The sequence below is a fragment of the Enterobacter cloacae complex sp. SHL018 genome (genome assembly GCF_049237905.1).
GTDB lineage: Bacteria > Pseudomonadota > Gammaproteobacteria > Enterobacterales > Enterobacteriaceae > Enterobacter > Enterobacter hormaechei_C.
Genome location: NZ_JBMKJE010000002.1, coordinates 55,968 through 113,638, shown reverse-complemented (window position 1 = coordinate 113,638; position 57,671 = coordinate 55,968). Strand labels below are relative to the sequence as shown.

Below are 57,671 nucleotides of genomic sequence, written 5' to 3'. Positions count from 1 at the left end.
ATTCGTTCCTGTGCGTTCCTGATTGCTGACGGCGTTATCCCGTCGAATGAAAACCGTGGCTATGTGCTGCGTCGTATCATTCGTCGTGCGATCCGCCATGGCAACATGCTGGGCGCGAAGGACACCTTCTTCTATAAACTCGTTGGGCCACTGATTGGCGTGATGGGCTCTGCCGGTGACGAGCTGAAACGCCAGCAGGCGCAGGTTGAACAGGTTCTGAAAACCGAAGAAGAGCAGTTTGCCCGTACGCTGGAACGCGGTCTGGCGCTGCTGGACGACGAGCTGGCGAAACTCAAGGGCGACACGCTGGATGGCGAAACCGCTTTCCGCCTGTACGACACCTACGGCTTCCCGGTTGACCTGACCGCGGACGTTTGCCGCGAGCGCAACATCAAAGTTGACGAAGCAGGCTTTGAAGCCGCAATGGAAGAACAGCGTCGTCGTGCGCGTGAATCCAGCGGTTTTGGCGCGGACTACAACGCGATGATCCGCGTTGATAGCGCGTCTGAATTTAAAGGCTACGAAGAGCTGGCCCTGACCAGCAATGTGACCGCGCTGTTTGTTGACGGTAAAGCCGTAGACAGCATTAGCGCGGGCCAGGAAGCGGTTGTTATCCTGGATAAAACGCCGTTCTATGCGGAATCGGGCGGTCAGGTTGGCGATAAAGGCGAACTGAAAGGCAATGGCTTCAGCTTCAGCGTAAGCGATACCCAGAAATACGGTCAGGCGATTGGTCACCAGGGCAAACTGGTTTCCGGCTCTCTGAAAGTGGGCGAGGGCGTTCAGGCCAACGTTGACGAGGCTCGCCGCGCGCGCATTCGTCTGAACCACTCGGCAACCCACCTGATGCACGCAGCCCTGCGCGAAGTGCTGGGTACGCACGTTGCACAGAAAGGTTCTCTGGTTAATGACAAAGTGCTGCGTTTCGACTTCTCGCATTTTGAAGCGATGAAGCCGTCTGAAATTCGTGCGGTGGAAGACCTGGTGAATGCCCAGATCCGCCGTAACCTGCCAATCGAAACCCACATCATGGATCTCGAGGCAGCGAAGAAGAAAGGTGCGATGGCGCTGTTTGGCGAGAAATATGACGACCGCGTTCGCGTGCTGAGCATGGGCGACTTCTCTACCGAACTGTGTGGCGGTACTCACGCATCCCGCACCGGTGACATCGGCTTGTTCCGCATCGTTTCCGAGTCGGGGACGGCGGCAGGCGTGCGCCGTATTGAGGCGGTGACCGGGGAAGGCGCGATTGCCAGCCTGCATGCGCAGAGCGACCAGCTGCACGAGATCGCGCAGCTGCTGAAAGGCGATAGTCAGAACCTGGGCGAAAAAGTGCGTGTCGCGCTGGATCGTACCCGTCAGCTGGAAAAAGAACTCCAGCAGCTGAAAGAACAGGCTGCGGCGCAGGAGAGCGCAAACCTCTCCAGCAAAGCGGTAGACATTAAGGGCGTCAAACTGCTGGTCAGCGATCTGGCGGGCGTTGAGCCTAAGATGCTGCGTACCATGGTCGACGATCTGAAGAACCAGCTTGGTTCGACGGTTATCGTGCTGGCAACGGTCGCAGAGGGTAAGGTTTCTCTGATTGCGGGCGTCTCTAAGGATGTGACGGATCGTGTTAAAGCAGGGGAACTGATTGGCATGGTCGCCCAGCAGGTGGGTGGCAAAGGTGGCGGTCGTCCGGACATGGCGCAAGCCGGTGGTACGGATGCGGCGGCACTTCCCGCGGCATTAGCCAGCGTTGAAAGCTGGGTAAGCGCGAAACTGTAATAACTACAAAGCACAAGCAGACGCCATAGCGGTAACGTTATGGCGTCTTGCTCACTGCGCTATCGATAACGATAAAGTCAGGTTGAGTTTGTGTATATCGGCTAAACTTACGTTTAACAGAATGTGATGCCGTGACTGCTTACACTTTACGTGTTTGTCATCGCTTACTTTTTGGCGTTATATGATGGATAATGCCGGGATACAAGAGACCCGACTCTTTTAATCTTTCAAGGAGCAAAGAATGCTGATTCTGACTCGTCGAGTTGGTGAGACCCTCATGATTGGGGATGAGGTCACCGTGACAGTTTTAGGGGTAAAGGGTAACCAGGTACGTATTGGTGTTAACGCTCCTAAAGAAGTATCTGTCCACCGTGAAGAGATCTACCAGCGTATCCAGGCTGAAAAATCCCAGCAGTCCAGTTACTGATATTGTCGCGTCTCGCTGTCGGGCGAGACGCAACCCTCCTGCTATTTTTCCTGCATAAAGTTACCGTTCTATTTCAAACGCTTCGTTTTTGACCACTCTCATAATCTTATCTCATCCAAAAGACGCGCTTCTCTCAACACAATTCTGTGAAGATGCCTGCAAAATCCGCTTATAAAACACTCTCTTTGCGGCTTTTACATGCGAATTGCGTGCGAATTGTGCAAACGAAAAAAGCATGTGGAAAATTGTTTGACTTATAAGTCCCAGAAAGTAATATATGCGCCACGCAGCGACGAGAAGCTCTTAACGAGTTGCTCGAAGCACTCGAAAGAGGCGTTGTGTGGTGAGGTGGCCGAGAGGCTGAAGGCGCTCCCCTGCTAAGGGAGTATGCGGTCAAAAGCTGCATCCGGGGTTCGAATCCCCGCCTCACCGCCATTTTGCATCCGTAGCTCAGCTGGATAGAGTACTCGGCTACGAACCGAGCGGTCGGAGGTTCGAATCCTCCCGGATGCACCATCTATTACTTCATATTGCTTTCGAAGTGATATGAATATCGAGCAGTACAGTAGTAAATCCCGATGCATCCGTAGCTCAGCTGGATAGAGTACTCGGCTACGAACCGAGCGGTCGGAGGTTCGAATCCTCCCGGATGCACCATTTACTATTTCTGAAAGCAGTTCCCTGATGCATCCGTAGCTCAGCTGGATAGAGTACTCGGCTACGAACCGAGCGGTCGGAGGTTCGAATCCTCCCGGATGCACCATTTACTGTTTCTAAAAGCATTTCCCCGATGCATCCGTAGCTCAGCTGGATAGAGTACTCGGCTACGAACCGAGCGGTCGGAGGTTCGAATCCTCCCGGATGCACCATATTCTCCCCCTTTGTTTATTCCTTCGACGTTTCGTCAGCAATCACTCTCTCTGTCAGCGACAAAAATCCCCTTTTACGATAAAGTAATGCTTTGTTAATCGTTTAGCGAGAGCACGATGTACGCACAGTATGACGGTTTGATCTTCGACATGGACGGCACCCTCCTGGATACCGAACCCACGCATCGTCAGGCCTGGACCGAAGTCCTGGGCCGTTACGGTATGCGTTTCGATTTACAGGCGATGATTGCCCTCAATGGATCGCCCACCTGGCGTATCGCACAGGCCGTGATTGAGCTGAATCAGGCCGATCTCGACCCGCATCAGCTCGCGCGTGAAAAAACCGACGCCGTAAAAGCCATACTGTTAGACACCGTGCAGCCTTTACCACTCATTGACGTCGTCAAGGAGTGGCACGGGCGTCGTACTATGTCTGTCGGTACGGGCAGCGAGAGCGCGATTGCTGAAGCGCTACTCAACCACCTTGGCCTGCGCCACTATTTTTCTGCCGTCGTTGCCGCCGATCATGTTAAACATCACAAACCCGCACCGGATACCTTCCTGCTCTGTGCAGAATTAATGGGTGTTCCACCTGCAAAATGCGTGGTGTTTGAAGATGCTGATTTTGGCATTCAGGCCGCGCGTGATGCCGGAATGGCGGCGGTGGACGTTCGCTTACTGTGAGTGACGCGCTGTCACTCGCTTCATTATTCGCCAGCAGTTTTTTAAGCTCCACCCTCTTACCGGGGAATTCGGAAGTGGTGCTGGTGGCGATGCTGTTGTCCGGCGTAAGTCAGCCCTGGTTGCTGGTCTTAATAGCAACAATGGGTAATAGCCTTGGAGGGCTGACTAACGTTATTCTTGGACGTTTCTTTCCGCTACGCGAAAAATCTCGCTGGCAGGAAAAGGCAGTCGGCTGGCTAAAACGCTATGGCGCTGCCACGCTGTTATTAAGCTGGATGCCTGTAATAGGCGATTTACTGTGTCTACTGGCGGGATGGATGCGCATTTCCTGGGGACCGGTGCTCTTTTTTTTGTGCCTTGGCAAGGCGTTACGCTATGTTTTACTGGCATGGGTAACACTACAGGGTATGACGTGGTGGCACTAATTGGTGGAATGAATTCGCGACCTTCAATCGTCAACCATTACAATTATGCTGAGTGACAATTTTTTGACAGGCGGGAGGTCAAATTGATCCCGGACGTATCACAGGCGCTGGCCTGGCTGGAAAATCACCCTCAGGCACTGAAGGGGATTCAGCGTGGGCTTGAGCGCGAAACGCTGCGCGTAAATGCGGATGGTAGCTTAGCGACTACGGGACACCCGAAGGCGTTAGGCTCGGCGCTGACACATAAATGGATCACAACCGATTTCGCCGAAGCGCTGCTGGAGTTCATCACGCCAGTAGACGGTGATATTGATCATATGCTGACGATCATGCGCGACGTGCATCGCTTCACCGCCCGCAACCTCGGCGACGAGCGTATGTGGCCGCTCAGCATGCCGTGCTATATCGAGCAGGGGCAGGATATCGAGCTGGCGCAGTACGGCACCTCGAATATTGGTCGGCTGAAAACGCTTTATCGCGAAGGACTGAAAAATCGCTACGGCGCACTGATGCAGACGATCTCTGGCGTGCACTACAATTTCTCTCTGCCGATGGCGTTCTGGCAGGCGAAGTGCGGTGAAACGGATAAAGAAGCGATCTCCGCGGGCTATTTCCGCCTGATCCGCAACTACTACCGTTTTGGCTGGGTTATTCCGTATCTGTTCGGCGCGTCACCGGCCGTCTGTTCTTCGTTCCTGCAAGGGAAACCGACCACGCTGCCGTTCGAGAAGACCGAATGTGGCATGTATTACCTGCCGTATGCGACCTCCCTGCGCCTGAGCGACCTTGGCTATACCAATAAATCGCAAAGTAATCTCGGAATTACGTTTAACGATCTGCACGAATATGTGGCAGGCTTGAAGCGGGCGATAAAAACCCCGTCGGAAGAGTACGAAAAAATCGGCCTCGAAAAAGACGGTAAGCGCCTGCAAATTAACACTAACGTGTTGCAGATTGAAAATGAACTGTATGCGCCGATTCGTCCGAAGCGCGTGACGCGCAGCGGTGAAACGCCGTCGGATGCGCTACAGCGCGGCGGGATCGAATACATTGAAGTGCGCTCGCTGGATATCAACCCGTTCTCACCGATTGGCGTTGACGAACAGCAGGTTCGCTTCCTTGACCTGTTTATGGTCTGGTGCGTACTGGCCGATGCGCCGGAAATGAGTTCCGACGAACTGCTGTGTACCCGTGCCAACTGGAATCGCGTGATTCTGGAAGGGCGCAAGCCGGGTCTGACGTTAGGTATTGGCTGTGAAACGGCTCAGTTCCCACTGTCTAAGGTAGGGAAGGATCTGTTCCATGACCTGAAGCGCGTAGCCCAGACGCTGGACAGCGTGTACGGCGGCGAAGCTTACCAGAAAGTCTGCGACGAACTGGTTGAAAGCTTTGATAACCCGGAACTGACATTCTCAGCACGTATTCTGCGTTCAATGATTGAGCAGGGAATTGGTGGCACAGGGCGTTCACTCTCAGCGGAGTACCGTGAGATGCTGATGCAGGAGCCGTTAGAGATCCTGAGCGAAGCGGATTTTGTGGCAGAGCGTGATGCGTCCGTTGTGCGTCAGAAAGAGGTCGAAGCGGCGGATACGGAGTCGTTTGAGGCGTTTCTGGCGAAGCAGGCCTGAACCAAAAGAAAAAGGCCACATCGCTGTGGCCAAAATATACATCTCTGAATTCAGGGATGATGATAACAAATGCGCGTCTTTCATATACTCAGACGCGCATTCTGTAGAAGAGTTCAGTTTATTTTAAAAAAATCACTATCGGAGGTGACGTATGCCGTTATTAGATAGCTTTACTGTCGACCATACCCGTATGGAAGCACCAGCAGTCCGCGTGGCGAAGACCATGAACACGCCGCACGGCGACACGATCACCGTTTTCGACCTGCGCTTCTGCGTGCCCAATAAAGAAGTGATGCCAGAGAAAGGCATTCACACGCTGGAACACCTGTTCGCCGGATTCATGCGCGACCACCTGAACGGCAACGGCGTGGAGATCATCGATATCTCTCCGATGGGCTGCCGCACCGGTTTCTACATGAGCTTGATTGGTCAGCCTGATGAGAAACGCGTCGCGGATGCGTGGAAAGCGGCGATGGAAGACGTGCTGAAGGTGAAAGAGCAGAACCAGATCCCTGAGCTGAACGTTTACCAGTGCGGCACTTACCAGATGCACTCTCTGGAAGAAGCTCAGGAGATTGCCCGTCATATCATCGAACGTGATGTTCGTGTAAACAGCAATGACGAGCTGGCCCTGCCAAAAGAAAAACTTCAGGAACTGCACATTTAGTATCGTGCCTGTGGATGCCCGGTGGCGCTTCGCTGACCGGGCCTACAATCCTGATGACGACAACCACCACCTTCTCCTTTACCCATCGCCCGCTTGTGCCGTTTTCGCATGATTATGCTCATGGCGACAGCGAGCCGTGGCATCAGCACGACTGCGCGCAGCTCCTGCACAGCCTCACCGGCGTCGTGCGGGTCGATACCGCATCCGGCTGCTGGGTGGTGCCGCCCGGTCGCGGCGTCTGGCTACCTGCGGGTACGCAGCACGCCTTGCGCATCACCGGCAACGTTGCTGCCCGCACGCTGTTTATCGACCCGCTGGCGCGCGCCGATCTCCCGGCGACCTGCCAGATCGTGCAGATCTCGCCCCTGCTGCGCGAGCTGATCCTGACCTCCCTTACGCTTCCTGAATCTTACGCACCCGGAAGCCGCGATGAACGTGTTTATGAGCTGATCCTCGATGAAATTCGCCTCATGCCGGTACTGCCGTTTCACCTGCCCGAGCCGGAAAGCGAAGCGCTGCGCCACCTCTGCCAGCAGATTCGAATGGCCCCGGGAGAAAGCTGGAGCAGCGCCCAGGCCGCAGGTATTGTGGGGATGAGCGAACGCACGCTGAACCGCCATTTTCAGCAGCAGACAGGCCTGAGCTACGGCGAGTGGGTGAGAAGGGCGCGACTGCTGGAAGCCTTAGTGCGGCTGGCGCAGGGCCAGCCGGTATTACGCGTGGCGCTGGATCTGGGGTATGGCAGCCACAGCGCCTTTACGGCAATGTTTCGCCGGGTAATGGGTCTCTCACCCAGCGATTACTTCAGGAACGACTGACCGCGTTAAAAAGCGCCTGAATCGACGCGCGTGCCACGTCGCTGTCGATGCCCACGCCCCAGTGGCTGGTCCCATCCTGGAACAGGCAGCGGATATAGGCCACCGAGCGGCTGTCGCTGCGTTCGCCTAACGTATGTTCGTGATAATCCTTGATCACAAACGGTGCGTTGATCCAGCGGCTTAAGCCGTGAGCGGCGGCGGAGAGCAAACCGTTTCCCTGGCCTTCCAGCTGGCGGGTGCCCCCTTGCGTGGCGACGCTTGCCGTCAGCCGCAGCTGGCCGTCCTGCTGGCTGTCGCTGCGGTACGATTGCAGCGCTAATGGCGGGCTCGCCACCAGGCCGTAGCGGGCGCGGAACAGCTGCCAGAGCGCATTCTGCGTCATCTCTTTTCCATGGTTATCCGTTTCCTGCTGCACGTGCTGGCTAAAATCCTGTTGCAGGGTGCGAGGCAATTTCAGGCCGTGGTTTTGCTCAATAAGCCAGGCGCTTCCGCTTTTTCCTGACTGGCTGTTCACGCGGATCACCGCTTCATAGGTACAGCCAATATCCTGCGGGTCGACGGGCAGATAGGGCATCTCCCAGCGTTCGCCAGGCTTACGGGCATCGAAACCTTTCTTGATGGCATCCTGGTGCGAGCCGGAGAAGGCGGTGTAAGCCAGACGACCCGCCCACGGATGGCGCGGATGGACGGGCAGCTGGTTGCAGGTTTCTACCGTTTCAACCACCCGATTCATATCACTGAAATCCAGATTCGGGCTAATGCCCTGGCTGTAGAGGTTCATCGCCAGCGTCACCAGGCAGACGTTGCCCGTGCGCTCACCGTTACCAAACAGGCAGCCCTCCACGCGGTCAGCCCCGGCCATGACGGCCAGCTCTGCGCTGGCGACGCCGGTACCGCGATCGTTATGCGGGTGCACGCTGATACAGACGTCACTGCGGCGGCTGAAGTGGCGGCAGAAATACTCGATCTGGTCGGCATAGACGTTCGGCGTGCTCACCTCGACGGTAGCGGGCAGGTTGACGATCATCGGACGCGCCGCGCACGGCTGCCAGATCTCCGCCACGGCTTCACAAATCTCCAGCGCAAACTCCGGTTCGGTAAAGCAGAAGGTTTCCGGGGAGTACTCGTACTGCCAGCGGGTGTCAGGGTTCTCTTCACACAGCTGACGAATCAGGCGCGTCGCGCGCGTCGCCAGCTCGACGATTTGCGCTTTCTCCATGCCGAATACCAGACGGCGGAACAGCGGGGCGGTGGCGTTATACAGGTGAACGGTGGCCTGCTTCGCGCCGCGCAGGGAGTCGAAAGTGCGACGGATAAGATCGTCCCGCGCCTGCGTTAACACCTGAATGGTGACGTCATCCGGGATGCGGTTCTCCTCAATCAGCTGACGCACAAAATTGAAGTCCGTCTGCGAGGCGGACGGGAAGGCGACTTCGATTTCTTTAAACCCGCAGCTCAGCAGCAGATCCCAGAATTGCAGCTTGCGCGTGCTGTCCATCGGCTCGGCCAGCGCCTGGTTACCGTCGCGTAAGTCGGTCGAGAGCCAGCGCGGGGCGCGGGTGATAATCTGCTCCGGCCAGCGGCGGTCGGGCAACGAAAGGGTGGGGTAAGGCTGGTATTTTTCGGCGGGTGTGTTCAGCATGGTGCGCTCCTGTTGTCTTTTCACTATCGTGAATCGATTTCAGGCGCGCTGCTTTATCGGAACTGACAATCGCTGTCGCGTTTTGGACAAGGGGGCGATTGTTGCCCGGTGGCGCTGCGCTTACCGGGCCTACGATCGTAGGCCGGGTAAGGCGTAGCCGCCACCCGGCAACCCGTGCACAGGGCTAGTGCGCCCCACCGCCCCCGCTACCGGCCCCAAACGGTGGTTTGGCAAACCACACCAGCCCCAGCAGGACGATGAAGATCCCCGCCGATATCCAGAAAATCTCGTTTGCCGAGATAATCAGCCCCTGGTTGGTGATCTGCTGGGCAAGCCAGCCGGACGCCTGCTGCTCCGTCATCCCCATCCCCTCAAGCTGGCTATACATCTGCTGAGCGTTAGGGTTGAACGGGTTCACCGCTTCGGTGAGTTGAGCATGGTGCATCGATTCCCGGTTGGTCCACAGCGTGGTGGTGATCGAAGTCCCGATGGAGCCCGCCAGCGTACGGGTGAAGTTCGACAGGCTCGATGCCGCCGCCATCCGCTCAGGCGGTAAGCCGGAAAGCGTAATGGTGGTCAGCGGCATAAAGAAGCACGCTACGGCGAAGCCCTGAATAAACTGCGGCCACGCGGAGGCGCCAAAGTCCATTCCCGGTTCAAACGTATACGCGCGCCAGTAGAAGCACACGGCGTACATGATGAAGCTGAACGTCACCAGCCTGCGCATGTCGAGCTTATGGGCGAAACGGCCAATAATCGGCGACAGCAGAACCGGAATTAACCCCACCGGCGCGGAGGCCAGCCCCGCCCAGGTTGCGGTATAGCCGTACACCTCCTGCAACAGCTGCGGCAGCAGAACAATCGCGCCGAAGTAGAGCATATAGGCGAGACTGATACAGAGGCAGCCGATGGTGAAGTTTCGCGATTTAAACAGCGAGAGGTCGACTATCGGATTATCGTCCGTCAGCTCCCAGACAATCAGGAAGCTGATGGCCACCACGGCGACCACCGTCAGCACAATGATTTCCGTAGAGGCAAACCAGTCCAGCTCTTTGCCGCGGTCGAGCATGATTTGCAGGCTGCCGATGCCGACAACCAGCAGTGCCAGCCCGATGCCGTCGATCCGCCGCTGTTCGGTCCGCGTTTCGCGACCACGCAGAGACTGTAGCGTCATCAGCACCACCAGCGCACCGATGGGCACGTTGATGAAGAAGATCCAGCCCCAGTGATAGTTATCGCTGATATAGCCGCCGAGGATTGGCCCGCAAATTGGGGCGACGATCACCGTCATCGACCACAGCGCGAGCGCGATGGAGCGCTTGGCGGGCGGATAGTTGTTCAGCAGCAAACTCTGCGACAGCGGAATCAACGGCCCGGCGACAATCCCCTGGATGACGCGGAAGAAAATCAGCATCGTCAGGCTGCTGGACATGCCGCAGGCCCAGGAGGCCAGCACGAACAGGATCGTCGACCAGAGGAACAGCTTCACTTCACCGACGCGCTTCGCCAGCCAGCCGGTGATGGGAATGGAGATGGCGTTCGCCACCCCGAACGAGGTAATGACCCAGGTCCCCTGGCTCAGCGATGAGCCAAGGTTCCCGGCGATCGTAGGGATCGCCACGTTTGCGATGGTGGAGTCCAGCACCTGCATGAATGTCGCCAGCGACAGCGCAATGGTCATAATGACCAGCTGCGCCCCCTCCAGCGGTTTTTGCGGCTTTTGCTGTTGCATAACGCTCACCTTCGGCTTAACCGGCGTTTGCCTTCACGATGTCATCGATCAGCTTATTGACCGGATCGAGGCTAATTTCACGGGCGTTACTTTCATAAGCTGGCGTACTGCGCACCTGGCTTGCGAGGATCTGACCGTCGCGGTTGGCGGTATCGACCGTCACCAGCGTGGAAAGGCCAATTCGCAGCGGATGGTCTGCCAGCTGCTTAGGCTCCAGCTCGATACGCACAGGCAAGCGCTGTACCACTTTGATCCAGTTGCCGGTGGCGTTCTGTGCAGGCAGCAGGCTGAACGCGCTGCCGGTCCCCATGTCCAGACCGACCACTTTTCCGGTGTACTTGACGTCATCGCCGTAAATATCGCTGACCACGGTCGCGGTCTGGCCGATACGCATATGCGCCAGCTGGGTCTCTTTGAAGTTCGCATCGACCCACAGATTGTTCGCCGGAACGACCGCCATTAGCGGCGTGGTGGTGCTAATCTGCGCCCCAGGCTGTACGGAACGACGGGAAACGTAGCCGGTCATCGGGCTGACGATTTTGGTACGTTGCAGGGCAAGCCATGCGTTACGCACTTCGGTCGCCGCCTGTTTCACCGCTGGCTGGTTTTCCAGAGAGGTACCCAGCACCATCGCCTGATTAGCGTTGTACTGTTGGATCGCCACGTCCAGCTGCGCCTGTGCGCTGGCCACCGCGTCGCGGGCGTGCTGCAACTCTTCACGGCCAATCAGGTTGGCGGTGCCGAGAGGAACACGACGATTGAGGTCGCTCTGCGCCTGAGCCAGGGCCGTTTTCTGCACGTCGATACTGGCCTGAAGCTGCTTGCTGTTGATCATCAGCTGGCGGGTCTGGCGAACGCTGGAGGCCAGCGCCGTCTGTGCTTTTTCAAACGCCTGTTGGGCGTCGGTCGGGTCGAGCGTGACCAGCACATCGCCTTTTTTCACAAAGTCGGTGTTATCAGCCCAGACTTTCGTCACGCTGCCTGACACCTGGGCCATGATTTGAACCTGATTCCCTGCCACGTATGCATCGTCTGTCTCTTCAACATGACGCAAGACTAAAAACCAATAGATCCCATATGCCACGGCAATAATAATAAAGAGCAAGGTCAGCAGAATAAGGGCGCTTTTACGTTTGCCCTTTTTGTTGGCCGGTTGCTGCGGGAGGGTGTTCTCCGCATTTGCGCTCATTGTTGTTCTCCACGATCTTTTTATTTTCACATCGGCTGAGCCGACCTGTTGTCAGAAAGGCCAGCAGTTTCACGTGCTGGCCTGTCAGTTTTTCTTTTTAGCAATCTGGAATGTTGAGCGGATCGTCGCGTTAGCGCAGCGCCTCAAGGATGACGCCGTCTTCATCCATCTGGTCCAGACGGGTGAGCAGCTTGCGAGTAATGTGCTCAAGCTGGTCGCGCTCGGCGGTGCTGAGGGCAGACCAGAGCTGGTGCAGGCAGTTGTGCTGCGGTGGCAGCACTTCGCGCAAGAATTCGTGACCTTTCTCGGTCAGTTGCAGATGCAGGCAGCGGCGATCGTTATCGCTTTCACGGCGTTCAATCCAGCCGCGCTTTTCCAGTTCATCCGCGATACGGGTCGCATTGGTACGGGATGACCCCAGCGCACAGCTCAGTTCCGACGGCTGAATGCTGTGATTTTCCTGAGACTCCAGCGTAATCAACGCCATAAACAACGTCTCGTTAATCCCCTGCGCTTTCAGCATCTTGTTTCGATTTTCCAGCAGCTTACCCTGCATGTGCATGCACAGGCGGGTCAGCAGGATTTCCTGATACGGGAAGTCCTCATGACGACTGGCGCGGAACTTAAGCATTTGTTCAATGGGCGTAAACGAACTATCCATTTTGGGCATAACCTCATTAATTACAGCCGATATAGTAACGACAGTGACAAATAATGTAAATGAATTATTTGTGCGGTTATATCCGCCAAACGTATGTCACCATCAGAAAGCGCCGGGTAAATCCGTGACCCGGTGAGCACAGAGAGCGTGGGGTGTGTACCCGCGAAAGAGGGGATGTGAGGACAGGGGTCTGAACTATTCATGCCGGTAGTAAATATGTCACCCACAGTAAAATTTCTGGGATAAATGATTACCGTTACCTTAACAGATGCAGGCCCCCTTTACACCCCAGGGGGCCCAAAGCAATGTAAAACTTAGTGAATTGCTTCCTGACGGTGATAGCCGCGCCACCATACCAGCAGATTTATCGCCGCGACGATGGCGCCGATGGCGCATACGCCCGTCCAGCCCGCGTGCTGCCAGGCGGAGGCTGAGATTAGCGAGCCCGCCGCGCCGCCGATAAAGTAGCTGGTCATGTACCCGGCCGTCAGACGGTTACGGGCATCCGGCTTCACGCGGTAAATCACGGTCTGGTTGGTGATATGTACACCCTGCACGGTGAGGTCGAGCACCAGAATACCGACAATCAGCGCCAGCACGGAGACGTGTCCGTACCAGATGGCCGCCCAGGAGAGCAGGAGTAAAACCAGCCCTGCGGAGGTGGTCATATGAGATTTGCCTTTGTCGGCCAGCCCACCCGCCGGGCGCGCGCCCAGTGCGCCAGCCGCGCCTGCCAGCCCGAAAAGGCCAATCACGCCTTCTGAGTAGTTAAACGGCGGTGCGGCGAGCAGAAACGCCATCGACGTCCATAAGATGCTGAAGTTAGCGAAGGTGAGACACCCCAGAATGGCGCGCGTGCGCAGGAGTTTATCCCGGGTAAAGAGGCTGAAAACGGAGGCGAGGAGCTGCGGATAGTTCAGGTGATTTTCCTGCTTCACCCTTGGCAGGCCGCGCCACAGGGCCAGCGCCATGATAACCATCAGCACGCTCGCCACCCAGTAAACGGTGCGCCAGCCGCCGAGGCTCGCCAGCAGCCCGGCAACGGTTCGCGCCAGCAGGATGCCCAGCAGCAGGCCGCTCATGATAGTGCCGACCACTTTGCCGCGTTTTTCCGGGGAAGCCAGCGTCGCGGCGAGGGGAACCAGAATTTGCGCCACCACCGAGAACAGCCCCGTCAGCGCGGTACCGATAATCATCATCGTTAACGACTGGCTGCTGGCGGTGATCAACATCCCGCCCGCCGCCAGCAGTGTCATGGAGACGATAAGCATCCGGCGCTCAAACATATCGCCTAATGGCACCAGGAACAGCAGCCCGGCCGCATAGCCGAGCTGTGCGGCGGTGACAATAAACCCGGCGGAGCTGGCTGAAAGATCGAAGGCGCGTGCGATGGTGTCGAGCAGTGGTTGTGCGTAATAGTTGCTGGCGACGGCCAGACCCGTTGCCACGGACATTAAAAGGATGAGTGCGGGGCTAAGCCCTTGAGTTGTTTTTGTCATTAGTTTCAGGAATCGTGAGTTAAGTGATTATTTTTCCGGAAACATAATAACCAATGATGGTGAATGTTGGGGAATTGTTACGTGGTGGATTGTGCGGTTAAGGTTGGGTGCGGTTTGATCCCCTCACCCCGATCCTCTCCCAGGGGGAGAGGGTGGTCATCGTTCCCTCTTCCCCTGGGAGAGGTTAGGGTGAGGGAAAATGTTTTACTTCTGCGCCTCAAGCGCCTCTTTCACCCAGCCATCGAACTGCTGCTGGTGGGCTTTGATCCAGCCATCCACGTGGCCTTTGATATCAGCTTCGGATGATTTACCCGCGTGCATCATCGCGTTCTGGGCGTTAATGTCTGCCAGCGGCAGTTTCATCACCGAGAACAGCTTCGCCGCCGCCGGGTTTTTCTCGGCCCAGGCTTTGTTCGCCACAATATGCATGGTGTTCACCGGGAAGCCATAGTTCATGCCGTTTGGCAGTTTGGTGTCGATATCTTTCTGCTCGCCTGGCAGGGAGGAGAAGGGCACCTGCAACCACACCACGTCTTTGCCCGGCTTCAGCACGTCGCTCACCCAGTACGGCGTCCAGGTGTAGTAGATCACCGGCTTGCCTTCTTTAAAGCGGGCGATGGTGTCGGCCATCATCGCAGAGTAATTGCCGTGGCTCACGTCGACGGTCTTCGCCAGATCGAAGGCTTTGTTCTGGTGGTTAATCACCGCTTCACAGCCCCAGCCCGGCGAGCAGCCCATCATGTCGGCTTTACCGTCACCGTTGGTATCAAACAGTTTTGCGATCTTCGGATCTTTCAGCTGTTCAATATTGGTGATGTGATACTTATCGGCGGTTTTCTTGTCGATCAGATATCCCTGCGCAGCGCCGGTCACAAAGGTGCCTTCGCGGTAGAATTTCTTGTCACCGCCTGCGGCGGCATACATGTCGTCGTGCAGCGGCTGCCAGTTCACGGCGGTAAAGGTGGCATCACCGGAGGCAATGGAGGTATAGCCCACGTTGTAATCCACTTCGCTGGCGGTATTCACCGTATAGCCCAGTTTCTCCAGCGCACGGCTGACAATCTGGGTCTGGAAGGACTCTTCCGAAATGGTGCTCTGCACCGGCTGCACGGTAATGCCTTTGCCCGGCAGGTCAGCGGCAACTGCGCTGGTGGAGACAAGGGTCGCAAACGCTGTGGCAAAAAGTACGTTATGTCGCATCGTTGTTCCTTATTTTGTAAATGGGCGGGTGAGTAACCCGACAGGGCCGGTGGTGTACCAGCGACGGTTGCCGCGACTACGTGAATCACGACCGACAGCCTGGGTCAGGCGGTCAAGAATGATGGCGAGGATCACAATCCCGACGCCGCCGACGGTCGCCAGCCCCATATCGAGACGGCCAATGCCGCGCAGTACCATCTGACCTAACCCGCCAACGGCAATCATCGAGGCGATCACCACCATCGACAGCGCCAGCATCAGCGTCTGGTTAACACCTGCCATAATGGTCGGCATCGCCAGCGGAAGCTGAACCTTAAACAGCATCTGACGCGGGCTGGCGCCGAACGAGCGCGATGCCTCTATCAGATCCGCAGGCACCTGGTTAATGCCCAGAATGGTCAGGCGAATAATCGGTGGCAGGGCGAAGATAATGGTCACGACCACCCCCGGTACGTTACCGATGCCGAACAGCATCACGATAGGCACCAGGTAAACGAACGCTGGCGTGGTCTGCATCGCATCCAGCAGCGGGCGAATAATCTTCGCGGCCCGGGGGCTGCGCGCCAGCCAGATCCCCATCGGCAGGCCGATCACCACGCAGAACAGCAGGGCGGTCAGCACCAGCGCCAGGGTGATCATCGCCTGAGACCACGCGCCAATCGCGCCGATGGCAATCAGGGAGATGAGCGTGGCGATCCCCATACCAGCGCTGCCGAACTGCCATGCGATCAGCGAGAACAGGATAATCGCCACCGGCGCGGGCATGCCCAGCATCAGCTGCTGGAAGCCGTTCAGGATGTAATCCACCGGGATGCGGATCCCCTGGAACACCGGACGGAAGTGGGTAACGACCCAGTCGATCCCCTCCGTTACCCAGCTATCCAGCGGGATCAGCGTCTTGTGGAACGGATCCATAATATTGAAATGCTCTGGGGCAGGCGCTGGTGCGCTGTTGAGCCAGTCTGCCGCGCCGCCGCCATCGGCAGGCGCAGGCGTCGACCCCCACGCATCGGCAGATTGCGCCGCGCTGTCCGCTGCTTCAGTGGTGCCCCATGGGTTTGATTGATCAGCCATTGTTTGTCCCCTCGCGATCTAAAGCCTGTAGCAGCATCCGTTTTGAGATGATGCCAACGTACTGTTGTTCTTCACCGACGACCGGCACGGCGCACGGCGCCTGACCCACGTGAGAGAGCAACTCGCTGAGCGGCGTTTCGGCGTCCACGGCAAGCGGAGCGTCAATCAACGCCGCATCGATTCCCTGGTTTTCGCTCAGGGCGGTTTTCAGGGAGTCGATGGAGACCACGCCGACAAATTTATTGCCGCGTTCAACCAGATAACCGTATTCACGGTCTTCGTCCTGCAACAGCTTCAGCGCGGAGCGCGGGCCAAAACCTGGCGTTTTACGAATAATGCCGTTTGGTGTTCGACGGGCAATATCTTTCGCACTGAATACGTGGCTAATATCCACGCCGCGGAAGAAGGTGCGCACATAATCATTCGCCGGATTATTGAGAATTTCATCCGGTGTGCCGACCTGCACCACTTCACCATTTTGCATAATGGCGATACGGTCGCCAATACGCATGGCTTCATCCAGATCGTGAGAAATAAAAACAATGGTGCGCTGATGTTTGGCCTGTAATTTTACCAGCTCATCCTGCATCTCGGTGCGAATTAAGGGATCGAGCGCTGAGAAGGCTTCGTCCATTAATAAGATGTCCGGATTAATCGCTAATGCGCGCGCTAATCCCACACGCTGACGCATACCGCCGGAGAGTTCATCCGGATACGCATGAGCATAATTTTCCAGCCCGACCTGACGCAGTGCATCAAGGGCTTTTTCCTGACGTTCCTGAGCGGGCGTGCCGGCTAACTCCATGCCAAAGGCGGTATTATCGAGTACCGTCATGTGCGGCATCAGTGCAAATGACTGAAACACCATCGCAATTTTCTTTCTGCGCACCTCACGGAGATCTGCGTCTGATATTCTGGCGATATCCACGCCGTCTATCAGCACCTGTCCGCGGGTGGGTTCAATCAGGCGATTGAGAAGGCGAACCATAGTGGATTTACCCGAACCGGATAATCCCATGATGACAAAAATCTCGCCTTCTTCAATGGCCAGACTGGCGTCTTTAACGCCAAGCGATAGCCCGGTTTTTTCCAGAATTTGCTCTTTCGTAAGGCCTTTCTCAATATATTTGAATGCGCGCTGCGGGTGCTCGCCAAATACTTTATAAAGATTTTTCACTTCTAATTTAATTGCCATGCAATAGAGAGTGTCCTGTTATTTGTTTATGTCGATATGATTACCATGGTAAATAGTTAACTGGCATTACCCTAACATACTCAGAATCTGAGACAACCCTGGACCGGCCTGAGGCCGGAATTTTGCCGCAAGCGAAACGGCTGAATTTCCCATGAATAAAGGGCTGAGGGCGGTTTGAATTTTTCTCAATTTTTTGCTGTTGCATGGGAGAATTTCGCCTGAATCGGTGTGATTCAGGCGAATATGACGGGGAAATTACAGTGTAGTACGTCGTGGAATATTCGGCTGGAAATAATGAAATGCAGAGTTAATTAATGAACGTTAATTCATTCATTAAAAATCCCAGTCCTCGTCTTGCGTCTCCACCGCTTTACCCATCACGTACGACGAGCCGGACCCGGAAAAGAAGTCGTGGTTTTCATCGGCGTTGGGCGACAGCGCCGCGAGGATCGCCGGGTTCACCTCCGCCATTTCTGGTGGGAATAACGCTTCGTAGCCCAGGTTCATCAGCGCCTTGTTGGCGTTATAGCAGAGGAAGGCTTTTACGTCCTCTTCCCAGCCCGTTCCGGCGTACAGCTCTTCGGTATAGCTCAGCTCGTTGTCATACAGATCCATCAGTAAATCGAGGGCAAAACCTTTGAGTTCCTCGCGTTTTTCCGCGCTGACTTTCTCCAGCCCTTTCTGATACTTATAGCCGATGTAATACCCGTGTACCGCTTCATCGCGGATGATGAGGCGAATCAAATCGGCGGTGTTGGTGAGCTTGCCCCGGCTCGACCAGTACATAGGCAGCCAGAAGCCGGAATAGAAGAGGAAAGATTCCAGGAACACGCTGGCGATCTTCTTCTTCAGCGGCTCGTCGGCCCGGTAATATTCCAGCACCAGATCTGCCTTGCGCTGCAATGACGCGCTCTCTTCACTCCAGGCGTAGGCCGCGTCCACGTCTCTGGTCTGGCACAGGGTGGAGAAAATCGAGCTGTAGGAGCGGGCATGGACCGCCTCCATAAAGCTGATGTTCGACATTACCGCCTCTTCGTGCGGGGTCAGCGCGTCGCTCATCAGCGCGGGCGCACCCACGGTATTCTGAATGGTGTCCAGCAGCGTCAGGCCGGTAAAGACGCGGATTGTCAGCTGCTGCTCGGCATGGCTCAGGGTTTGCCAGGCCGGAATATCGTTGGAGAGCGGGACCTTTTCCGGCAGCCAGAAGTTGCTGGTCAGGCGGTTCCAGACCTCCAGGTCTTTATCATCCTGAATTTTGTTCCAGTTAACGGCACTTACGCGTGACAGTTTCATCCTTTCTCCTTACAGCGCGCAGGACACGCAGCCTTCAATTTCGGTGCCTTCCAGCGCGAGCTGGCGCAGGCGAATGTAGTACAGCGTTTTGATGCCTTTCTTCCACGCGTAGATCTGCGCTTTGTTGATATCCCGCGTGGTGGCGGTGTCCTGGAAGAAGAGCGTCAGCGACAGCCCCTGATCCACATGTTTAGTCGCCTCGGCGTAGGTATCAATGATCTTTTCCGGGCCAATCTCATAGGCGTCCTGGTACAGCGCCAGATTCTCGTTGGTCATAAACGGGGCAGGGTAGTAGACACGCCCGGTTTTGCCTTCCTTACGGATTTCAATCTTCGACACGATGGGATGGATGCTCGACGTGGCGTGATTGATATAGGAAATGGAGCCGGTTGGCGGCACCGCCTGAAGGTTCTGGTTATAAATGCCGTAGCGCATCACCTCTTCACGCAGCTGTTGCCACATCTCACGCGTCGGCAGGGTGATGCCAGCGCGGGCAAACAGCGCGCGTACTTTTTCGGTTTTCGGCTGCCAGTCGCCTTCCAGATACTGGCTGAAATACTCTCCGCTGGCGTAGCGGGACTGCTCAAAGCCTGCGAACCGCTGGTGGCGTTCGCGCGCCAGCATCATCGAGGTATGCAGCGCATGCCAGGTGATGGTGTAGAAATAAAGGTTGGTGAAATCCAGCCCTTCCGGGCTACCGTAGGCGATGCCCTCCCGCGCCAGATAGCCGTGCAGGTTCATCTGCCCAAGGCCGATGGCATGCGACGCGGCGTTGCCCGCCTCAATGGACGGTACGCTGCGGATGTGGCTCATGTCCGATACCGCCGTCAGCCCGCGAATGGCGGTCTCTACCGTGCGGCCAAAATCGGGTGAATCCATGGTATGGGCAATATTTAGCGACCCGAGGTTACAGGAGATATCCTTGCCCACGTCCGCGTAGTCGAGGTTCTCGTCGTAGCTGGACGCGCTGTTGACCTGCAAAATCTCCGAGCACAGATTGCTCATGTTGATGCGCCCGGCAATCGGGTTCGCGCGGTTCACCGTGTCCTCGTACATGATGTACGGATAGCCGGACTCAAACTGAATTTCAGCCAGCGTCTGGAAGAAATCGCGGGCGTTGATGGTTTTTTTGCGAATGCGATCGTCGGCCACCAGCTCGTCGTACAGCTCGCTTATCGCCACGTCGCCAAAGGCTTTGCCGTAAATCCGCTCAACGTCATACGGTGAGAAGAGCGCCATGTCGGCATTCTCTTTAGCCAGCTTAAACGTGATATCCGGGATCACCACGCCAAGCGACAGGGTTTTGATGCGGATCTTTTCGTCGGCGTTTTCACGTTTGGTATCCAGAAAACGCAGAATGTCCGGGTGGTGCGCGTGCAGATAAACCGCGCCCGCGCCCTGACGTGCGCCAAGCTGGTTGGCGTATGAGAAGGCATCTTCCAGCATCTTCATCACCGGGATGACGCCGGAAGACTGGTTTTCGATGCGCTTAATCGGCGCGCCCGCTTCCCGCAGGTTCGAGAGCAGAAACGCCACGCCGCCGCCGCGTTTCGAAAGCTGTAGCGCCGAATTCACCGCACGGCCAATCGACTCCATATTGTCTTCAATACGCAGCAGGAAGCAGGAGACCAGTTCGCCGCGCTGGGCTTTCCCACAGTTAAGGAACGTTGGCGTGGCGGGCTGGAAGCGACCGGAGAGGATCTCCTCCGTGAGTCTTTCGGCTAGCGCTTCATCGCCCTGCGCCAGCGTCAGCGCCACCATCACCACCCGATCTTCAAAGCTTTCTAAATAGCGTTTGCCGTCAAAGGTTTTCAGGGTGTAGCTGGTGTAATACTTCCACGCGCCGAGAAACGTCTGGAAGCGAAAACCGCTGGCGTGCGCCCGTTCAAACAATGCCACCACGAAGGCGCGGTCGTAGCGTGTCAGGACACGCTCTTCGTAATAACCCTCTTTTACCAGCCAGTCGAGACGTTCCTGCTGGCTGCCAAAGACGACGCTGTTCGGGCGTACATGAGCGGCAAAAAAGGCGTCCACCGCCTCATGATCTTTGCCAAACTGAATGCGCCCCTCGCGGTCATAGAGGTTTAGCATGGCGTTTAATGCGTGGTAATCCGGCGTCGCCTGAATCACGCGTTCTGCGGTTGTCGTTGCCAAAATTCGTTCACTCCTTTACGCACGTTCTCTACGTCCTGCTGTGTCCCCATCAGTTCAAAACGATAGAGATACGGCACGCCGCATTTTTGAGAGATGACATCCCCGGCGCGGGCAAAGGCCTCGCCGAAGTTGCGATTGCCTGCGGCGATCACGCCGCGAATCAGCTGCCGGTTATGGGGATCGTTCAGAAAGCGGATCACCTGACGAGGCACAGCCCCTGCGGTGCCGCCACCGCCATAGCTGGGCACCACCAGAATGTAGGGTTCGTCTACCTGAATACGCTCCCGCTCGTTCAGCGGAATGCGTATCGCGGGCAGCCCGAGACGCTCCATAAACCGAAGCGTGTTTTCCGAGCTGCTGGAAAAGTAGACCAGCGTGCTCATGCACTGACGCCCTGAGCGGCAAGGCGGTTGATCATGTCCGGACGGAAGCCAGACCAGCTGGTGTCGCCGGCAACGACAACCGGAAGCTGACGGAAACCCTGCGCCCGCAGGGTGTCTGCCGCGTCGGGCACCTGATCAATATTGACCATCTCAAATGCCACGCCGCGGCTTTCCATCGCCCGTTTCGTGGCGTGGCACTGAACACAATCGTTACGAGTGTAAATAATAATGCTCATGATTCGTATTTCCATTTAGAATGAGAGAACGGCGCGAGTAAACGCGTCATGTTGTGTGTGTCTTTCTAAAGGGAATACTAGATGTAGTTGCGATAAGTTTCAACCACACAAGATATGGGAAATACAGATTAATAAGGCCCCAACGATGAGCCTGGCGGGGCAGGGCGGGCTGTGCGGGTTTTTCAGGCTGTCAGGCAAAGAAAAGCCCCGGCGCCTGAGGCGACCGGGGCTGAGAACGCGCGCTTACTTACGCAGGCTAAGCAGGGCGCCGACAAAAATCCCGACCGCCGCGACCGTTCCCAGCGTACAAAGTGGTTTTTCACGTACGAAGGTGGTGGCGCAGCTGGCCATGTCGCAGGCCGCCTGAGTGGTACGTGAGCGGCCATTCATCCTTGCCCGCGTTTCACGCAGCAGAGACTGAGCCTTACGTTTCGCGGCATCTGCTTCGTCCTTCGCGTCAGAGCCCCAGGATTTCAATACGGCTTCCAGCGTGTCCGCTAATTGGCTGACATCGTTACGAATATCCTGTGTGTCGTCATTAATATCGTTTCGGTTCGGTCTGTTAAACATACGATCCTCCATAATTTGTGTTCCCGTTTAGTTTAGTCCAGAAATGTAATATCTGAAGCGAGTCACGGCTTATCGGGCAGTTTATGGAATATTCTGAAAGCCCTGCTAATGCTGAATACTGTAAGGTTGCCGGGCAGGAATGATAATGAGGAAAAGATATGTATTTACGACCCGATGAGGTGGCGCGCGTTCTTGAAAAAGAAGGGTTCACCATGGATGAGGTAACATCAAAAGCGTACGGATATCGCCGTGGTGAGAATTATGTTTACGTCAACCGTGAAGCAAGAATGGGGCGTACTGCTCTCATTATTCACCCGACACTCAAAGACAGAAGCCTGTCATTTGCTGAGCCCGCCTCGGATATTAAAACCTGCGATCATTATCAGCAATTTCCGCTCTATTTAGGCGGCGAGACGCATGAACATTATGGTATTCCGCACGGTTTCAGGTCGCGTATGGCGCTGGAGCGGTTCCTGAAAGGGCTGTTTGGCGACGTACAATAACTCTGCGACTGGCCTGAGCCAGTCGCCTTACCTTACGCTTTTGCCTGGCTATAAGGGCTGACTTTAAACAGGCGGCGGCAGTAGTCAAGAAAGTAACCGTACACCGCACCCATCAGCATGGATACCACGATATTTGAACTTACCGCAGCGGCGATTTGATGCCAGTCTGCGCCCACCGTCAGCAAAATAACCACATACACCGGGGACTGGAACGTTACGTAAGCCAGCACGTCCGCCAGGTTTTTTACCCAACCCACCGGGCTAATACGCCGGGCTAAACGCATCACTGCATCGCGATACAGGCCGTACGGCCAGGCAATCATGATATTCACCGGAATGGCCACCAGGCGCGACGAGAGGGATTGCTCAAAGGACATTCCCGACAGGAAAATTTCAATCAGCATATTCACGACGGAACAGTAAACGACCATCGCGCACGTATCCGCTACCGCATGGCGCAGGCGAGACTGCGGTGAGAACATGTCTGAACTCCTCGAACAGGACAAAAAAGTGGCGTTTTACCTGCGGCCTTTAGTGCTTTAGGTTGGTTTGTTATGAGTGTATAGCGTATCTCTCTGGCTTTTAACTAACAAGTAGTGATTAATTTTTATTTACTGGCGCTTTACCCATAAAATTCTCTAAAGTTGTGCGTTTTTTGCGCGCTTCGTTATTTTCTCTCCTTGTCCATATTTTATTAAAATAAATCAATGGATTAGTTTATCAGTGCGCGTGTAAAACCTCTGTTGTGTGGGAGAGTGGAGGCGGTTTTTTGAACTGTTTTAAACAGGGGTTTTTGGCCTGGGGAAGGGCGGTATATTACGCATTAAAACAGACATATATTTCGGGGTTATATTAACGGGATATTCTAAAACATTTACAATAATGTCAAAACGTCAGGGTGGGTAGATATCAGAACAAAAATCAATTATTCTGTTGCCTGATTTATGTTATACACACGAAGAAAGGTTTTTCATTATTATGGCTTTAACGTTACAGAATCTTAATAATATTCGTACCCTCCGGGCGCTGGCACGTGAATTATCCATGGATGTTCTGGAAGAAGTGCTGGAAAAATTCCGGATTGTCACTGAAGAAAAACGCAGCGAGCAGGCTGAATTAGAGCGTCAACGCGCTGAACAGCAGGATAAAATTAATGCTCTGCTGGAACTGATGAAAGCTGACGGTATTTCTCCGAGCGATCTGTTAGGCAGTGATCTGGCGCAGGCGGGTCAGCCGACGAAAAAACGTAAAGCGCGTGCGGCGAAATATCGTTTTATTGACGCGAACGGTGAAGAAAAAACCTGGACCGGCCAGGGGCGTACGCCAAAGCCAATTGCAACCGCACTGGCAAACGGTAAATCGCTGGACGATTTCCTGATCTGATGATTATTCGGGCGGTGTATTCCGCCCGATTATTGACTTAGCAGACGCCAAAGTCACCGTCTTCGGAGTACAGAACCACGTCCGCCGCTTTCAGGTGATATTTCTCGCCCTGCTCATTGCTGGCCTGCACAGCCACAATGTTTTCACCATTCACTTCGAGCACTTTCAGTTTCGGACCGCCCTGACGCGGTTGGACATAATCACCGACAGAAAACATAGCACCTCCTCATCATTGTCATGATCTTCACCATAGCCCACGTCCGGGGGCGGGGTACAGCCTAATCTTTCAGATACTCCTTATCAGGTACGTCGGTTCCACGGCATCACTTTCAGCAATCAGCGCGTTTGCCTGCTGCGGCGAAATAAGAGGAAGAGACATTGCGTTTCCTTACGGTCAATTTCAGAACAGTAGAGCATTTAAGGCGGGGGTTTAAGCCAGTGTAAAGAGGGTAAAGGCAGGTAAAAGCGCGAGAGACGCATGGCAGTTAACCGTAAACTGGCTACGCTTAGAGAAGTGTCTTTTATAATTTTCAATTGGTTAGCTTGCACGGAGTTTTTTATGGGTTTTTGGCGCGTTGTTTTTACGATTATTCTCCCGCCGCTGGGCGTGCTGCTTGGCAAGGGGCTGGGCTGGGCGTTTATTCTGAATATCCTTCTGACCATCCTGGGCTACTTCCCCGGTCTTATCCACGCGTTTTGGGTTCAGACGAAGAGCTAGGTACGCCACAGTAAGTCACTGTAGATCCGGGTCAGCACGCCTTCGGGGCCAAACTGCTGTTTGATCCAGCGCGTGACCTGACCGGTCGCCGCATGCTGCGTGGCGAGCAGCATGCGCGAATCCTGACGAGGATTATTGATCCGCCGCGTTACCAGCAGCCCGTCCTCCACCGCCTCACGCGTCATATATTCCGGTAAAAAGCCAATACCTTCCCCCAGGATCTGACACTGGCATTTCGTGTTGAAGTCCGGCACCAGAATCGCCTCCTGACCGTGAAGCAGCCAGCCCACCTTCTTGTTGATGGTATGCGCGGTGTCCTCGACCATGATATTGGGATACAGACGCAGCTGACTTTCGGAAATGGGCTCCGGGGCGAACGCCAGCGGATGCGTGGGCGCGATGGCAAATACCCAGCGGATCGCCCCTATCTCGGTGTAATCAATGCCGCCGCCGTCCAGCAGCGTATCCGGCGCGCCAATGGCGATATTGGCCTGATTATTAATGATGGAATCCCAGACGCCGTTATACACCTCGGTCGTCACTGTGATCTGGCAGGTGGGAAACTGTTTTTTCAGCACCTGGAGCAAACGCGCGGTATGGCGTGGCGTATACAAAAGCTGATTTATGCAGATGCGCACCCGCGTCTCAATGCCCTGAGAAATGGTATCAATCCCGCGCTTGATGGCATGAAAGTCATTCAGCAGGTCGGTCGCTTTACGATAAAAATAAAAACCGGATTCGGTCAGCTCAATGCTGCGCGTGTTGCGTACAAACAGCACCACGTCCAGTCCGGTCTCCATGCGTTTGATGGTGTAACTGATGGCGGAGGTGGTCACGCCCAGCTCGGCAGCCGCTTTGCTAAAACTGCCAAAACGTGCCGCGGTGGTGAAGGCCAGCAAATTCTCTTCGGTAAAGATGGAATTCATATTATGGCTCCTGGTGACCATCAGTTTTGAACATATTTTAACAGCGGCGTTACATCATAGTTGATGTCGATCACAGTTCTGGATTTTTACGTAGAACCGCGCTGTGTAAGGCTTTTTCAGCCATAAGGATAATGCAGCCTGAAGCGCGTAAAAGCGGTAAAACATAAGAAAAAGGTTGCACAGACGCACATTTCTCCCGGACTGTTGAATTTAACTCAACAATGAATTGCGTGTCGATGAATCATTTTTAAGCGGATTCTTTTATGACCAGGCTGTTGCTATTCTCAGGTCATCAGAAGTGAAACATAGGGAGTCTGAATATGTCTGCAACTGCACTGGTTACAGAATTTCTGCTGGCGGCAGAAGAGGGCAATATCGACGCGCTAAAAGCCTGCCTGGAGAAAGGCGTGGATATTAACGCGACCAACCGCCAGAAAAGAACCGCCATTATTATTGCCAGCCTGAAAAAGCATTACGCCTGTGTGGAGTTTTTAATTGCCGCCGGGGCGGATATTGATAAACAGGACCAGACCTGTTTTAACCCCTTCCTGATCGGCTGCCTGACCAATGATTTAACCCTGCTGCGCATTGTCCTTCCGGCAAATCCGGATCTCGATCGTCTGACGCGCTTTGGCGGCGTGGGCATTACCCCTGCCAGTGAAAAAGGGCACGTTGAAATCGTGCGTGAGCTGCTGGAAAAAACCGACATCAACGTCAACCACACCAATTTTGTCGGCTGGACGCCGCTGCTGGAGGCCATCGTATTAAACGACGGCGGCGCAAAGCAGCAGGAAATTGTGAAGCTGCTGCTCGATCACGGCGCGAACCCGCACATGACCGATAAATACGGCAAAACCCCGCTCGAACTGGCGCGGGAAAAAGGCTTCAACGCGATCGCAGACCTGCTGCTGGCGGCAGGCGCATAGTGCATTCGGTCAGCCTTCCCCTGGCTGGCCGTTAATCAATAAACGCATTGTTACCGACGTGCATTTAGCACGACGGCGGCCCCCTTTTACCTTAAACAGGTGAAAATAATGCCAACCAAAATCGTCATAAAAAAGAATACGTATTTCGATTCGGTTTCCTTAATGTCGGTTTCCACCAAAGCCAATAAATTGCCGGGCGTCGAGCAGGCGTTTGTGGCGATGGCGACGGAAATGAACAAAGGGGTATTAAAAAACCTCGGGCTATTAACGCCGGAATTAACGGACGCGAAAAACGGCGACCTGATGATCGTTATTAAAGGCGACGCGGCGAATGAGGAAACCCTCGCCGCCATTGAAGCGTTATTCACGCGTAAAGAGCGCACTGGCTCCCATGAAGCACGCTACGCGACGATTGCCAGCGCCAAAACCCATCGTCCGGACAGCAACCTTGCGGTGATTTCCATCAACGGCACCTTCGCCGCACGGGAAGCGCGCCAGGCGCTGGAAAACGATCTTAACGTGATGCTGTTCTCCGATAACGTATCGCTCGACGACGAGCTGGCGCTGAAGCAGCTGGCGCATGAAAAGGGTCTGCTGATGATGGGGCCAGACTGCGGCACCGCCATCATCAACGGCGCGGGGCTGTGCTTCGCCAATGCGGTGCGTCGCGGGCAGATTGGCATCGTTGGTGCCTCCGGCACCGGCAGCCAGGAGCTGAGCGTGCGCATTCACGAGTTCGGCGGCGGCGTGTCGCAGCTGATTGGCACCGGCGGACGCGATCTCAGCGAGAAGATCGGCGGCCTGATGATGCTCGATGCCATCGACATGCTGGAGGCGGACGACGCGACCCGGGTGATAGCGCTCATCTCCAAACCGCCTGCACCCGCGGTGGCTGAGAAAGTACTGGCCCGGGCACGCGTCTGCCGCAAGCCTGTGGTTGTGTGCTTCCTGGGCAGCAACGAACCGCCAGCCGATGAAGACGGTTTACAGTTTGCTCGTGGCACTAAGGAGGCGGCCCTGAAAGCGGTGCTGCTTACCGGCATTAAAAAAGACGACCTGGATTTACATCCGCTCAACTGGCCGCTGATCGAAGAGGTACGCGCCCGCCTGACGCCGCAGCAGAAGTACATTCGCGGCCTGTTCTGCGGCGGCACCCTGTGCGACGAAGCGATGTTTGCCGCGCTGGAGAAATTTGACGATGTTTACAGCAACATCCAGCCGGATCCGGCCAGGCGTCTGAAAGATATCAGCGTCAGCCAGGCCCACACCTTCCTTGATTTCGGTGACGACGACTTCACCAACGGCAAGCCACACCCGATGATCGACCCGACCAACCGCATCAGCCGCCTGCTACAGGAGGCGCGCGATCCGCAGGTGGGGGTGATCGTGATGGATTTCGTGCTTGGCTTTGGCGCGCATGACGATCCGGTTGGGGTGATGATCGAGGCGATCAAAGAGGCACAGGCGATCGCGAAAGCCGACAACCGTCCGCTGGAAATTCTCGGCTACGTGCTCGGCACCGATCAGGATCCGCAGTCGCTGGCGCAGCAGTGCCAGCTGCTGACTGACGCAGGCGTCATCTGGGCCAGCAGCAGCACCAATACCGGATTACTGGCACGCGAATTTGTCTGCAAAGGGGAGAGAGCATAATGACGACCTTATTCAACCAGCCGCTGAACGTGATTAACGTCGGGATTGCGATGTTCAGCGACGACCTCAAAAAACAGCACGTTCCCGTAACCCAGCTCGACTGGACGCCGCCGGGGCAGGGCAATATGCAGGTGGTGGACGCGCTCGACCAGCTGGCGGAAAAACCGCTGGCGGAGAAGATCGCCGCCGCGAACAAAATTGCCCTTGAGCGGATTATTCAGTCCCATCCGGTGCTGGTGGGCTATGACCAGGCCATCAACGTGGTGCCGGGCATGACCCGCACGACCATTCTGCACGCCGGTCCGCCTGTTACCTGGGAAAACATGTGCGGGGCGATGAAGGGCGCGGTTACCGGCGCGCTGGTGTTTGAAGGGCTGGCGACGGATCTGGACGATGCGGCAAGGATCGCCGCCTCCGGAGATATTACGTTCTCGCCTTGCCACGAGCATGACTGCGTGGGCTCGATGGCGGGCGTCACCTCCGCGTCGATGTTTATGCACATCGTTGAGAACAAAACCTACGGCAACCGCGCCTTCACCAACCTCAGCGAGCAGATGGCGAAGATCCTGCGCATGGGGGCTAACGACCAGAGCGTGATCGAGCGCCTGAACTGGATGCGCGACGTGCTCGGCCCGATGCTGCGCGACGCGATGAAGATTATCGGCGAAATCGACCTGCGCCTGATGCTGGCCCAGGCGCTGCACATGGGCGACGAGTGCCACAACCGCAACAACGCGGGCACCACGCTGCTTATTCAGGCGCTGACACCCGGGCTGATCCAGGCGGGCTATCCGGTGGCGCAGCAGCGTGAAGTGTTCGAGTTTGTCGCCAGCAGCGACTACTTCTCCGGTCCGACGTGGATGGCGATGTGTAAGGCCGCGCTGGATGCCGCCCACGGCATTGAGTACAGCACCGTCGTCACCACCATGGCGCGCAACGGCTACGAGTTCGGCCTGCGCGTTTCCGGCCTGCCGGGGCAGTGGTTCACCGGCCCGGCGCAGCAGGTGATCGGCCCGATGTTCGCGGGCTATAAGCCGGAAGACTCCGGGCTGGATATCGGCGACAGCGCGATTACCGAAACCTACGGCATCGGCGGCTTTGCAATGGCGACGGCCCCGGCCATCGTTGCGCTGGTGGGTGGCACGGTGGAGGAAGCCATCGATTTTTCTCGCCAGATGCGCGAAATCACCCTCGGCGAAAACCCGAACGTCACCATTCCGCTGCTCTCGTTTATGGGCATCCCGACCGCCATCGACATCATGAAGGTCGCGGGCAGCGGCATTCTGCCGGTCATTAATACCGCCATTGCCCACAAGGACGCCGGGATCGGCATGATTGGGGCGGGCATCGTTCACCCGCCGTTTAGCTGTTTTGAAAAGGCGCTGTTAACCTTCCGCGATCGCTACGTTCTATAAGGTATGCATCCATGAAAAACATGAAACTGGAGTGGAAAAGAGGTGACTGGGCAGCTTATTTCGGGTTGATGACCAACAACCTGACCAATTTGCTGACCATGATGGGGCTGCTCATTTTTGTCGTCGGCATCCCGAAGGAGATTGTTTATGGACGCATCGCGCCAGCCTTTGGGCTGGCGGTGCTGGTGGCGAGTCTTTGCTATACGTGGTTTGGCCTGCAAATGGCGCGCGCCACCGGACGAACGGACGTCACCGCGCTGCCGTCCGGCCCAAGCGCGCCGTCGATTTTTACCGTGACCTTCCTGGTCTTAATGCCGGTTTACCAGCAAACCGGCGATGCGGATTTCGCGATTCAGATTGGCCTGGTGTGGTGCTTTGTGGAAGCGATGATCCTCGCGGGCGGTTCCTTCCTGGGGGAAACCATCCGCAAGATGATCCCGCGTACCGTGCTGCTGTCGTGCCTGTCCGGTCTTGGCCTGCTGCTGCTGGCGATGAACCCGATGTTGCAGGCGTTCGAAGCGCCGACCGTGTCGTTTATCGTCCTGCTGCTGATCTTCATTAACTGGTTCGGTAAAAAGCCGATTTTCGCCAAAATCCCGACCGGCCTGCTGCTGTTAATTGCCGGTACTCTGCTTGCGTGGATCTCCGGCCTGCAAAGCCCGGATGCCATTAAAGCGTCCATGTCATCATTCGGCTTTAACCCGCCAGAAGTGCACGTGGACAGCTTCATGCAAGGACTGCCGCACGCGCTGCCGTATCTGGCGTCCGCCGTACCGCTGGGGCTGGCGAACTACATCTTTGACCTGGAGAACATCGAAAGCGCCCACGCGGCGGGGGATGAATACCCGACCCGCAAGGTAATGCTGGCGAACGGTCTGGCCTCGATGCTCGGCTGCCTGATGGGCAATCCGTTCCCGGTCACGGTCTACGTCGGCCATCCTGGCTGGAAAGCGATGGGCGCCAGCATCGGCTACACCCTGGCGTCCGGCGTGACCATGTTCATCGTGCCGCTGTTCGGGCTGGGGGCCTTTATGCTCGCCATCATACCGATGACCGCCATCGTGCCGATTCTGGTGTTTATCGGCGTCGTCACCGCCAACCAGGTGGTGAGGGAAACCCCGAAAGTGGAGGTACCCGTCATCTTCATCTGCCTGTTCCCGTGGATCGCCAACTGGGCGCTGACCATGATGAACAGCGTGATGAGCGCGGCGGGGACCAGCGCGGCGAAAATCGGCACCGACGTGCTGCACAGCAAGGGGATCTACTACGAAGGCCTGATGCATCTCGGCAACGGCGCGCCGCTCGCCAGCATGCTCTGGGGCTGTATCGCCATTTTCGCCATCCTCAACAAACCGCTGCGTGGGGCCGTCGCGGCGGCCGGTGGAGCGCTGCTGGCGCTGTTTGGGGTGATCCACGCGCCGGTGGTGGGCTTTGCCGAGGGCAGTTCCCTGATGTTCGTCACGGCCTACCTGATGATGGGCGGGATGTTTGTGGTGAAGCATGTGCTGGATACCTCTGTTAATCCCCCTCTCCCTGTGGGAGAGGGCCGGGATGAGGGCACCAGAACGCACCTTCTAAAGGAAACAAAATGAAAGAGCTTATGGTCGTCGCCATCGGCGGCAACAGCATTATCAAAGACAACGCCAGCCAGTCGATTGAGCATCAGGCGCAGGCGGTCAAAGCGGTGGCAGAGTCGGTGCTCGAAATGCTGGCCTCGGACTATGACATCGTGCTCACCCACGGCAATGGCCCCCAGGTGGGGCTGGATCTGCGCCGCGCCGAAATCGCCCACGAGCGGGAAGGGCTGCCGCTGACCCCGCTGGCAAACTGCGTGGCGGATACCCAGGGCGGGATCGGCTACCTGATCCAGCAGGCGCTCAACAACCGCCTGGCGGCGCGCGGGGAACAAAAAGCGGTCACGGTCGTCACCCAGGTGGAGGTGGATAAAAACGATCCTGGCTTTACGCACCCGACAAAACCCATCGGCGCGTTCTTCAGCGAGGCGCAGCGCGACGAACTGCAACTTGCGCACCCGGACTGGCATTTTGTTGAGGATTCAGGCCGGGGGTATCGCCGCGTGGTGGCTTCACCGCAGCCGCGGCGCATCGTTGAGTCGGATGCCATCAAGGCGCTGACGCAGAAAGGATTTGTGGTGATCGGCGCGGGCGGCGGAGGCATTCCTGTGGTGCGCAGTGAACAGGGCGATTACCAGAGCGTGGACGCGGTGATAGATAAAGATCTCTCCACCGCGCTGCTGGCGCGCGAGATCCGCGCCGACGTGCTGGTGATCACCACCGGCGTGGAGAAAGTGTGCATCCACTTCGGCAAGCCAAACCAGCAGGCGCTGAGCACGGTGAACGTGGCGCAGATGACGCGCTACATGGAAGAAGGGCATTTTCCGGCTGGCAGCATGTTGCCGAAAATCGTCGCCTCGCTGGAATTTTTACGCCATGGCGGCAGGAGGGTAATCATTACCTCGCCGGACTGCCTGCCCGCGGCGCTGCGCGGTGAAACGGGTACCCACATTATTAATGAAGGAAGATAAGATGAGTGAGAATAAAAGCCGCCGCGAGTTTATCAGCCAGAGCGGCAAAATGGTTACCGCCTGCGCGCTGTTTGGCGCCACGGGTTCCGTCGCGTATGCTGCCGATTCAGCAAAGGCAACCTGCGAGACGGGTAAACCGATGAACATCACCGCAAAACATTACTATCTCGACAACGTGCTGCTGGAAGCCGGGTTTAACTTCGACGGCAGCGTGGCGACAAGTACCCGCACCGAGCTGAAAACGCTGGAAATCAAAGACGGGAAAATCGTCGCCCTGCGCGACAACAACAGCCACGCGGACGCGACCCTGCCGCACTTCGACGCGGGCAAAAAGCTGATGCTCCCGGCGATGCGCGACATGCACATCCATCTGGATAAAACCTTCTACGGCGGCCCGTGGCGCTCCCTGAACCGTCCGGCGGGCACCACCATTCAGGACATGATCCGCCTGGAGCAGAAGCTGCTGCCGGAGTTACAGCCCTACACGCAAGAACGCGCCGAAAAGCTGATCGACCTGCTCCAGTCCAAAGGGTCAACCATCGCCCGCAGCCACTGCAACATAGAGCCGGTTTCCGGCCTGAAAAACCTGGAAAATTTGCAGGCGGTACTGGCGCGCCGGGGCGCAGGCTTTGACTGCGAAATCGTTGCCTTCCCGCAGCACGGCCTGCTGCTGTCTCATTCTGAAAAGCTGATGCGCGAGGCGATGCAGGCGGGGGCGCATTACGTGGGCGGGCTGGACCCGACCAACGTCGACGGCGCGATGGAGAAATCCCTCGACACCATGTTCCAGATTGCGCTGGATTATGACAAAGGGGTGGATATCCATCTGCATGAAACCAGCCCGGCGGGCGTGGCGGCGGTGAACTACATGGTACAAACCGTGGAGAAAACGCCGGCGCTGAAGGGGAAGCTGACCATCAGCCACGCCTTCGCCCTGGCGACGCTTAACGAGCAAGAGGTGGATGAGATCGCCACCCGCATGGCGGCACAACAGGTGACCATCGCCTCCACCGTGCCGATTGGCACTCTGCACATGCCGCTGAAGCAGCTGCGTGATAAAGGCGTGTTTGTCATGACCGGTACCGACAGCGTGATCGACCACTGGTCGCCGTACGGTCTGGGGGACATGCTGGAGAAAGCCAACCTCTATGCACAGCTCTATATTCGCCCGAATGAGCAGACGCTTTCGCGTGCGCTGGGCATCGCCACCGGCGACGTACTGCCGCTGAACGACAAAGGCGAGCGCGCGTGGCCGAAAGCGCAGGATGACGCCAGCTTTGTGCTGGTGGATGCCTCCTGTTCCGCCGAGGCCGTGGCACGCATCTCTCCGCGTACCGCGACGTTCCATAAGGGGAATCTGGTCTGGGGCTCTGTGGGTTAATGTGGTGCCGGGTGGCGCTGCGCTTACCCGGCCTACGGTTCGGAGATTTTGTAGGTCGGGTAAGGCGAAGCCGCCACCCGACAATGCAGTATACTGCTATGCACATTCTTAAAGAGGGATCTGCCATGGCACAAAACATCTACGACAATCCGGCGTTTTTCGAAGGCTACGCTCAGCTTCCGCGCTCGGTGCAGGGGCTGGACGGCGCGCCGGAGTGGCCTGCGCTCAAGGCGATGCTGCCGGATTTAACCGGCAAATCGGTTATCGATCTCGGCTGCGGCTATGGTTGGTTCTGCCGCGCGGCGCGTGAGCTGGGCGCGTCTGACGTCACGGGCGTGGATATCTCCGAAAAGATGCTCGCTCGCGCAGTGGAGCTCACCGCCGATCCACAGATTCACTATCAGCGTAGCGATCTGGAGTCTCTCAAGCTCAACGAGAACAGCCTCGATCTGGTCTACAGCTCGCTGGCGCTGCACTATCTGCCGGAACTGAACACATTATTTGCCCACGTTCAGCGCGCGCTTAAACCCGGCGGTTGCCTGGTCTTCTCAATGGAGCACCCGATTTACACCTGCGCCTCCCGTCAGGGCTGGCTGACGGACAACAGCGGCGAGCGGTTCTGGGGCGTGAACCATTATCAGGACGAAAGCCAGCGCGTCAGCAACTGGCTGGCAGACGGGGTGATTAAATACCACCGTACGCTGGGCACCACGCTTAACGCGCTGATCAAGGCCGGATTAACAATAAGCGAAGTCAATGAGTGGGGACCAACGCAGGCGCAAATTGACGCCTGGCCCGCGCTGGCAGAAGAGGCAGAGCGCCCGATGCTGGTGCTGATCGCCGCCCGTAAGGCTTAATAACCGACTTTATACACCCGCCCGCTCTGCACCCCTTCGACGCTGCGGCGGTAAGCCTGCGCAACGGTCGCGGCGGGAACGCTTTCAAAGCCCGGGAAGAAGCCGTCGTACGCTTCGGCGGATTCGGTCAGCACCGTCGGGCTGATCAGATTAATGCGAATACCGCGCGGCAGTTCACAGGCCGCGGCGCGCACAAACCCTTCCAGCGCGGCGTTAACCGTGGTGGCATTCACGCCCTGGGCAATCGGCTCGTGCGCCACAATCCCGCTTATCAGCGTAATCGAGCCACCTTCGTTCAGGAAGTGCTGGCCGGTCAGCGCCAGACGAACCTGCCCCAGCAGCTTATCCTGCAAACCCTGGTTGAACTCGCCGTCGGTCATGGTTGAGAGCGGGCCGAAGTGCAACCCTCCGCTGGCGGAGACAATCGCATCCACCGGACCGATCTTTTTGAACAGCGCCTGCACGCTCGCCTGCGAGGTGATATCCACCTGATGATCGCCCTGCGTGCGACCCACGCGGATCACCTCGTGGCGACGGCTTAGCTCTTCTGTCACAGCATGACCGACCGTACCGCTGGCACCAATAATGACGATTTTCATAGCAGACTCCTTATGTTGTGAGCCTTCATTCTTTAATAAATAAAAATTCAGATAAACTGGGCTGATGTTAGAAGATTGCTAACCAGAGGTTCGTAATATGGATAAGCTTCGCGGCATGGAGACGTTCATCGCGGTGGTGGAAAGCGGCAGCTTTACCGGCGCGGCAGCCCGGCTGGAGATGTCGGCGGTAATGGTCGGGAAGTATATTGCGCAGCTGGAATCGCAGCTCGGTACGCGGCTGCTGGAGCGCAACACCCGTCGCCAGAGCCTGACGGATGCCGGACGCGTTTATTTCGAAGAGGCCAGGCGCGTGCTGGAGCAGGTCTCGATTGCTGAAAACGCGGTTGAGCGCCTGCGAGCCACGCCCGCCGGCACCCTGCGCGTGACGGCGCCTACCTCGTTTGGCGGCTGCGTTATCGCGCCTCTGACGGCCACGTTTTTGCAGCGTTACCCGGAAGTGCGCATCGAACTGGATCTCACCAACCGAATGGTGGATCTGGTAGAGGAAGGGGTCGATCTGGCCATTCGTATCGGTGAGATCCGTAATGAGGATCTGGTGGCGAAATACCTGTGTCCCTACAACATGGTGATCTGCGCCGCGCCGGATTATCTGGCGCGTCACGGTACGCCGCAAACGCCAGCCGATCTGGTGGATCACCTGTGCCTGTCGCACACGGTCTGGACGGCGCGTAACGAGTGGCGGCTGCCGGGAGTGGAAGGCGAAGTGCGCTGGAAGCGTGATGCCGTCTTACGATGCAATGACGGCTACGGCTTACGCATGGCGGCGCGAGCCGGGGCGGGACTCCTGCTGCAACCGGAAGTGCTGGTGGCGGAAGAGCTGGCGAGCGGCAGGCTGGTTCGGGTTCTGGAAGCGTTTACGCCCGCGCCGAGGCCGGTGCATTTACTGTGGCGTCAGGATTTGCGGCCGCTGCCTAAGCTAACGGAATTTATTGCCCATATTCTGCTAAGATTGGGCACAATATAAAAAAAGAAGGTAAGTAAAGAATGTCTGCAAACAAACTCGCCAGCAGCGCGCAGGGCCTGCAATCCTCTGCCATCCGTGAATTATTAAAACATAGCAAAATGGCAGGCGTGATTTCGCTGGGTGGCGGTATTCCAAATCCGGACCTGTTCGATCATGAAGGTTTAAAAATCGCCGCTGATGCCGTGCTGTCTCAGCATTTTGGCGAAGCGTTCCAATATGGCCTGACGGAAGGCGTCCCGGGGCTGCGCGAAGAGATCCAACGCATCTGTGAAGGTCGCGGCATCGCCTGTAAAGCCGATGACGTGGTCATTACTTCCGGCTCGCAACAATCGCTTGACGTGCTGGCGCGGGCGTTAATTAACCCGGGCGATACGGTCGTCGTGGAGCGGCCTACCTACCTCGCCGCGTTGCAGGTCTTTGGCCTGGCGCAGGCGAATTTTGAATCCGTCGGCACCGACGGCGACGGCATGAAAGTGGATGAACTTGAAGCGCTGGTAGCCACCAAAACCATCAAAGCGGTTTATATCGTGCCAACCTTTGGTAACCCGGGCGGCGTGACGCTCTCCGAAGCGCGTCGTAAACAGCTGGTGGAATTATCGAAGCGCTATGACTTCGTGATTATCGAAGACGACCCGTACAGCGAGATCAACTACACCGACGAAGCGTTCCGCCCGCTGATTGCTCATGCCAAAGATATCGGCAATGAGGATAACGTGGTGTACACCTCCACCTTCTCTAAAATTCTTGCGCCGGGCACCCGCGTGGGCTGGGTGCTGGTGCCGGAGTGGCTGAAGCGCGCGGTGGTGAACCTCAAGCAAACCACCGATCTGCACACCAGCACGCTGTCGCAGTTAATGACGTACGAGTATCTGAAAACCGGTCGTCTGGCGAATCAGATTAAAATGATCCGCGAAGCCTATCGCCAGAAATACCAGACGTTCGCAACGGAACTGGAAGCCGAGCTGGGCGACGTGATGTCGTTCCACAAGCCAAAGGGCGGCATGTTCCTGTGGGCGAAAATGAACAACGGCATCAATACGACGAAATGGCTGGAAAAAACGTTGAGCAACGGCGTCGTGTTTGTGCCGGGTGAGTTCTTCTACTGCAACGAGCCGGACCATACCACGCTGCGCATGTCTTTCGTTACCCCAACGGATGAGCAGCTTAAAGAAGCGGTTCGACGCCTCAAAATTTCCCTGTAACAGGATGCGCATAATGGCAGATGCCGTTATGCGCTGTTCCCGTGCAGGGTAACGTCTGGCTTGCCGGATTTTCGCTTCGCCATGACTTCCGCAACGGTTTTTATCCGGCTTAACTCCTCCTGCGTGCGGGAGTTAGATTGCGCTTCCCAGATATCAACGTTTAGCTGTAAGTTCAGCCAAAATTCAATAGTGGTATTAAAGGCTTTTGCCAGTTTGATCGCCATATCGGCAGTAAGTTTGCGATTGTTATTGACCAACGCGCTTACGGTATTGCGGTGTACATTTAGCATCTCTGCCAGATCGTTGATTTTCAGATTGAGCGGTTCAAGATACTCATACTGCAACACCTCGCCCGGCGTGGTGGGTTTGCGGAGTGCCTGTTGAAGTGTCATAGGTGATGCCTCACTTGTGTTGCGTGTACTTGTGTGGAGAGAGATAGAGATCGTCTGCTTTTCCCTCTGACCAGCGAAATACAAGCCTGTATTGTCTGTTTACCCGGATAGAGGAATATCCCTTCAACGGAGGACTCAATGCTTCATACATATTGCCCGGTGGCGATCGTAAATCCAGGTGCGACATGGCCGCATTGATGATGTCGAGCTTTCTTGCAAGCGCTGTTTCCAGATTCAAAGGAATAACATTGCTCGATCTCCCGTAGAGAAAAAAATCCTCAAGCCATTGATCCCGAAAATGATTAATCATAATGCTGGTAAGCTCCAGTCCTTGAAGCTGAGTGGATAGTAATGCACTCCTGCACTGTGCGCAAGTGCGTTTTGTCTGCGAGTAATATTACCCTGGTCATGGCTGAAGGGAAGTGTGATGCATGACTAAAGGTTAATTCTTCGAGGCGGATTCCACGTCTTGCGTGCGGATTAATGCCCGGCGGCGCTGCGCTTGCGCGGGCCTGCGAGAATGTAGGCCGGGTAAGGCGCAGCCGCCACCCGGCGTTTGACTACCGCTCCCTCAGCGCCTCCTTCGCCCGGTTAAACGGTTTGATCATATAATCCAGCACCGTTTTCTCCCCGGTCTTGATATCCACCGTCGCTATCATCCCCGGCACGATCGAGAAGTGTCTGCCCGCCTTATTCACCAGATAATCCTGGCTGGTACGGATAAACACCCGGTAATAGAACACCTCCGGCTTCGCTTCGTCCTGAATAGTGTCCGGCGAAATGGTCTCCACCACCCCGTGTAGCCCACCGTAAATCGCGTAATCGTAGGCGGTGATTTTCACCAGCGCCTCCTGATTAGGGTGGATAAAGGCGATATCCCGCGGCGAGAGGCGGGTTTCAATCAGCAGGTGATCGTCCACCGGCACAATTTCCATCAGCTCACCGTTGGGCGGGATCACACCGCCAATCGTTGTCACTTTGATGTTTTTCACGATCCCGCGCACCGGAGACTTCACCGTCAGACGGGTAACGGAATCCTCGCGGCCTTTCAGGATCGCTGACACCATATCCACCTCGGCGTTGGCCTTCGACAGCGCTTCACGGGCCTGCACGTAATACTGGGAACGTACGTCGGTGAGCTTCAGCTCCAGGTCGCTTTTCTGCCGTTGCAGGCGCAGCACTTCCACGTGGCTGGCGGCCCCGGTTTTCACCAGCCGCTGGGTGATCGCCAGCTCTTTGTTCGCGAGATCTAACGCGGCGCGCAACTCCCGCTGGGTATCCTCAAGCTGGGCGCGGCGCGAGTTGTAGAGCCGCGTTTCAGCGGCGGTCAGGTCGGTCCATTTCGCCAGGGACGGCGGGAATTTAAGCGGCAGATCGTTCACCTCGGCATACAGACGCGCGCTGGAGGCCAGCGACGCGCGGTAACGCGCCGCGCTTTCGCCGACGTTGGATTCCGAGCGGGTAGGATCCAGCCGCGCCAGCACCTGTCCGGCCTGCACCTGATCCCCTTCGTGCACGTTCAGCTCGGTGAGGATGCCCCCATCCAGCGACTGCAAAACCTGCTCGCGTGAGCTGGGGATCACTTTCCCGGTACCGGTTGAGACTTCGTCCAGCACCCCGAACCACGCCCAGACGCCAAGCACCACAAACATCAGCAGGGAGAAGAAAACAATGCGCCGGGCACCGGTATAACCGCTTTCTGAGTCGAGCGCGTTATCCAGATCTTCTACTGCGGCAACGTCACGCTGACTGATTTTCATTTTTCCACTCCCGTCCGGTTGCCTGCTGCTGTTGCTGCATACGGCTGTTGTTCAGCGCCTGGGCTTTTGGCGCGTCCATCACCAGCATGCCATCTTTGAGTACAACCACGCGCTCCACCAGCTCCAGCACCGGCACGCGGTGGGTCGCGACAATCAGCGTGCGGTTGCCAAGCCACGCTCCGAGGCGCTGAATAAATTCCCGCTCGGTATGCTCATCAAGGGAAGCGGTCGGTTCATCCATCAGCACGATATTCGGATCGCGCAGTAGCATCCGTGCCAGCAGGATGGACTGCCGCTGCCCGCCGGACAGCCCGACACCGTTCTCCATAATCGGGTAATCCAGCCCCTTCGGCAGCTTCTGCACAAAGCTGGCCGCGCCGCACATCTCCAGCACCTCGAAGATCTCTTTATCGGTGGCGCGCGGCATGCCGAGCGTGATGTTCTCGCGCAGGGTGCCGTAAAACAGCCGGGCGTTCTGGGTCATAAAGCCGACGTTTCGCCGCACGTCAGCCACGTCCAGATGCGGCAGGCTGAGGTTGTCGAGCCGCAGTTCACCGCCCGCCAGATCCATCCCGCCCGCCATCGCCTGCAACAGGGTTGATTTGCCCGCGCCGTTGCGCCCGAGGATCGCCACTTTCTCGCCCGCTTTGATCTCCAGACGGTTAATGCGCAGCGCCATGCGCGGATCTTCCGGGTGATAGCGGAACTGCGCCTGCTCGAACAGGTAATGTCCGCGCAGCACGTCCTGACGGATCGGTGTCTCTTCGCGCTGATTCTCGGTCGGCAGCTGCATAATGCTGTCCAGCCCCTCTTTGGCCGCCTTCACCTGCTGCCAGCGGGCCAGCACGCCGCACAGTGTCGCCATCGGGGCGATCATCCGTGAGGCGAGCATTGAGGCGGCCACCACTGAACCGGTGGTTAAGGTGCCGTCGATCACCATCGGCGCGCCCACCACGATCACCCCGGCATACACCAGGCTCTGAATGGTCATCCCCCAGTTGATCAGGTTCTGCGTCAGCTCGCGGGTGCGCAGGCCGGATTCGGCGGTGATCTGGATATAGCTGTTCCACTGCTGCAAAAAGCGGTTCTCCGCCTGCATCAGCTTGATGTCCTCCAGCCCCTGCACGCTCTCCACCAGCACCGCGTTGCGCAGGGTCGATTCATGCGCCGACTGCTTCGCCAGCTCCGCCAGCTTCTTTTGCAGCAGCAGGCCGGGCAGGACCATGATCACCGCCGCCACCGGGGCGATCCACGCCAGCTGCGGGGCGATGATCGCCAGCACAATCACAAACAGGATAAAAAACGGCAGATCGACGATGGTGGAGATGGTGGAGGAGGTAACCATCTCGCGGATCTGCTCCAGCTCGCGCAGCTGGGAGATAAAGCTGCCGGTGGATCGCGGAATGGCGCTGTGGCGCAGCCGCAGCGCGTGGCCGAACACCCGATCCGAGACGCGCAGATCCGAGCGTTTACCCAGCAGATCCATAATGTGTCCGCGGGCCACGCGCAGCACAAAGCCAAACAGCGTGGCGATCAGCACCCCGATGGTCAGCACATAGAGCGTCGGATAGGACTGGGCGGGGATCACCCGGTCATACACCTGCATGGAAAAGACGATGCCCGAGAGGGAGAGCACGTTAATGAACAGTGCCGCCAGCATTACCCAGCTGTAAGGGCGAAGGTCGCGCATCACCAGCCGGTAGAGCCAGTCCGGGCGGTATTTTGAGATATAGGCATCCACGCGGCTGTCCTTCAGCGCCGCCAGCGGACGCAGGGCGATGACGTGGCGGATGGCAGGCAGCATCGCGCTCATTGACAGGCGGTTGGTGTGCGTGTTGTCGTCGAAAAAGCTGACCTCAAGCGTATCCTCGCCGTCGAAATTGTCGATCACGCCGATTTTACCGTCGTTCAGCTCCACCACCACCGGCAGACGCCAGCTGTTGATGGCGTGCTGATCGGCCGTCAGCAGCTGGAATGTCAGCCCGGCTTCACGGGCGAGCTGCGTCAGGGCGGGCACCATCGGTTTGCCTTTCAGCCACGGCGCGCCGGCGATCAGCGAGCCTGGCGAACAGGCAACGCGATAGCGCGTCGCCACATAGCCAAACGCCTGCGCCCACTGCTCCAGCGCCTCATCCGTCATATTTTCACCCTGCGGAATATCGCGTTGCTTCATGGCTGGATCTCCACGGTCTGGATGGTGCGGTTTTCAAGATCGAACGCGTGACGCAGGCGCCCGGTGTTGTACAGACAGTTGAGCTGAAGCTGATGCAGCTGTCCGGCGGTTTGCTGTTGGGTAAATCGCGCCTGATACACCTCCTGCTCGGCGTTGAGCACGTCGAGCAGCGGGCGGGAACCGAGATCGAGATACTGCTGCTGATACAGCTCGCGGGTGCGGGCGCTGAGCGCTTCCTGACGGCCCTGGATCTGAAGCGTGCTCATCAGGCTCATCACCTGGCTGCGCGCTTCCAGCAGTTTTTGCCGCACCTCAAGACGGGTGCGCTGGATGGTGGACTGGGCGGATTCCACCGCGTGTCCGGCGGCGTTACGCCGGGCGGTGAGGCCGCCGCCCTGATAGAGCGGCATCTGCACTTTTACCCACGCGGAGTACTGGGTGCGGTCCCGCGTTTCGTTGCCGGCGTAGCGGTCGTTCAGGTAGTGACGAACTTCCGGCTCCAGCGAAACGGTAGGGGTCATTTGCGCGTTGGCATAGTCGAGATTAGTCTGCGCGACGTTGGCCTGCGCCCAGGCCGCTAATACCGAGGGCACCAGACGATCGTCCGGCTCGGCGATGTCGCAGCTGCGGGCCAGGCTCTGCGGAAAGTCATTGCTGACCGCGTTCAGGCTGTCCCAGCCCAGCAGGCTCATCAGCGTGGCGCGCGAGCTGTCGAGGCTGGCCTGATACTGCATCAGCTGCGCACGCGCCCCTTCGATGCGGGCGTCGGTCTGCACCACGTCAGAGAGTGACGTTGCGCCTTCATCATTACGTTGTTTCGTCAGGGTGCCGATGGAGGACAGGGCATCCAGCTGTTCTTTGGCGGTCTCGACCATCTGCTGCCAGGTCTGCACCTGCACCATGGCGATGGCGGTATCGTGGGCGATGGTGTCGATGCTCACCAGCACGTTGGCCTGCTGCTGGGCGACGCCCGCGTTTTCCGCGCGTACCTGGCTTGCGACTTTGCCGAAGTCGTAAAGCATTTGCGAAAGAGAAAGCAACAGCGAAGGGGTAAAGCCATTATCGTCGCCGTCGTGGCTATAACCGTTATCCATGCCGGCGTTAATTTGCGGATAATATTTCGATTTGGCGACATCCACATTTTCGCTCTGCTGATAAAGTTTGCCGACGGCTTCACTGATGGCCGGATGCCAGGTCACGGCGCGGTTAACCGCTTCATTCAGCTGTAGCGTGCCGGGGGCGGCTTTGCTGGCTACGGGCGCCACGCGACCATTTAAAGAGGGGAGTTCCTGCGTTTCGCTTAATTGTCCGGTATTAATCATCGCCGCAGGGTTTGCCGCGATAGCGGGCACAGATATCAGGCAGCACGAGAGCCACCAGTAAGGCATCTTCTTTCCCATGTCTTGTCCCTAATAAAAAAGTACTGCTTTTTTGTTTATGCCCGGGCGCTGTGTGCGCCCGGGTCATTTCTTGCAGGTGCTATCAGGTAATGATGTGTTGCTGGTTTACAAGCTCGTCGTAGGTGGTCTGAACGTTGTCCAGCGTAACGAGCGCAGATTTAGTGTAGGCGGCTCCCGTGCCGTCACGGTCGATGGAGATCACAGTATTGTTACCGCTTTGTGAAACAGAGACATAGTTCCCCAGCGTCGACGCACTACCGTTCCAGCCCACCAGCAGATCGCCAATGTCGATCTTGTCTCCCTGCGTGAGGGAGAAGTTCGTCCAGTGGTCGCCCGTGCTGTTACCTGCGGTAGCGTTACCCGCCGTATTGTTCAACACCTGATAAATCAGCGTGTCGCCGTAGGCCGTGCCGCTAATCACATCGTTATGCTCCGAACTGACAAATTTCGGCGCCATGTCAATGGTCAGCGACGCGGTATCCGTGGTGCCGCTGGCGTCGGTCAGGGTGTAGTTAAAGACCTCCTTGCTGGTAATGGTAGAGAGCGAGATCCCCGGGTTAAGGGTATAGGTGTAACTGCCGTCAGCGGCAATCGCCAGCGTCCCGTAGTGGCCCGTGATGTTTGACATCGTGCTGCCGGTGTACGGATCCAGCGTGGTGGTAACGCCGTCGTAGCCGGTAATGCTCACACGGGTATCAACCGAGTGCAGCTGGTCCATCGCCCCTGCGGAGCCGGTGCCGTCGAAGATATTGCCGTCAACGGTGTGGGTGCCCGTCGCGTCGTACTGCGACAGGGAGTAGGTCGTGCCGTTTACGCTTGGGGTAATGGTGATGTTCCCCACGCTCAGCCCCGGTACGCTGCCGGTAAAGTTCAGCGTATAGGTCCCGGCGTTGAGATCCAGCCCGGTCAGCGGAACGTCGATGCTGCCGCCCAGCAGTGAGCCTCCGCTGAAGGAGCCGCTGCGAATCACATTCGTCCCGTCAGTGATTGACCAGTTCACCGTCAGCCCGCCCAGCGACAGCAGCGAGGCCACGTTAAAGTGCAGCGAGGCGTTATGCAGCGCGGTGTTTGCATCCACCACGAAGGTTCCGCTTCCGCTGCCCTGCGTTGACCCCAACAGGACGGTAGTCCAGCTGGCGGTGCCGACGGAGGTATCCGTATAGGTTGACGTATGGTGAACCGACGTGACGTCCATCGCGGTGCTGACATCGTTTACCGCATCCATTGGGCGCGCGGTTGGGGTGATGTTCAGCGATGCTGTGTCTTTCGAGCCGTCAGGCGCGGTGATGGTGTAGACGAAGGTATCCGGCGTGCTGATATGGTCCGCGCCGACCCCGCTGTCCAGGGTGTAGGTGTACTCCCCGGCCGCGTTGATCCGCAGCGTACCGTATTCGCCGGTGATCTCCGTCAGGCCGCTGCTGTTCACCGCCACGCCGTTAACGTCGGAGACCACGGTACCCGCTGGCGCAATATCATCCGCCAGCACATCCCCGGTGGTGCTCTCGCTCACGCTTGCCACGCTGTAGACATGATCCTGCAAGACGTTCAGCGTGTAGGCCGTCAGCGCGGTGATCCCCGCCGCCGTATTGAGCAGGAACAGGTACTCGCCGGCGGGCAGATTCAGCGTCAGCTGCGAGGAGGTGCCGCCCAGCAGCGGCGCGCGCAGCCAGCCGGGTTCAACGCGCATCTGCTCGAAGGTCTGCGTCGCATTGTTGAACTTATAGATGTAGAGGTCGAACACCGAGGCCAGCGCCACGCCGCCCACGGACGCCTGAACGGTCATGGTGCGGGTGGTGCCTTCTTCTACGGAGTAGATGATCGGGTTGGCCAGATCGTCCAGCAGGTTCAGCCCCAGCGTATTGCCAAGGTTGATCCCCACCAGGGTAAAGCCGCCCTGCGACGAGGTGCCGTTGTTAATCGCCTCCACGGTGGTATCGAAGGTCAGCGAGGCGGTATCGTCCACGGCCACGATACCGCTGCTGCTGGTGCCTTCGCCCAGCGACAGAACCAGATTTGCCGAGGCGCTGGTGCCGTTGTGGGTGATGGTGTAGGTAAAGTTCTCCGTGCGCCCAATGACGGCGGCGCTGGTGTTGGTCAGGTTATAGGTATAGCTGCCGTCCAGGTTGATGGTCAGCGTGCCGTACTGCCCCTGAATCACCGTGCCGTCAGCCGTGACGCTGGTGGTGGTGCCCTGGGCGTTGGTGACCGCGGTGACGGTGGTGCCCGCCGGGGCGTTGTCGCTGCCTGCGGTTGGATCCACGTCGGTGATGACGTTCCCGACAACGCTGGTCTCGCCGGACACGGTGCCTGCGCTGGTCTCTTTCACCGCCACATCGAGGCTGGTGTAAGAGCCGGTTGCCAGCAGGTTAGTGTTGTAGCTCAGGACGCGATACTGACCATCCGCCAGGCCGGTCAGGTTCAGCGACACCCCCGTCGCGCCGAGGGTCAGCAGGTCAGCGAACTGCGGCTGTCCGGTGTCGACCACGGTGGTCCAGGTGTTGTTGGCGGCGTCAAAGCGCTGTACCACCAGCTCAAGGGTATTGAGCAGGGAAAGAACGGCACCCGTGGCGTTGGCGTTCACGGCAATATCCGCACTGCCGCCGCTGCCGACGGTGAAACCTACCTGCGCGGTGTCGTTGCCGAGCAGGGTCAGCACGTTACCTACGGCGCCCACCAGCAGGAAACCATAGTCGCTGTACTGCGAGTTGGTCACCGTTGCGGTGGTCGTCAGCGCCAGCTCTTCAACGTTGGTGCTGGCTGAGAGCGGCACCACCGGCGCAAGGGCTGAACCGGGCAGCGAGACGTTGCCTGCCGCGTCGGTGGCGGTGATTTGCAGCGTCTGACCTTCCGTCTGTTTATTTAGGAAGGTGTAGCTCCAGGAGCCGTTGCTGTCTGCCGTGGCGGTGACCGTTGAGTTGTCCGCCAGACGGATGGTGACGGTACTGCCCGCTTCGGCGCTACCGGTCAGTACGCTGCCGTCTGCGTTGAAGGTCCCGGTTGGAGCCGTTGGCGCAGTGAGATCGACAATCACGGTGGTCGAGGTGGAAATCGGGCTGGTGCCCGAGCCGTTGGTCGCCGTGGCGGTGAAGGCATGCGGCCCTTCGCTCAGCACCGGCGTGGTGAAGCTCCAGTTGCCGCTGGCATTTGCGGTGACCGTGCCCATCAGCACCCCGTTGTTATAGAGGGTGATAGTCGCGTTTGGCTGCGCCGTGCCGCTCAGGGTTGGCGTGGTGTCATCGGTGGTTTTCCCGTTGGTCAGGTTGCCCGTCACCGTGCCGACGTTATCGTCGATGTTAGCGATAACCGGCGCGTTCGGGATCGTGGTGATCGGAGCAATCACGGAGGTGGTGATACCCGCGTTACCGGCCTTATCGGTAGCAAAGACAATCAGTGACTCCCCGCCGGTCTGTGGAGGGGTGAGGGTGGCGCTGAAGTTTCCGCTGCCGTCCGCGACGGCGGTACCAAGCACGGTTCCGGTGCTGCTGGTGATGGTGACGGTACTTCCCGCTTCCGCCGTACCGGTAACCTGCGTCCCGTTGGTGATCACCGCCAGCCCGGTTGGGGCTGGTGGCGGCGTCAGGTCAACGTTGATCGTGATAATCGGCGATGGCGCGCTGGTATTGCCCGCGGCATCGGTGGCGGTGGCGGTGAAGTTATGCGCGCCTTCGGTCAGCGTGGTGCTGGTTTGCGGCAGCGTCCAGTTGCCGTTGGCATCGGCAGTGACGGTTCCCACCAGCGTCGTGCCGTCGTAAATACGTACGGTGGCATTGGCTTCAGCCGTACCGTTTAAGGTCGGACGGGTGTCGTTGGTTGGGTTGGTGCCGGTGACAGGGCCGGTGACGGTTCCCACATCATCCACAATCGAGGTGATTGCCGGTGCGACAGGGGCGGTGGCATCCACATTGATGGTGTAACCCCCGGTCTGCGCGCTGGCGTTGCCCACGGCGTCGGTGGCGGAGAAGGTCAGATTATGCGGCCCGTCAGCCAGCGGGGTGGACGGCGTAAAGCTCCACGCGCCGCCGGTGGCGACCGCAGTGCCAATCTGTACCCCATTGTCATAGATGGTTACCGTCGCGCCAGCTTCTGCCGTACCGGTGAGCGTTGGACGTGCATCGTTGGTTAACCCGCCGTTGGCGACAGGCGTCGCAGCATTACCGACGTCGTCGGTGATGCTGGTCAGTACCGGTAGCGCTGGCGGCGTGGTGTCAATGGTCAGGCTGAAATCGGCGGACGGCGCGCCGGTGTTCCCCGCCTGATCCGTTGCTTCTGCGGTAAAGGTGTGTGACCCGGTGCCCAGCGGCACGGTGATATCCACGGTCCAGTTGCCGTTAGCATCGGCAGTACCGGTGCCCACCAGCGTAGTGCCTTCGTAGATATTCACGGTGGCCAGCGGCTCGCTGGTCCCCACCAGGCGCGGGAGAGGATCGTTCGTGGTCTGGCCGGAGCCAATCGCCCCGGTGATGGTGCCAACATCGTCAATCGCCTGGGTGATAACCGGCGCGGCAGGCGCAGTCGTATCCACCACCAGCGTAAAGCCTGGTGAGGCAGGACTGACGTTGCCCGCGGCATCGGTTGCCGTGGCTGTCCAGGTGTGGCTGCCGTTTGCCAGCGTGCCGGTGGTGAAGCTCCATACGCCGTTGGCATCAGCCACGGCGGTGCCCACCTGCTGACCATTCTCATAGATGGTGATGGTCGCGTTGGCTGCCGCGGTGCCGTTCAGCGTTGGCGTGGTGTCGTCTGTGCTTTGTCCCGAGGCGACCGGGCCCAGCACGGGACCGGCATTGTCGGTGGCAGGGGTAAAGACCGGTGCGTCGGGCACCGACGTATCCACCGTCAGGTTGAACGGTGGTGAGGTGACCCCGGTATTGCCTGCGGCATCGGTGGCGTTGAAGGTAATGGTATGCGGCCCTTCACCCAGCGCGGTGGTCGGCGTGAAGGTCCAGTTACCCTGGGCGTTGACGACCGCCGTGCCGATTTCCACATCATCGACAATAACGTGCACCGTTGCGCCCACTTCCCCCGTACCGTTGAAGGTTGGACGGGTGTCGTTGGTGGAACCGTTGCTGGCGATGATTCCCGTTCCCGGGCTGACATCGTCTATCACCGTGGTGACCACCGGGGCCGCAGGGCCGGTGGTATCCACCGTAAAGGCGAACACTGGCGAGTTGGCGGAGACGTTTCCGACATCATCGCTGGCGTTGACGCGCAGGTTATACGTCCCGTCCGTCAGAACCGGGTCCGGCGTAAAGGTCCAGTTACCGTTGCCGTCGACCGTAGTGGTACCAATCTCTACGCCGTTATTCAGAACGTGAATGGTGGTACCCGCCTGGCCGGTGCCGCTCAGGGTTGGCGTGGTGTCATTGGTGACCTGCCCGGCGGTAAGCGGGCCGGTTACGCCACCCGGAGCGTTGTCGCTGACCGTATCGATCGTCGGCACCTGTGGCGCCGTCAGATCGATATTGATGCTCCAGACGCCGGACGGCTGGCTGACGTTGCCCTGCGGATCCGTCGCTCTGACCGTAAAGTCATGCGTTCCTTCCCCGAGTGCGGTTTCAGGGGTAAATGTCCAGGCGCCGGTACCGTCTGCCGCCACCGTACCAATCTGCGTGGCGCCATCAAAAATGGCGACGACGCTGTTCGGCTCGGCGGTACCGTTCAGGGTTGGCGTGGTGTCGTTGGTTGGATCGCCGCTTGGGACAGGCGTTGCCGCATTGCCTGCGTTATCCGTCACGCTGGTAATCACCGGCGTGGTGGAGACGGTGTCGACCACAATGGTGATCCCGGCCGACGGGGTGCTCTCATTGCCTGCCGGGTCGGTGGCGGTCACGGTCAGGGTGTGGCTGCCGTCGTCCAGCGCAGGCGGCGTGTAGCTCCAGGTGCCGGTCGGACCGACAACAACGGTGCCCAGCGGGTCGCCGTTATTGTACACGGTAATGGTGTCCCCGGCCGTGCCTGTCCCGGTCAGGGTAGGACGGTTGTCATTGGTACTCTGCCCGTCGGCGATTGGGCCGGTGATCGGACCTACGTCATCAGTCACCGCACCGATGGCTGGCGCTGTCGGGGCGGTAAGGTCGACGGTGACGGTCGCGATCGGCGACTGCCCGCTGGTCTCGCCAGTGGTGGTATTCGTGGCGGTCACGGCAAAGGTGTGTGGCCCTTCCGTCAGCGGCAACAGCGGCGTGTAGCTCCAGTTGCCGTTATCATCCGCAACAACGTTCGTCAGCGGAACCAGCACCCCATCCTGATAAATGGCGATCACGCTGCCCGGATCGGCGGTGCCGGTAAGGGTAGGCGTGACGTCATTGGTGGTTTTATCTTTCACGTCGCCCGTGACGGGATCGACGTCATCGTTGATTGCCGTAATGACTGGTACCGCAGGCAGATCGAGCGGGGAGTCCGGCACGTCAAAGGTGGTTGACGGGCTGGCATTGCCTGCGGGGTCCGTGGCGGTGAGCGTCAGCGTAGTGGCATCTAACTGGGCCGGGGAGAGGGCAATGGAGAAGGAGCCTCCCGTCGCGACCCCGGTCCCGATGATATTGCCGTTGGCGTCTTTAACCGTCACCGTGGTTCCGTCATCCGCCGTCCCGGTCAGCGGAGTGCCCTCCGCGGCAATGGCGATATTCGTTGGCGTTGCAGGCGGCAGGGTATCCACCGTCACGCTGAGCTCCCCGGAGCTGGCGGAGGTATTCCCCGCCGCGTCACTCGCAGCCACTGAGAAGGTATGCGGCCCCTCGGTGAGCGCAGGGTCGGCGGTCCAGGACCATGTCCCGTTCGGCTGAACCTCCACGACCACCGGCGAGGCGACACCATCAACAGAAACGGTGACGCTCGAACCCGGCTCGCCAATCCCGGTGAGGGTTGGCGTACCGTCGCGGGTGTAAAGCACGCTGTTGGTCAGCTGGCTGTCAGAGACGGCGTCAATTTGCGGCACGGTTGGCGCCTGCGTATCAACCTCCACCGTAAAGACCGGGCTTACCGGGCTAACGTTACCGGCATCGTCCACCGCGGCGACGGTGATATTCAGCGGGCCGTCGGTCTGCGTCGGCAGGGTATAGGACCATCCGCCATTGACGACTTCAACGCGATCCACTTCCACGCCGTTGTTGTAGATGATCACCGTCTCGCCGGTGGTGCCGGTTCCGCTCAGGGTCGGTGTGGTGTCGTTAGTGGACCCGCCGTTCTGCGCGCCGGCGATGTCGCTGATAACAGGGGTGTCCGGGGCGAGGGTATCGACCGTTATCGTGATACCGGCTGATGGCACAGATTCGTTCCCGGCTTCATCGGTGGCGGTCGCCGTGTATTCGTGCGTCCCTTCGCCAATGTTGCTCTCAGGACGCCAGCTCCAGTTACCGTTACCGTCCACCGTAACGCTGCCCACGGCCTGCGGCTCGCCTGTACCCACCTGGTCATAGATGGTAATGACGTCATTCGGCGTACCGGTGCCGCTCAGGACCGGACGCGGATCGTTGGTGGATTCGCCATCCAGCACGGGACCGGTGATCTGGCTTACGCTGTCTGTCACCGTTGGGGTTCCCGGCTGGGCAGGCGCGTCGGTATCAATGGTAATGGTCACCGGCGTGGACGGGGCGCTTTCGTTCCCGGCGCTGTCCTGGTTGGTCACCGTCAGGGAGAGATCGTAGGTGCCGTCAGGCAGCGGAGTGGTGGGTGTCCAGCTCCAGTTACCGTCGCCATCGATCTCGGCTTCACCAATTTTGGTGGCACCATCGTAAATGTTGACGGTATCGCCCGGCGTGCCCGAGCCGCTCAGGGTTGGCGTGGTATCCCGGGTGGTCTCCCCAGGATTCAGGGCCGTCCCCGGCGTGCCGCCGTCCGGGTTGACGGTGATCTCAGGAATATCCGGCGTTGCAGGCGCGGTGGTGTCGATCGCCAGTTCAAACGGCGGCGAAATGGTGGTGTTACCCGCCTCATCCGTTGCGTGGACCGTCAGCGAGTGCGGGCCGTCCGTCAGCGGCGTGGTTGGCGTAAAGCTCCAGCCACCGCTGCCGTCGAGCACCGCCGTGCCGAGCAGGGTGGTTCCGTCATAGATCGTAATGGTGGTGCCGTCCGGTGCGGTTCCCTGCAACTGCGGCAGCGTGTCGTCGGTGGTGTCCCCGCTGTTAAGCGGAAGCTGCACGGGCCCCACGTTATCGGAAACGGTGTCAATGGTGGCCGCCGGTGGCGGAGTCGTATCGACGGTAAAGGTAAAGCCGGCTGATGGTGCGCTGGCGTTGCCGGCCGCATCGCTCGCGACGACGGTGAACGTATGCTGCCCGTTCACTAATGGGGTAGTAGGCGTGAAGGTCCATGCGCCACCGCTGTTGACAACGGCAGTACCAATATCCTGTCCGTCCAGACGGATCGTCACGGTGGAGCCCGGCTCGCCGGTACCGTTCAGCGTCGGGAGCGTGTCGTTGGTGGTTTCATTGGTGTCGAGCGCACCCGTGCGGCCCGGTACGTCATCAATGACCTGCGTAATGGCCGGCGCGCCCGGGGCGGCGGTATCCACCGTGATGCTCCAGGTGTTCGATGTCCCGCTGAGGTTATTGTTGGCGTCAACCGCCGTCGCCGTCAGTACGTGCCCGCCGTCCGGTAGCGCGGTTTCCAGCGTGATGGACCACTGACCGTTCGCCGACACGACTGCGGTGCCAATTTCGGTAGTACCGCTGTAGAGGGTGATGGTGGTGCCAGGCTCGCCCGTTCCGTTGATGGTAGGCGTGCTGTCGTTGGTGAGACCGTTCTGGCTGACAGGACCGGTGACGCCGGGGGCATCATCCACCACGCCCGTGATGACCGGGGTTTGTGCCGCGGTGATGTCCGGCGCGTCAAACGGCGCGGTCGGACCGGTGTTTCCGGCGGTATCAGTGGCATCGGCGGTCAGGGCTTCGCCGTTGGCTTTCGGCGGGATCAGATCTACGCTGAAATTCCCCTGATCGTCGGCGACCGCTTCCCCGACCTTCACGCCATTTTCACGAATGGTGACGGTACTGCCCGGCTCGGCTGTACCGGTTACGGTGGTGCCGTCGGCAGAGATCACCACGTTTTCCGGCGCCAGCGGTGGCGTGCTGTCTGGCGCGTCGGCAAAGCCAGACGGGCTGGTGTTGCCGCTGCCGTCGGTGGCCGTCACTTCAAGGGCTTCGCCGTTGGTCTGGGCTGGCGAAATCGGGATGGTAAATGTGCCGTCCGGACCGGCGGTGGCCTGGCCGATGATCGTACCGTCCGGCGCTTTAATGATAATCGTGCTGTTTGGCTCGGCGGTTCCGCTGACGCTGGCCCCGTCTTCCGCCACCACCAGGTTGCCCGGTGCGGCAGGCGGGGTGATATCCGCTGCGTTAACCAGCGCCGGTGAGCTCTGGTTGCCTGCGGCATCGGAGGCGACCACGGAGATAATCTCACCGTTGGTCTGCGCAGGGTTCAGGTTGGCGACATAGTTGCCGTTGCTGTCGGCAGTGGCGATCCCGATTTGCAGCCCGGCATTGTTGGTGATGACGATTTTACTGCCCGGCTCGGCGGTACCGGTGATCTGGGTGCCTGCGGAGTTGAGCGTCGCAACCGGCATGTCTGGCGGCGTAAGATCGACGGTAAAGTTGATCGGCTGAGACAGACCGCTCTGGTTGCCTGCCGCATCGGTTTCCCGCAGGGTAATCGAGTGTGCGCCTTCTGCCAGTGGATTCGTCGGCGTGATGCTCCAGGTACCGTTCGGCAGAACGGTGGTGGTGCCGATAACAACGCCGTTATCGTAAACCGTGATCGTGCTGCCCGGTTCGCCTCTGCCCGTCAGGCGCGGCTCTGAGGCATCGGTAAACTGCCCGGCACCGATCGCTCCTTTCAGTACGCCCGTGTCGTCGTTAATGATAAATCCGGAAGGCGTTTGCGGCGCGGTGACATCTACCGTGACGGTAAAGACCGGCGAGGCCGGGCCAGTGTTACCGGCGACGTCGGTGGCGCGCACGGTAAGCTGGTGGCTGCCTTCGCTCAGATTCACCGACGGCGTAAAGCTCCAGCTTCCGTTACTGCCCACAACCGCTGTGCCAATGGCAATGCCGTTATCATAGATGGTGACCGTCGAGCCAGCTTCCGCCGTGCCGGTGAGCTGTGGCCGTGGGTCGTTGGTGCTGCTTCCACTCCCGAGCGTGCCGGTGCCAGGCGCAACATCATCGGTGATGCTGACGATCGCTGGCGCGCCAGGCGCGACGGTATCGACCACGAAGGTTACCGCCGTGGACGCCGGGCTGGTATTGCCTGCGGCATCGGTCGCGGTGGTGGTAATGGCGTGGCTGCCTTCAGACAGGTTGGTCGACGGGGTAAAGCTCCATTTCCCGGTGGCATCGGCTGTGGCGGTGCCAATCGGTTTCCCGTTGTCATAGAAGGTAATGACGGTGCCGGCTTCACTTATGCCGCTGAACGTCGGACGCGCATCGTCCGTGCGTTGTCCGTTGCTCAGCGGGCCTGTTTCGGCGCCCACGTTATCATTGACGGTGACAATCTCGGGTGCATCCGGCGCGGTTAAATCCGGTGCCGTGACCTGAACGCCCGGGCTGGTATTGCCGGACGGATCGGTGGCGGTAGCGGTGATCTGTTCTCCGTTGGTAAGCGGCGTACCGAGATCAATCGTAAATTTCCCGTCGCTGCCCGCTTTGCCCGTTCCGATGGTGTTGCCATCGGCATCTTTCAGGGTAACGGTGCTGCCCGGCTCAGCGGTACCGGTGACGGTTTTGCCGTCAGGGGAGACCTCCAGATTGGCCGGGGCATCCGGCGCGGTGAGATCCGGTGCCGTAACCTGACCGCCCTGGCTGGTATTGCCGGACGGATCGGTGGCGGTGGCGGTGATCTGTTCCCCGTTGGTGAGTGGCGTACCGAGATCAATCGTAAATTTCCCGTCGCTACCCGCCTTGCCCGTTCCGATGGTGTTGCCATCGGCATCTTTCAGGGTAATCGTGCTGCCCGGCTCAGCGGTACCGGTGACGGTTTTGCCGTCAGGTGAGACCTGTAGATTGGTGGGGGCATCCGGAGGCGTGGTATCTGGCTCGGAAGGATTTCCCGGATTGCCGGGATTCGGGCTGTTGTTATCGTCATCCCCGCCACCTCCACCGCCGGTTCCTGCCGCAATGGCAATCCCACCTGCGACGGCCAGGCCACCCAGCACCCAGGGCCACGCTGCGGCGCCGCCGGTATCACTCCCTGACGCCGCCAGTAGGGCGTCCGTGGAGGCGATGGATTCATAGGTGGCGGCACCGGTTGGATCTTCAATCCACCACAGCGCACCGTCGCTCTCCTCAAGCACCAGCTGGCTCACGCCCTGCGCGTCGGTGACGTAGAAATTCTTAAGGGTAATCACTTCGCCCGAGTGGAGGGTAATCACCAGATCGTTTCCGCTGCGGGAGTAACCTGAGATGTCGGCGCGATCCACGTTAAGTTTAACGATTGAGGAGTGATCGAGTGTTATCTGTGTCCCTTCCGTGGTCGTTTCCACGCCAGTTAGTTTCGATATAACAGATATTTGGCTCATACAGTTATTACTCCAGCAGAGTTATTGTTTACGGCGTGTCAGACGTGGCCATATTTTTGAAGGGATGAGGGCGCTCCCGGCGAAAATACTGTGAATAAAACAGTATTTACCGTTGCTTTCTTTAGAGCGACCGAGATCCGCCAGCAATCAACGTGGCAACATCAGGGCGAAGCTAATTATTTACATGAGAAACTGTTATTTATTTATATTTTCGTGTTTTATAAGCCTTATTATTTGTGCAGGTATTATTTATTTTGCTGTAAAAATGATATAGCTATAAATATCTGAATGTGCAAATTAAGTGTCTGTAAACCCTGCACTGTGATTGCAGAGAAAATTAATTGATAGCGCGAATATATTTTGTTGGCTATGCGGGCCGCGCCACAGAGGCGTTGGCGTACAGGCGGTCGGGATTAGGTAGTGGAAGAAATGATAGGGGGATAATACTGAATACACAGGTTTTATTTATAATTCCAGCGAATATTAATGACTGCTTAATTATGATTTAAGTTAGGGTAAATCATCTGCTGTATGATATATTTCAAAGAATCGCATTAATAAAATATATTTTCGGTTTGGGTTTGGATTCTGCTACGCATAAAAATAAACTGTCGACTTCACATATTTCATAAATAAAAAGGCCGCAAATGTGGCCTTTCTGAGGGGGGAGGTTTAGCCGAAAGAGATAATCCCCATTTCAATCAGTGCGGCGAGCGTCAGAAGAATAAAGAGGATAACGACTATGGGTCTGTACATTTGATTTTCCATCCATGTTTATCATGCAATCCGTTTTATGTGCATCATTATTGATGATGGTGCAGGCGATCCCTGCCCCCCTATTTTGCGCCACTTTGCCGTAAAAATCAGTTAGCTGCTGGCACTTTTTCTACTTTTTCTCCGGCCCGACGGGCCGTGGCTGGCAGGATGTCGGCATCCGCCACGTAGCCATCAGGATCGAGACAGCGATTGTGTTCTCTCGCGTTGTGCAGAATCGCCTCGTCCCAGTAGAGGCGCTTACGCTGATCGCCCCGGGTCGTCAGAATAAACTCCACATTGCCATCAACCGCGCGGTAGCGGCGCCAGCTGTTTGCCGGAATGGAGATCACCGAACGTTCCGGGGCGATAATGCTGACTTCCTTACCCACCTCGTTCCAGGTTACCTCCAGCTGGCCTTTAAAGACCATGATCACCTGAATATCCGGGCAGAGATGGCGACCGACAATGTGGTCGTCAGCAAGACGCAGCCATTCGACGGAAAAACCGTGCGGGCTCAGGATAGCGGGAGCGGAATCCCGATCCTGTGAAATGCCGAAACCGATAACCGGCGCAATTTCGCCGCCGTGTCCCGGCAGCACCGAATCCAGCAGCCCCTGTGCTGACCAGCGGCGGTCATCACCGGTTACCGCACGCTGGCGCATCTCCTCAACGCTGTAGTCACGCAGACCGGCAATATATTCCTCTGACAGCGGCGTCAGCAGCGTGGCGGGATCGGGCGTTGGCTCACCTGACTCCTGCGCAATCAGCATATTATCCTTGCTGAGATACATACCGTACTCGCTGGCGGCCGCCAGTACTGACGGGTGCCAGATGATGCCGCCCGTGTTGTCCCCGCCGAGCACCGTAAACACCATGCCGCAGGTATCTTCTTTACTGACGTTGGTGAAACCGCGGAAGATCCAGGTCGGTATTGAGAGGATGGTGGGCGCGCTAAATTCCGCTTCATGCTCGCCGTTGGCGCCCCAGCGAAAACGCCATGTCCCTTCATGGATCAGGAACACTTCTGCGGTGAAATGCAGATGCAGGTTATTGGTTACCCCTTTCGGCATAGCCGCCGCGCCAATGTTAAAGCCGTGCGGCTCGGGGATATTAACAATCTGCTCGCTGGACTGAGTTACACCCGGGCCGATGAAGGAATAGTTTTGTTTGAGATGCGAACCGGGCAGCTTGCAATCAATAAAAGCAAGATTGCAGGAAACCATATCGTCGGGGGCGATTAACCGTGTTCGTGCCTGGCTCTGGGTAAGATGGATTGTTTTCATCATTTCTCCTTTTAATAACCGGATGCACCGGTGGTAGGGATGGCGTTGCCGCGGGCGAGGGCAATTGCTTCACGTGAGGCGCGACCCAGCTGCATAACGTCGTTTGCAGGGGTAACAAACTGGAAACCCTGCGCAATACGCGCTGCGGCGGCCGCGCCGGAAGTGCAGAAAATACCGGCAATCTTCTGCTGCTGGCGGCAGCAGTGAATCACCCGCTCAATAGCAGCAAGCATTTCGGGATGTTGGGATTCGGCGCTGGCGCTGCCGGTCAGCGTCAGCGAGAGATCGTTGGGGCCAATAAACACACCGTCCAGCCCTTCGGTATCAAGGATGGCGTCAAGATCCGCCAGCCCTTCGCGGGTTTCGATCATTGCCAGCGTCAGGATCTCGTCGTTAGCGTGCTGTGGATAATCACTGCCGCCGTAGAGTAGACCTCTGGCCGGACCAAAGGAGCGAACACCCAGCGGTGGATAGCGACAGGCAGCGACAAAACGGCGAGCCTGTTCCGCGCTGGAGATCATCGGACAGATTACGCCATACGCGCCGGCGTCTAATACGCGCATGATTTGCGCCGGATCGTTATCTGCCACCCTCACCAGCGGCACGGCAGGCGTGCTCGATAGCGCCTGTAGCATCGACAACGCGCTGGCAAAATCAATCATGCCGTGCTGCAAATCGACGGTGACGGCGTCGTAACCCTGATGGCCCATAATTTCCGCGCTATACCCGGACGGGATCGCCAGCCAGCCGTTAACGATCGGGGTATTTTCCAGAAATGCGGTCTTTAAACTGTTTTTGCGCACTGTATGCACTCCGTTATCCACTGACGCAGCAGCGGCGCGATCTCATCCGGGGTTTCCAGCGGAATAAAATGCCCGCCAGCCTCCACCGTATGCCTGGTCACGTTCGCGTTGCCTGCTGCCAGTAGCTGATGATGATGGGGCGTGCAGATAACGTCCTGCGCGCCGTTTAGAAGTAATGTGGGGCAGGAGAGGGCGTTAAACGCAGCCCGGTTGTCCTGCCGGTGAATGGCCATTTCCGTTTGCTCCGCAAAGGTCTCAATGCCGCACTCTTGCGCCATTCGGCAAATAGTCTCTTGCAGGATCCGATCGGACAGACGTGACGGGGCGACATAGCTCTGCCACAGCGAGGAGACCAGCCAGTCGGCCAGGCCCCGCGCCTGTGCGGTGTGTACCGC

45 protein-coding genes and 5 tRNA genes (2 of these 50 cut by a window edge) are annotated in these 57,671 nt (G+C 57.9%); 24 read left to right on the top strand and 26 right to left on the bottom strand.

Translation table 11 applies throughout. The annotated features are described in order from the left end of the window. The 12 genes from alaS to ACOTY5_RS10285 all read left to right on the top strand — a co-directional run. Positions 1-1,767: the 3' portion of an alanine--tRNA ligase gene (alaS, locus tag ACOTY5_RS10340; RefSeq protein WP_015571666.1), read on the top strand. It extends 861 nt beyond the left edge of the window; only the last 1,767 of its 2,628 coding nucleotides appear in the window; its start codon lies off the left edge, out of view; it ends in the stop codon at positions 1,765-1,767. Positions 1,768-2,008: 241 nt separating this feature from the next. After that, positions 2,009-2,194 (top strand): carbon storage regulator CsrA, encoded by a 186-nt coding sequence (gene csrA / locus ACOTY5_RS10335; protein ID WP_000906486.1) that lies wholly within the window; start codon positions 2,009-2,011, stop codon positions 2,192-2,194. Between the two features lie 342 nt (positions 2,195-2,536). After that, a tRNA-Ser gene (locus ACOTY5_RS10330) sits at positions 2,537-2,629 on the top strand. Positions 2,630-2,633: 4 nt separating this feature from the next. Beyond that, positions 2,634-2,710, top strand: a tRNA-Arg gene (locus tag ACOTY5_RS10325). A gap of 64 nt (positions 2,711-2,774) precedes the next feature. Continuing rightward, positions 2,775-2,851: transfer RNA gene (locus ACOTY5_RS10320), tRNA-Arg, on the top strand. Between the two features lie 29 nt (positions 2,852-2,880). Further along, a tRNA-Arg gene (locus tag ACOTY5_RS10315) sits at positions 2,881-2,957 on the top strand. Between the two features lie 29 nt (positions 2,958-2,986). Continuing rightward, positions 2,987-3,063: transfer RNA gene (locus tag ACOTY5_RS10310), tRNA-Arg, on the top strand. A 117-nt stretch (positions 3,064-3,180) separates the two neighbouring features. After that, positions 3,181-3,747 (top strand): fructose-1-phosphate/6-phosphogluconate phosphatase, encoded by a 567-nt coding sequence (yqaB, locus tag ACOTY5_RS10305; RefSeq protein WP_421631909.1) that lies wholly within the window; start codon positions 3,181-3,183, stop codon positions 3,745-3,747. Next, positions 3,744-4,172, top strand: coding sequence for a YqaA family protein (locus ACOTY5_RS10300; RefSeq protein WP_017692791.1), 429 nt, complete (start codon positions 3,744-3,746; stop codon positions 4,170-4,172). Before yqaB ends, ACOTY5_RS10300 begins: the two co-directional genes overlap by 4 nt. 83 nt (positions 4,173-4,255) lie before the next feature. Then, a complete protein-coding gene (gshA, locus tag ACOTY5_RS10295; RefSeq protein ID WP_032669330.1) occupies positions 4,256-5,800 on the top strand; it encodes a glutamate--cysteine ligase in 1,545 nt (514 codons plus the stop codon). A gap of 151 nt (positions 5,801-5,951) precedes the next feature. Further along, complete coding sequence (luxS, locus tag ACOTY5_RS10290; RefSeq protein ID WP_017382778.1) at positions 5,952-6,467, top strand: S-ribosylhomocysteine lyase; 516 nt, start codon at positions 5,952-5,954, stop codon at positions 6,465-6,467. Between the two features lie 53 nt (positions 6,468-6,520). Next, positions 6,521-7,285: an AraC family transcriptional regulator gene (locus ACOTY5_RS10285; RefSeq protein WP_003862181.1), complete on the top strand. Its 765-nt coding sequence runs from the start codon at positions 6,521-6,523 to the stop codon at positions 7,283-7,285. Here ACOTY5_RS10285 and leuA read toward each other — a convergent pair. The 13 genes from leuA to ACOTY5_RS10220 all read right to left on the bottom strand — a co-directional run bounded on the left by leuA (position 7,272) and on the right by ACOTY5_RS10220 (position 22,113). Then, a complete protein-coding gene (gene leuA, locus ACOTY5_RS10280) occupies positions 7,272-8,927 on the bottom strand; it encodes a 2-isopropylmalate synthase (protein ID WP_045141878.1) in 1,656 nt (551 codons plus the stop codon). The two genes, ACOTY5_RS10285 and leuA, sit on opposite strands and share 14 nt — an antisense overlap. A gap of 184 nt (positions 8,928-9,111) precedes the next feature. Continuing rightward, on the bottom strand, positions 9,112-10,659 hold the full coding sequence (gene emrB / locus ACOTY5_RS10275; RefSeq protein ID WP_006811709.1) for a multidrug efflux MFS transporter permease subunit EmrB: 1,548 nt from the start codon (positions 10,657-10,659) through the stop codon (positions 9,112-9,114). 16 nt (positions 10,660-10,675) lie between these two features. After that, complete coding sequence (gene emrA, locus ACOTY5_RS10270) at positions 10,676-11,848, bottom strand: multidrug efflux MFS transporter periplasmic adaptor subunit EmrA (RefSeq protein WP_045141879.1); 1,173 nt, start codon at positions 11,846-11,848, stop codon at positions 10,676-10,678. Between the two features lie 130 nt (positions 11,849-11,978). Next, positions 11,979-12,509 carry a multidrug efflux transporter EmrAB transcriptional repressor EmrR gene (gene emrR / locus ACOTY5_RS10265; RefSeq protein WP_017694792.1) on the bottom strand — a complete coding sequence of 177 codons (531 nt, stop codon included), beginning with the start codon at positions 12,507-12,509 and terminating at the stop codon, positions 11,979-11,981. Positions 12,510-12,823: 314 nt separating this feature from the next. Then, positions 12,824-14,008, bottom strand: a complete 1,185-nt coding sequence (locus ACOTY5_RS10260) for an MFS transporter (RefSeq protein ID WP_023304299.1) — start codon at positions 14,006-14,008, stop codon at positions 12,824-12,826. 204 nt (positions 14,009-14,212) lie between these two features. Next, positions 14,213-15,208, bottom strand: a complete 996-nt coding sequence (gene proX / locus ACOTY5_RS10255) for a glycine betaine/L-proline ABC transporter substrate-binding protein ProX (protein ID WP_017382774.1) — start codon at positions 15,206-15,208, stop codon at positions 14,213-14,215. A 9-nt stretch (positions 15,209-15,217) separates the two neighbouring features. Next, positions 15,218-16,282 carry a glycine betaine/L-proline ABC transporter permease ProW gene (proW, locus tag ACOTY5_RS10250; protein ID WP_015571659.1) on the bottom strand — a complete coding sequence of 355 codons (1,065 nt, stop codon included), beginning with the start codon at positions 16,280-16,282 and terminating at the stop codon, positions 15,218-15,220. Beyond that, positions 16,275-17,477, bottom strand: coding sequence for a glycine betaine/L-proline ABC transporter ATP-binding protein ProV (proV, locus tag ACOTY5_RS10245; protein WP_015571658.1), 1,203 nt, complete (start codon positions 17,475-17,477; stop codon positions 16,275-16,277). Before proV ends, proW begins: the two co-directional genes overlap by 8 nt. Before the next feature lie 333 nt (positions 17,478-17,810). Further along, positions 17,811-18,770, bottom strand: a complete 960-nt coding sequence (gene nrdF / locus ACOTY5_RS10240) for a class 1b ribonucleoside-diphosphate reductase subunit beta (RefSeq protein WP_017382773.1) — start codon at positions 18,768-18,770, stop codon at positions 17,811-17,813. Between the two features lie 9 nt (positions 18,771-18,779). After that, positions 18,780-20,924: a class 1b ribonucleoside-diphosphate reductase subunit alpha gene (gene nrdE, locus ACOTY5_RS10235; protein ID WP_421631908.1), complete on the bottom strand. Its 2,145-nt coding sequence runs from the start codon at positions 20,922-20,924 to the stop codon at positions 18,780-18,782. Further along, positions 20,897-21,307: a class Ib ribonucleoside-diphosphate reductase assembly flavoprotein NrdI gene (gene nrdI / locus ACOTY5_RS10230; protein WP_015571656.1), complete on the bottom strand. Its 411-nt coding sequence runs from the start codon at positions 21,305-21,307 to the stop codon at positions 20,897-20,899. Before nrdI ends, nrdE begins: the two co-directional genes overlap by 28 nt. Further along, entirely contained in the window at positions 21,304-21,543 is a 240-nt protein-coding gene (gene nrdH / locus ACOTY5_RS10225; protein ID WP_017382770.1) for a glutaredoxin-like protein NrdH, read from the bottom strand. Before nrdH ends, nrdI begins: the two co-directional genes overlap by 4 nt. A gap of 243 nt (positions 21,544-21,786) precedes the next feature. Then, on the bottom strand, positions 21,787-22,113 hold the full coding sequence (locus ACOTY5_RS10220) for a DUF883 domain-containing protein (RefSeq protein WP_017382769.1): 327 nt from the start codon (positions 22,111-22,113) through the stop codon (positions 21,787-21,789). 158 nt (positions 22,114-22,271) lie between these two features. On the opposite strand from ACOTY5_RS10220, the gene ACOTY5_RS10215 reads away from it, so the two are divergent. Continuing rightward, positions 22,272-22,616, top strand: a complete 345-nt coding sequence (locus ACOTY5_RS10215) for a DUF2002 family protein (RefSeq protein WP_045141880.1) — start codon at positions 22,272-22,274, stop codon at positions 22,614-22,616. Positions 22,617-22,648: 32 nt separating this feature from the next. Here the strand turns inward: ACOTY5_RS10215 and alaE are convergent, their stop codons facing one another. Next, positions 22,649-23,098 carry an L-alanine exporter AlaE gene (gene alaE, locus ACOTY5_RS10210; RefSeq protein WP_421631907.1) on the bottom strand — a complete coding sequence of 150 codons (450 nt, stop codon included), beginning with the start codon at positions 23,096-23,098 and terminating at the stop codon, positions 22,649-22,651. Positions 23,099-23,594: 496 nt separating this feature from the next. On the opposite strand from alaE, the gene stpA reads away from it, so the two are divergent. After that, positions 23,595-23,999, top strand: coding sequence for a DNA-binding protein StpA (gene stpA / locus ACOTY5_RS10205; RefSeq protein ID WP_022651717.1), 405 nt, complete (start codon positions 23,595-23,597; stop codon positions 23,997-23,999). 37 nt (positions 24,000-24,036) lie between these two features. Here stpA and ACOTY5_RS10200 read toward each other — a convergent pair whose 3' ends face one another. After that, complete coding sequence (locus tag ACOTY5_RS10200; RefSeq protein WP_015571651.1) at positions 24,037-24,216, bottom strand: hypothetical protein; 180 nt, start codon at positions 24,214-24,216, stop codon at positions 24,037-24,039. Positions 24,217-24,558: 342 nt separating this feature from the next. On the opposite strand from ACOTY5_RS10200, the gene ACOTY5_RS10195 reads away from it, so the two are divergent. After that, the gene (locus ACOTY5_RS10195) at positions 24,559-24,717 is read left to right on the top strand and encodes a YqaE/Pmp3 family membrane protein (protein WP_003862203.1); all 159 of its coding nucleotides are present in this window, start codon (positions 24,559-24,561) and stop codon (positions 24,715-24,717) included. On the opposite strand, the gene ACOTY5_RS10190 is transcribed toward ACOTY5_RS10195, so the two are convergent. After that, positions 24,714-25,643 carry a LysR substrate-binding domain-containing protein gene (locus ACOTY5_RS10190; RefSeq protein ID WP_015571650.1) on the bottom strand — a complete coding sequence of 310 codons (930 nt, stop codon included), beginning with the start codon at positions 25,641-25,643 and terminating at the stop codon, positions 24,714-24,716. The two genes, ACOTY5_RS10195 and ACOTY5_RS10190, sit on opposite strands and share 4 nt — an antisense overlap. Before the next feature lie 320 nt (positions 25,644-25,963). On the opposite strand from ACOTY5_RS10190, the gene ACOTY5_RS10185 reads away from it, so the two are divergent. The 7 genes from ACOTY5_RS10185 (at position 25,964) to ACOTY5_RS10155 (ending at position 34,417) form a co-directional block, all read left to right on the top strand. After that, positions 25,964-26,569 carry an ankyrin repeat domain-containing protein gene (locus tag ACOTY5_RS10185; RefSeq protein WP_015571649.1) on the top strand — a complete coding sequence of 202 codons (606 nt, stop codon included), beginning with the start codon at positions 25,964-25,966 and terminating at the stop codon, positions 26,567-26,569. 108 nt (positions 26,570-26,677) lie between these two features. Beyond that, positions 26,678-28,219, top strand: a complete 1,542-nt coding sequence (gene fdrA, locus ACOTY5_RS10180) for an acyl-CoA synthetase FdrA (RefSeq protein ID WP_045141882.1) — start codon at positions 26,678-26,680, stop codon at positions 28,217-28,219. After that, a complete protein-coding gene (locus ACOTY5_RS10175) occupies positions 28,219-29,634 on the top strand; it encodes a DUF1116 domain-containing protein (protein WP_048219581.1) in 1,416 nt (471 codons plus the stop codon). Before fdrA ends, ACOTY5_RS10175 begins: the two co-directional genes overlap by 1 nt. Before the next feature lie 11 nt (positions 29,635-29,645). Then, the gene (locus tag ACOTY5_RS10170) at positions 29,646-31,226 is read left to right on the top strand and encodes a hypothetical protein (RefSeq protein WP_015571646.1); all 1,581 of its coding nucleotides are present in this window, start codon (positions 29,646-29,648) and stop codon (positions 31,224-31,226) included. Next, on the top strand, positions 31,223-32,179 hold the full coding sequence (locus ACOTY5_RS10165; protein ID WP_017382762.1) for a carbamate kinase family protein: 957 nt from the start codon (positions 31,223-31,225) through the stop codon (positions 32,177-32,179). The genes ACOTY5_RS10170 and ACOTY5_RS10165 overlap by 4 nt, the downstream gene beginning before the upstream one ends. 1 nt (position 32,180) lies before the next feature. Next, positions 32,181-33,560 (top strand): amidohydrolase family protein, encoded by a 1,380-nt coding sequence (locus tag ACOTY5_RS10160; RefSeq protein WP_045141884.1) that lies wholly within the window; start codon positions 32,181-32,183, stop codon positions 33,558-33,560. A gap of 125 nt (positions 33,561-33,685) precedes the next feature. Next, on the top strand, positions 33,686-34,417 hold the full coding sequence (locus ACOTY5_RS10155) for a class I SAM-dependent methyltransferase (RefSeq protein ID WP_045141885.1): 732 nt from the start codon (positions 33,686-33,688) through the stop codon (positions 34,415-34,417). On the opposite strand, the gene ACOTY5_RS10150 is transcribed toward ACOTY5_RS10155, so the two are convergent. Beyond that, positions 34,414-35,016 (bottom strand): short chain dehydrogenase, encoded by a 603-nt coding sequence (locus tag ACOTY5_RS10150; protein WP_033487546.1) that lies wholly within the window; start codon positions 35,014-35,016, stop codon positions 34,414-34,416. The two genes, ACOTY5_RS10155 and ACOTY5_RS10150, sit on opposite strands and share 4 nt — an antisense overlap. A gap of 97 nt (positions 35,017-35,113) precedes the next feature. On the opposite strand from ACOTY5_RS10150, the gene ACOTY5_RS10145 reads away from it, so the two are divergent. Both ACOTY5_RS10145 and ACOTY5_RS10140 read left to right on the top strand, forming a co-directional pair. Beyond that, positions 35,114-36,001, top strand: a complete 888-nt coding sequence (locus tag ACOTY5_RS10145) for a LysR family transcriptional regulator (RefSeq protein ID WP_015571641.1) — start codon at positions 35,114-35,116, stop codon at positions 35,999-36,001. Positions 36,002-36,021: 20 nt separating this feature from the next. Further along, positions 36,022-37,203: a PLP-dependent aminotransferase family protein gene (locus tag ACOTY5_RS10140; protein ID WP_017382758.1), complete on the top strand. Its 1,182-nt coding sequence runs from the start codon at positions 36,022-36,024 to the stop codon at positions 37,201-37,203. Between the two features lie 26 nt (positions 37,204-37,229). Here the strand turns inward: ACOTY5_RS10140 and ACOTY5_RS10135 are convergent, their stop codons facing one another. The 9 genes from ACOTY5_RS10135 to ACOTY5_RS10095 all read right to left on the bottom strand — a co-directional run. Further along, positions 37,230-37,595 (bottom strand): HigA family addiction module antitoxin, encoded by a 366-nt coding sequence (locus ACOTY5_RS10135; RefSeq protein ID WP_015571639.1) that lies wholly within the window; start codon positions 37,593-37,595, stop codon positions 37,230-37,232. A 10-nt stretch (positions 37,596-37,605) separates the two neighbouring features. After that, positions 37,606-37,905, bottom strand: coding sequence for a type II toxin-antitoxin system RelE/ParE family toxin (locus ACOTY5_RS10130; RefSeq protein WP_015571638.1), 300 nt, complete (start codon positions 37,903-37,905; stop codon positions 37,606-37,608). A gap of 250 nt (positions 37,906-38,155) precedes the next feature. Beyond that, positions 38,156-39,355, bottom strand: a complete 1,200-nt coding sequence (locus ACOTY5_RS10125; protein ID WP_017382757.1) for an HlyD family efflux transporter periplasmic adaptor subunit — start codon at positions 39,353-39,355, stop codon at positions 38,156-38,158. Beyond that, positions 39,336-41,528 carry a type I secretion system permease/ATPase gene (locus ACOTY5_RS10120; protein ID WP_032669347.1) on the bottom strand — a complete coding sequence of 731 codons (2,193 nt, stop codon included), beginning with the start codon at positions 41,526-41,528 and terminating at the stop codon, positions 39,336-39,338. The genes ACOTY5_RS10125 and ACOTY5_RS10120 overlap by 20 nt, the downstream gene beginning before the upstream one ends. Next, positions 41,525-42,928: a TolC family outer membrane protein gene (locus ACOTY5_RS10115; RefSeq protein ID WP_062934063.1), complete on the bottom strand. Its 1,404-nt coding sequence runs from the start codon at positions 42,926-42,928 to the stop codon at positions 41,525-41,527. The genes ACOTY5_RS10120 and ACOTY5_RS10115 overlap by 4 nt, the downstream gene beginning before the upstream one ends. 82 nt (positions 42,929-43,010) lie before the next feature. After that, entirely contained in the window at positions 43,011-54,434 is an 11,424-nt protein-coding gene (locus tag ACOTY5_RS10110; RefSeq protein ID WP_259429670.1) for a BapA/Bap/LapF family large adhesin, read from the bottom strand. A gap of 863 nt (positions 54,435-55,297) precedes the next feature. Continuing rightward, positions 55,298-56,473 (bottom strand): hypothetical protein, encoded by a 1,176-nt coding sequence (locus ACOTY5_RS10105; protein WP_062934062.1) that lies wholly within the window; start codon positions 56,471-56,473, stop codon positions 55,298-55,300. Between the two features lie 11 nt (positions 56,474-56,484). Next, entirely contained in the window at positions 56,485-57,276 is a 792-nt protein-coding gene (locus ACOTY5_RS10100) for an HpcH/HpaI aldolase family protein (protein ID WP_023295301.1), read from the bottom strand. Beyond that, a protein-coding gene (locus ACOTY5_RS10095) for an alpha/beta fold hydrolase (protein ID WP_015571633.1) crosses the window boundary here: on the bottom strand, positions 57,258-57,671 show its 3' portion. Its footprint extends 330 nt past the window's final position; 414 of the gene's 744 nt are visible here — the last part of the coding sequence; its start codon lies beyond the right edge, outside the window; the stop codon is at positions 57,258-57,260. Before ACOTY5_RS10095 ends, ACOTY5_RS10100 begins: the two co-directional genes overlap by 19 nt.

What these genes read in the sequence shown, in the direction of transcription:
- nrdF (WP_017382773.1), bottom strand. Translation starts at nt 18,770, where the DNA reads ATGAAACTGTCACGCGTAAGTGCCGTTAACTGGAACAAAATTCAGGAT.
- ACOTY5_RS10200 (WP_015571651.1), bottom strand. Translation starts at nt 24,216, where the DNA reads ATGTTTTCTGTCGGTGATTATGTCCAACCGCGTCAGGGCGGTCCGAAA.
- stpA (WP_022651717.1), top strand. Translation starts at nt 23,595, where the DNA reads ATGGCTTTAACGTTACAGAATCTTAATAATATTCGTACCCTCCGGGCG.
- ACOTY5_RS10215 (WP_045141880.1), top strand. Translation starts at nt 22,272, where the DNA reads ATGTATTTACGACCCGATGAGGTGGCGCGCGTTCTTGAAAAAGAAGGG.
- nrdI (WP_015571656.1), bottom strand. Translation starts at nt 21,307, where the DNA reads ATGAGCACGCTGGTCTACTTTTCCAGCAGCTCGGAAAACACGCTTCGG.
- ACOTY5_RS10220 (WP_017382769.1), bottom strand. Translation starts at nt 22,113, where the DNA reads ATGTTTAACAGACCGAACCGAAACGATATTAATGACGACACACAGGAT.
- ACOTY5_RS10130 (WP_015571638.1), bottom strand. Translation starts at nt 37,905, where the DNA reads ATGATTAATCATTTTCGGGATCAATGGCTTGAGGATTTTTTTCTCTAC.
- proW (WP_015571659.1), bottom strand. Translation starts at nt 16,282, where the DNA reads ATGGCTGATCAATCAAACCCATGGGGCACCACTGAAGCAGCGGACAGC.
- ACOTY5_RS10185 (WP_015571649.1), top strand. Translation starts at nt 25,964, where the DNA reads ATGTCTGCAACTGCACTGGTTACAGAATTTCTGCTGGCGGCAGAAGAG.
- leuA (WP_045141878.1), bottom strand. Translation starts at nt 8,927, where the DNA reads ATGCTGAACACACCCGCCGAAAAATACCAGCCTTACCCCACCCTTTCG.
- ACOTY5_RS10145 (WP_015571641.1), top strand. Translation starts at nt 35,114, where the DNA reads ATGGATAAGCTTCGCGGCATGGAGACGTTCATCGCGGTGGTGGAAAGC.
- emrA (WP_045141879.1), bottom strand. Translation starts at nt 11,848, where the DNA reads ATGAGCGCAAATGCGGAGAACACCCTCCCGCAGCAACCGGCCAACAAA.
- proV (WP_015571658.1), bottom strand. Translation starts at nt 17,477, where the DNA reads ATGGCAATTAAATTAGAAGTGAAAAATCTTTATAAAGTATTTGGCGAG.
- ACOTY5_RS10195 (WP_003862203.1), top strand. Translation starts at nt 24,559, where the DNA reads ATGGGTTTTTGGCGCGTTGTTTTTACGATTATTCTCCCGCCGCTGGGC.
- ACOTY5_RS10140 (WP_017382758.1), top strand. Translation starts at nt 36,022, where the DNA reads ATGTCTGCAAACAAACTCGCCAGCAGCGCGCAGGGCCTGCAATCCTCT.
- ACOTY5_RS10135 (WP_015571639.1), bottom strand. Translation starts at nt 37,595, where the DNA reads ATGACACTTCAACAGGCACTCCGCAAACCCACCACGCCGGGCGAGGTG.
- emrB (WP_006811709.1), bottom strand. Translation starts at nt 10,659, where the DNA reads ATGCAACAGCAAAAGCCGCAAAAACCGCTGGAGGGGGCGCAGCTGGTC.
- nrdH (WP_017382770.1), bottom strand. Translation starts at nt 21,543, where the DNA reads ATGAGCATTATTATTTACACTCGTAACGATTGTGTTCAGTGCCACGCC.
- ACOTY5_RS10110 (WP_259429670.1), bottom strand. Translation starts at nt 54,434, where the DNA reads ATGAGCCAAATATCTGTTATATCGAAACTAACTGGCGTGGAAACGACC.
- ACOTY5_RS10260 (WP_023304299.1), bottom strand. Translation starts at nt 14,008, where the DNA reads ATGACAAAAACAACTCAAGGGCTTAGCCCCGCACTCATCCTTTTAATG.
- yqaB (WP_421631909.1), top strand. Translation starts at nt 3,181, where the DNA reads ATGTACGCACAGTATGACGGTTTGATCTTCGACATGGACGGCACCCTC.
- ACOTY5_RS10115 (WP_062934063.1), bottom strand. Translation starts at nt 42,928, where the DNA reads ATGGGAAAGAAGATGCCTTACTGGTGGCTCTCGTGCTGCCTGATATCT.
- ACOTY5_RS10285 (WP_003862181.1), top strand. Translation starts at nt 6,521, where the DNA reads ATGACGACAACCACCACCTTCTCCTTTACCCATCGCCCGCTTGTGCCG.
- alaE (WP_421631907.1), bottom strand. Translation starts at nt 23,098, where the DNA reads ATGTTCTCACCGCAGTCTCGCCTGCGCCATGCGGTAGCGGATACGTGC.
- emrR (WP_017694792.1), bottom strand. Translation starts at nt 12,509, where the DNA reads ATGGATAGTTCGTTTACGCCCATTGAACAAATGCTTAAGTTCCGCGCC.
- ACOTY5_RS10105 (WP_062934062.1), bottom strand. Translation starts at nt 56,473, where the DNA reads ATGAAAACAATCCATCTTACCCAGAGCCAGGCACGAACACGGTTAATC.
- ACOTY5_RS10125 (WP_017382757.1), bottom strand. Translation starts at nt 39,355, where the DNA reads ATGAAAATCAGTCAGCGTGACGTTGCCGCAGTAGAAGATCTGGATAAC.
- ACOTY5_RS10155 (WP_045141885.1), top strand. Translation starts at nt 33,686, where the DNA reads ATGGCACAAAACATCTACGACAATCCGGCGTTTTTCGAAGGCTACGCT.
- ACOTY5_RS10190 (WP_015571650.1), bottom strand. Translation starts at nt 25,643, where the DNA reads ATGAATTCCATCTTTACCGAAGAGAATTTGCTGGCCTTCACCACCGCG.
- ACOTY5_RS10120 (WP_032669347.1), bottom strand. Translation starts at nt 41,528, where the DNA reads ATGAAGCAACGCGATATTCCGCAGGGTGAAAATATGACGGATGAGGCG.
- csrA (WP_000906486.1), top strand. Translation starts at nt 2,009, where the DNA reads ATGCTGATTCTGACTCGTCGAGTTGGTGAGACCCTCATGATTGGGGAT.
- ACOTY5_RS10160 (WP_045141884.1), top strand. Translation starts at nt 32,181, where the DNA reads ATGAGTGAGAATAAAAGCCGCCGCGAGTTTATCAGCCAGAGCGGCAAA.
- ACOTY5_RS10175 (WP_048219581.1), top strand. Translation starts at nt 28,219, where the DNA reads ATGACGACCTTATTCAACCAGCCGCTGAACGTGATTAACGTCGGGATT.
- proX (WP_017382774.1), bottom strand. Translation starts at nt 15,208, where the DNA reads ATGCGACATAACGTACTTTTTGCCACAGCGTTTGCGACCCTTGTCTCC.
- fdrA (WP_045141882.1), top strand. Translation starts at nt 26,678, where the DNA reads ATGCCAACCAAAATCGTCATAAAAAAGAATACGTATTTCGATTCGGTT.
- ACOTY5_RS10165 (WP_017382762.1), top strand. Translation starts at nt 31,223, where the DNA reads ATGAAAGAGCTTATGGTCGTCGCCATCGGCGGCAACAGCATTATCAAA.
- ACOTY5_RS10170 (WP_015571646.1), top strand. Translation starts at nt 29,646, where the DNA reads ATGAAAAACATGAAACTGGAGTGGAAAAGAGGTGACTGGGCAGCTTAT.
- ACOTY5_RS10150 (WP_033487546.1), bottom strand. Translation starts at nt 35,016, where the DNA reads ATGAAAATCGTCATTATTGGTGCCAGCGGTACGGTCGGTCATGCTGTG.
- luxS (WP_017382778.1), top strand. Translation starts at nt 5,952, where the DNA reads ATGCCGTTATTAGATAGCTTTACTGTCGACCATACCCGTATGGAAGCA.